The following is a 47,600-nucleotide window of genomic DNA, read 5'->3' on the forward strand; positions in this document are numbered from 1 at the left end:
TTAGCAACATAAAAAGGTGCTTATCAAGACCTACTAGAAAATGAAGCAATTCAAAAAGAAAACGGATAGTATTCTCCTTTACACCTATTTACTATAATTAGCTTGTCACAATCACTTAAAAATTAGTAGATTGGACCTATGATATAAAAAAATCCTATCACTTCGATAGGATTTCTATATTTTACAAATGGTATAAATAGCGTTATACTAGAAATATCTTATACAAAGAGGTATTCTTATGTCTATTTATAACAACATTACTGAACTAATCGGACAAACACCGATTGTTAAACTCAACAACATTGTGCCAGAAGGTGCTGCGGACGTCTATGTCAAGCTTGAAGCATTTAACCCTGGTTCATCGGTAAAAGACCGTATTGCCCTTAGCATGATTGAAAAAGCTGAACAAGATGGTATTCTGAAACCTGGTTCTACTATTGTTGAAGCAACGAGTGGAAACACTGGTATTGGACTTTCATGGGTAGGTGCTGCTAAAGGGTATAAAGTTGTCATCGTTATGCCTGAAACTATGAGTGTAGAACGCCGTAAGATTATCCAAGCCTATGGCGCTGAACTCGTCCTTACGCCTGGTAGCGAAGGAATGAAGGGTGCTATTGCCAAGGCTCAAGAAATCGCTGCTGAACGTGATGGTTTCCTTCCTCTTCAATTCGACAATCCAGCAAATCCAGAAGTACACGAAAGAACAACAGGAGCTGAGATACTAGCTGCTTTCGATAAAGATGGATTAGATGCCTTTGTTGCTGGAGTTGGTACCGGTGGAACGATTTCTGGTGTTTCTCATGCACTCAAATCAGCAAATCCAGGTATTCAAGTTTATGCAGTAGAAGCAGATGAATCTGCTATTCTATCTGGTGAAAAACCTGGTCCTCACAAAATTCAAGGTATCTCAGCTGGATTTATTCCTGATACACTTGATACAAATGCCTATGATGGTATCGTTCGTGTAACGTCAGACAATGCTCTGGCACTTGGCCGTGAGATTGGCGGAAAAGAAGGATTCCTTGTTGGTATTTCTTCAGCTGCAGCTATCTACGGAGCAATTGAAGTTGCTAAAAAATTAGGTACAGGTAAGAAGGTCCTTGCTCTAGCACCAGATAACGGTGAACGTTATCTCTCCACAGCACTCTATGAATTTGAAGTGTAGTCTCCTAAATACATTTAGCCCTTATTATAGGGCTTTTTATTTATACTCAATAAAAATCAAAGAGCAAACTAGGAAACCAGCCGCAGGCTGTACTTGAGTACGACAAGGCGACGTTGACGTGGTTTGAAGAGATTTTCGAAGAGTATTATACCTTGAAAATAGAAAACTCTCCCTATAAGAATCTACTGCATAATAAAAAGGAAGCAAATTTACTTCCTTTCTATAATTAGTTATTCAAGGCTGCTGCCATTGTAGCTGCAACTTCTGCTTCAAAGTCGTTTGCAGCTTTTTCGATACCTTCACCAACTTCAAAGCGAGCGAACTCAACTACTGAAGCGTTAACTGATTCAAGGTAAGCTTCAACTGTCTTGCTGTCATCCATGATGTAAACTTGTGCAAGAAGTGTGTAAGCTTGGTCAACTTTAGTGTTGTCAAGCATGAAGCGATCCATTTTACCTGGGATGATTTTATCCCAGATTTTTTCTGGTTTACCTTCTGCAGCCAATTCAGCTTTGATAGCTTCTTCAGCTTGAGCGATTACTTCATCAGTCAATTGAGCTTTAGATCCGTATGCCAAGTGTGGAAGAGCTGGTTTACCAACCATAGCACGGCTTTCATTATCTTGGTCGATAACGTGGTTCAATTGTGCCAACTCATCTTTAACAAATTGCTCATCCAATTCTTTGTATGAAAGAACTGTTGGTTTCATAGCAGCGATGTGCATTGAAATTTGTTTAGCAAGTGCTTCGTCTCCACCCTCGATTACAGAGATAACACCGATACGTCCACCGTTGTGTTGGTATGCTCCGAAGTGTTGTGCATCTGTTTTTTCAATCAAAGCAAAGCGACGGAATGAGATTTTTTCTCCGATAGTCGCTGTTGCAGACACATAAGCTGCTTCAAGAGTTTCACCTGAAGGCATTGTCAAAGCAAGAGCTTCTTCGTTGTTAGCTGGTTTTCCTTCAGCGATTACTTTAGCTGTAGCATTTACCAACTCAACAAATTGAGCGTTTTTCGCAACGAAGTCAGTTTCAGCATTTACTTCAACAACTGCTGCAACGTTACCGTCAACATAAACACCAGTCAAACCTTCTGCAGCAACACGGTCAGCTTTCTTAGCTGCTTTTGCCATACCTTTTTCGCGAAGCAATTCAATCGCTTTTTCGATATCGCCTTCCACTTCAACCAATGCTTTTTTAGCGTCCATAACACCAGCACCAGATTTTTCACGCAACTCTTTAACAAGTTTAGCTGTAATTTCTGCCATTTTGATTCTCCTATATTTTTTAAAAATAGGAGAGCCGGGCTAAGCCCCGCCCTCCTAGGTAATTACTATTTATTATGAATTAAGCGTTGTCGCCTTCTACAACTTCAACGATTTCTTCGATTGAGTCCGCTTGAGCTTCTGAAGATGCAAATTCTGCTTCAACTGCTGCAACAGCATCTTCACCTTGGCGACCTTCAATGATAGCGTCTGCCAATTTAGCTGTAATCAACTTAACTGCGCGGATAGCGTCATCGTTAGCTGGGATGATTACATCGATATCATCTGGATCAGTGTTTGTATCAACCATCGCTACAACTGGGATACCCAATTTTTTAGCTTCTTTAACAGCGATTTGCTCTTTATGTGGGTCAACTACGTACATTACATCTGGGATACGAGGCATATCTTCGATACCTCCCAAGAATTTTTCAAGACGTGCACGTTGTTTGTTAAGAAGTGCAACTTCTTTCTTAGGAAGAACTTCGAAAGTTCCATCTTCTTCCATACGTTTGATTTCTTTCAAACGAGCGATACGTTTTTGGATTGTTCCCCAGTTTGTAAGAGTTCCACCCAACCAACGGTGGTTGATGAAGTATTGACCTGAACGTACTGCTTCTTCAGCAACCGCATCAGCTGCTTGTTTCTTAGTACCAACGAACAATACAACTGCATCGTTAGCTGCTGCATCACGCATGAAGTCGTATGCTTGGTCAGCGTATTTTACAGTTTGTTGCAAGTCGATAACGTGGATTCCGTTACGCTCAGTAAAGATGTACTTAGCCATCTTAGGGTTCCAGCGACGAGTTTGGTGACCAAAGTGTACACCAGCCTCAAGAAGTTGTTTCATTGAAATTACTGCCATGAGTATTTCTCCTTTTTGTTTTTTTCCTCTTCTTGACTTCAACTCGCAAAACGACCCAAGGGCAACTGTTTCACAATTCATCAAGAATGAGTATTATCGTTCACACGACAATTTTCATTTTACCATACTTTTTCAATATTTTCAAGTTTTTTAAGAATTTTTTATAGAGACTATCGACACTAAAAAAGAGACTCTATTAAGTCTCCTTTTCTAATTAATCTGCATAAATATATGTTACAAAACCTGATGACGTAGTTGTCGGATTGAACCACCCACGATGATTTCCAAGCGTGCGATTACCAGCATAATTTGATTCTGACACTTGGATACGTGTTGTTGATTCTACAGCAGTGACTACCGCTACATGTCCATATCCACCATCATTCCAACATGCAATTGCACCAACTTGAGGTGTTGAACCTGTACGGAATCCTGCAGCAGCTGCACTTGTAGCCCACTGTGCTCCATTACCCCAATAGTCTCCAGCCCAAGGTGCTAATGTTTTAACTCCCCACGTACATTCTCCAATTGGATAAGTTGAAGCATTTGTACTGTATGTTGGGCGTTGTTTGACTGCCACAGGAGTATATGTTGTTGATTCCGAAGAAGCTACAGCTTGAACCTGTGCTGCAAAAGTCGTATTTCCAGAAGCAACAACTGTTTGTTGTTGACTTACTTGTTTTGCCTTATAAGCTGCTTCTGCCTCTGCTGCTGCTTTTGCTGCCGCTTCTGCTTCTGCTTTTTTCTCTAGCAAACTCGCTTTTTCATCTTCTGCTGTAGCTTTTTCAGCAGCAAGATTTAATTCTGCAGCCTTCAACTCAGCTTGTTTCGTTGTTAGAGCTTGTGCATCATCAGACAATTTCTGTTGATTTGCAATTACTGTATTAATTGCGTCATTGTTTGCCACTTGCTTCTCAGAAATTGATTTTTTATCTGCTTTTTGTTGTTCCAACATTTTGTTGTTAGCAGATACGATTTCATTCATTGCTGCTACACGTGAAATAGCTTCTGTAATTGATTTTGAGTTTACAATCGTATTGATGTAGCTAGTTGCAGCTCCATTTGTTTGAGCACTACGAGCTTGTTTTTCCAAAGAATCATTACGAGATACAATATTTTTAGAAAGTTCTGTAATCTCACTCTCAAGTTTTTTGGATTCTGCTTGTAATCTATCATTTTCAGCTTGCAAGTTAGATTGCTCAGCTTGAATAGCTGATACTTGCTCCTGAATTTGGTCAACTTGTTTTTGGGCTTCTTGTTGTTGTGCTGTTAAGGTACTAATTTTATTATCTTGAGCAGCAATTTTGTCATCAGTAGTTTCTGCATGCGCAGTTGTTAAAACAGCTACTTGAGAAACCATTACTGTACTTAATAAAAGTGACGCTAAGATTTTTTTCTTCATATTACGTAGATACTCCTTCTTTTAAAGACAATACTAGTATACCAAAAAAAGGCCTAATGAATATTACGCCTTTGTTACATTTTTGTTTCTTTCTCATAGATAATATTTTTCAAAAATAAACTGAAAAATAAGCATCCACACAAGATTTAAAATCATGGATGGTACTAGGCTATAAACGATAAAAATCGGCAGACTATCTACAGTTAAACCTACCACTAATGCAAAAAGATAAGCTCCCATATCAAATAGAAAACTCATAACAATCATAGCTAAGATTCTTGTCCAGCGATTCAACAAAATAACACTATTCAATTTATGAAGAAAGGCTCCTAATAAGATAAATAAGAGAGTTGCAATCCCTATTAGATGGAAAAAGTAAACATCGTAAACCAAGCCTATCACAAAACAATAAACTAGGTAGAAATACTCTGATACTTCTATCGTCTCAAATAAGAGAAATAGAAAAAGAAAATGACTAGCCAAATGTACATGGGGAAAAAATGAGCCCAGAAGCTGGCTAACATGGGCGTCAATTAGAACAAAGAAAGGAAGCAATACAAATACTCCAACCCGCTTCAACTGTCTCATTATGAATTCCCCACTAATTCTATCACATCCACATTATGAGTATCTGCACTCAATTTAACAGTTACTTCTCGTGTCAAATAGTCTGTACTATGCGTTGTGGTAACTACTTCACCAACAGGAATATCCGCAACATTAAAGTTTCCTAATCCACCCGTTGTCACTTTATCGCCTGTACTAATATCGCTATTACTATTTAATTGACTAATTTTAAGAACTTCATTTTCCTTGTCATAGCCAACAATAATTCCATAAATTGTGGTAGTGCCGTGTTGAATTTTAACAGAAATCTTATCAGCATTTTCCGTATTTGTCAGAAGGTTGACTCTAGTAGAGTTGTCCTCTACTTTTGAAACACTCCCAATCAAGCCACCATTTGCAATAGCTAACATGTTCTCAGAAGCACCTTTTGATTTACCTGCATCTAAGGTCAATTCCTGCTGCCAAGATACTGGAGATCGCATAATAACATCTGCTACCAAAGTCTTTGTAGCTTGCAACTTGGACTTCATATCAAGCAATTTGCGCAGTTGTTCATTTTCCGTCTTTAAACTTTCCGCCTCATTTGATTTAACTTCTAATTGGTAAATCTGTTTCTTCAAACTTTCATTTTCATTATATGTTCGTGTCAAATGAGACAAATCTGATTTAACAGAATCAAACCACCGAAAAGGTTTTTGCACAACCCTATCAACCAATGAGATTCCATCTCCTAATTTTGTCACAATTGTACTTGAATAAGTCGTCGCTAAGAGAGCTGACACAAGCAGAACAGTGACAAAAACAATAATGACATATTTTGATTTTTTAAAACGGTTCATATCCCTACCTTTATATCAAAAACTGTTACAGTAACTTTTAATCAATTCTTTAAATGCTACTAAGATTTTAAGAAAAATAAGCAACAACCAAGTACGAGAATAACAAGAATTGCTAGCGTATCCTTTCGGGTCCATTTCAATTGTCTGTATTGACTTCTGCCTTTTCCCCCCTGATAACCACGCGCTTCCATGGCGATAGCCAAGGAATCTGCACGTTTTAAACTTGTCGCAAAAAGAGGAATCAAAATAGGAATCATCGCCTTTACTTTTTGAACAATACTTCCTTCTCCAAAATCCACTCCACGCGCTTTCTGTGCATTCATAATACGCGTCGTATCATCCATCAATGTTGGCACAAAACGTAGACTCATGGACAGCATCAATCCAATTTCATGAACTGGAACTTTCACACGCTTTAAAGGCGCTAACAAAGCTTCAACAGCTGAGGCCAGACTTAAGGGCATTGTTGTTAAGGTTAACAAAGTTGAAAAGAAAATAATCAATACAAAGCGACAAAAAATAATTCCAGCTTGTTGCAAAGCATAATCCGTGATTCTCACAAACGAAAACTCAAATAAAACATTCCCATTAGAAATGAAAAATAGTTGAAAGATAGTTGTGAAGGCGATCAAGAAAAACATAGACTTCAAACCCTGAATAAAAAATGAGAGAGATACTCCTGACAAGGCAATAAAGACCCCTGTCGCTATAAAAAGAATCAGATTCGTTAAGGGATTATTAGCCCAAAACACAATCAAAATCAGTAGCATCATAGCAAGTAATTTGCTGCGTGGATCCAATCGGTGAACAATTGAATCCCCTGGGATATAACGTCCCAAAATCATACTATCCATTTAGCGACTCCTTGAATTCCTCTATCTTAATCGGTAATCGTTTAAATGACACACCTCTGTCCGCCAATCGTTTACAAAAGGCTGTAATTTTAGGTACTCCCAACTGCACTTCTTCCATAAAGACAACATCTTGAAAGACATCACTCGGTTTCCCACCCTTCACTAAACGTCCCTTTTCCATCACATAGACTTGATTCGCATATTCAGCAACATCATCCATCAAATGCGTCACCAAGACGATAGTCATCCCTGACTGGTGGAGTTTTTTGAATAAATTCATCAACTCTTTTCTCCCCAGAGGATCCAGGCCTGCTGTGGGTTCATCTAAGACTAATATAGCTGGCTCCATGGCAAGTATGCCTGCAATGGCCACACGTCTCATTTGCCCACCTGACAGCTCAAACGGGCTACGATTAAAAAGTGATTCATCAATTCCAACCAGAGCCAGTTTCTCACGCGCAATCTTCTTCGCATCTTCTTCAGAAACTCCAAAATTTTGCGGTCCAAAAGCAACGTCCTTCAAAACCGTTTCTTCAAAGATCTGATTTTCAGCAAACTGAAATACCAAACCAACCTGTTTTCTAATTTGACGAATGTCTTTATTTTTAGAAGTCGAGGTGATTAAAGTATCAAAAACCCGTACACTACCTTGACTTGGCACCAATAAACCATTTAAGAGTTGTAAAATAGTTGATTTACCGCTACCTGTGTGCCCAATTAAAGCTGTATAAGAACCATCTTCAATCGTCAAAGAAACATCCAACAAAGCTGCTGAAGCTAAGGGAGTCCCTTCTTGATATGTAAAACTCACATTTTCTAGAGCAATTCCCATAGCTTATCCTCTAGTTCACTTTCTGTCAAATAATTTTCAGGTAAATCATAGCCATTCTGGCTCAAAGAATGTTTTAATTGATTGGCAAAAGGATCGTCTAATCCAATTTGATCTAAATCATTTCGAGAGAAAAGTTCTCTTGGACTGCTGGTTGACTCAATTTCCCCTTTTTTCATGACCAATACACGATCACTCATGGCGACTTCTTCCAAATCATGGGTAATGGAAATGACCGTCATATCATAGTCTTTTCGAATTCCTTTTACTGTCTCAATCAGTTCTCTACGCCCCTCAGGATCCAACATACTCGTTGCTTCATCTAGGATTAAAATAGCTGGTCTAAGGGCTACAACGCCTGCAATAGCCACACGTTGCTTTTGACCACCTGACAGACGTGCTGGCTCTCTCTTTTTAAAGTCCAACATGCCAACCAAATCCAGAGCTTCTTCCACTCTCTTTTTCATTTCCTGACGAGAAAGTCCCTGATTTTCCAAACCAAAAGCAACATCATCTTCAACAGTCGCTCCAACAAATTGATTGTCTGGATTTTGAAAAACCATACCGATTTTACGACGTATATTCCAAACATTTTCCTCAGTCAAACGTTGGCCATCAATTACAATCTCTCCAGATTCTGCTTCCAATAAGCCATCAATTAATCGAACCGTCGTTGATTTACCACTACCATTATGCCCTACAATCGAAAGCCATTCCCCACGTTTCACGTGAAACGTAATATCCTTCACATCATAGTATTCTTGACTTTCCTTATAACGAAAAGAAAGATTTTTTACATCAATTATTGATTTCATTTCGAACCAAATGTCCCTTTAAATACATAGGCACTACCCTTGAAATAGTCATAGCCAGAGTAGATAGTGAAAAACAAGGCCACATAAAGTAGAACTTGGCCAATCAAAGTCCAATGTAATAGCAAGAAAATAATCGCAAACATCTGACTGAAAGTTTTAATTTTTCCAGGCATAGCTGCTGCTAAAACTGTTCCACCAGTTTCAACCAGTAACAGCCTTAAACCTGTAACAGCCAACTCACGACAGATAATCACTGTAATAATCCAAGCCGGAGCCATACCTAACTCAATCAACATAATAAAAGCCGACATAACTAGTAACTTATCCGCCATAGGATCTGCAAATTTACCAAAATTACTGACCACATTCCATTTACGAGCTAAATATCCATCTAAATAGTCTGTAATACTGGCAACAGCAAAGATAATAGCTGCCACTATATGACTCTCTATCGAATTTCCTATCGTTAAAATAAAGATAAAGATGGGAATAAAGAAAATTCGACCTATTGTTAAGAGATTTGGAATTTGTTCTTTTTTCATTTGTTTTTCCTTAATTCTTAGTAAAGGTTATCGTAATTGTCCCAGTATAAGCTGTTAATTTCGATAAATCAACAGTCTGATTATCTACTGTCAAAGCAACACCTTTTACAACACCTAAAGTAATGGTTACAGAATTTTTAGTTGAAACGGTTGTTTCCACACTTTTATTATCCGATGATAAGGTCACTCCACCCTCAAGTTCACTTTCGGAAATACTGACCCAACTTCTAGCATCTGAAACCGATAATTGTAATTTTGCAGTTTCCTTACTTGTTTTATAAGCTATTTCTACATGATTTCCTTCACCTGATACACTTATAGCTGATTCTACACTAGAAGAACTGCTAGATGAACTACTACTTGAAGATTGGGGAACAGAGCTAGTTGAACTTGTTGATTGAACCACACTGTAATTAGAAAGAGAAGGCCCCTCTGGTTGAGTTTGAATATAGTTCCAAACATAATAGGTCACAAAAATTAAAATCGATAAAGCAAAAAGGATAAAATAAAATAAAGGTAAAAATGATGTTTTTTTCTTATTTTTCTTACTTGAACGTCTGCGCCCTGTCAACTCATCTTCATCAACATCTACTTCCTCATAAGTAATCATACTCCCAGAATCATAAGCATCCAAAACAATTTGGTCATCTAACTCAACAGCCCATGCATATTTTTTCAAGAAAGAACGCGTGTAAAAAGGACTTGGAAGTTGATCGAAATCGTCTGCTTCCATTGCTTCCAACATATCTAACTGGATTTCTGTCTTTTTCTGCAATTCATCTAAACTCAATCCCTGATTGATTCTAGCTAATCGTAAAACCTCACCAATTGTTTTTTTCCTCATACTTGTCATCCCTTCTTTCTAGTGTCTATTATGATAGGTTACTACGATGGGAATATTGTAAAATCAACTATATCCCCTTCATCTATTAAATGATGCCCTGCTTCAAGGACATCCTCTAAAGTAATTTCCTGTAAAATCTTTGGTAAATCAAAAATTGTCTCACCATGTTCAAAAGCATCATATTGCGTTGCAATAAATTCAAGAGAATTCATGCTACTGAAAAATTCTCCAAACATCTCTCTTTTGATAATATCTAAATGATCCTCTGTAATATCTAAATCCTTTGTAAAATTACGAATAGCCTTCCTAAACTGATGAGATAAAGCAACTGGCTCTTTTGTATCCATTGTCAACATAACAAAATGAAAACGACTTGTTACTTCAATTTCAAGAGATAAGGAAGCATCTATTTTACCTGATTCATATAACTTTTGAAAACGATCCGAAGTCCAACCAAACATCATTGCAAACAATAATTTTAATAAAATATGATGTCGATAGCAATCCGCTTCAGCAACTTTTCGCTTACCTCTAATCCCAATCGCTAGTTTGGGAGAAGATACTTCCATTCTCATACTGTCTGTTTGCTTTACAGCCTGTAAAACAAATTTTTCTCTTACTACTTCCTGAACATCTAAATCTTTCAATTCTTTTCTTTCAAAATAGTCCTGTACTTGCTCCACATCAAAATTACCAACTAAAAACAGAGACATGTTTACAGGTTTGTAAAACTTTGTAAAATTTTCTTGCAATTTAGTTAGATTGATTTGGGAAATAGACTCCTCGCTTCCAACTATATCTGTTGATAAAGGTGTACCAGGATACAAATTCGCTAAGGTTGAAAAGAATAAACACGAATCTGGATCATCTTGATACATTTCTCGTTCTTGCTGAATAATATCCTGCTCTCTTAAAATGGAATCTTCAGTAAAATGTGCTGATGTTACCAATTCATCAAGTAACTCTAAATTTTCTAAAAAATGATCCGTTGCTGAAAAAAGATAACTTGTTTTTGTAAAGCTTGTAAAGGCATTACTATCTGCACCTAGACTCGTAAAAGCAGACATCAAATCACTAGAATCTTCTCTCTCAAATAATTTATGTTCAAGAAAATGAGCAATTCCTGCAGGATATTGTTTTACATCTCCGTCAACTTCTGTGACAAGCATATCTACCGATCCAAACTGTACAGTTACACTCCCGTAAACCTCTTTAAATTCCTTTTTAGGTAAAAGAGCAACTGTCAATCCATTTGCCAAACGAGTTCGATAAACCATTTCTTTTACAGCTGGATAGTATTTTTCTTCAAAAACAACCTTTGTCATTCTATTCCTTCCATAAAGTAAATCGCCTGTAGTTTCACATTATTAGCTGCTCTACAAATAGCATCTTTGTCAACTTGCTCGAGATTTGCAATCCAACTTTTAAAATCTGCTGAAGATTTTCCAAGTAAGGCATTTTGATAAGCACGTTCAATCAATGAACCTTGATTATCTTGAAAAAGTAACAAAGACCGACGAATCATTTCCTTGGTCTGCTCTAACTCAAGCTCTGTAAAATAACCTTTTTTTAAATCAAGAAGTTGATTATTCATCATTTTTCGAGCCTGGTTCCGATTTTCTCGATCGATACCAGCATACATCCTCAAGAATCCACTAAATAAATCAAGCTGACTTGAAATAGTATAAGCCAATCCAGCATTTTCACGGACATTTGTAAATAGTTTAGAGTGAGCAAATCCACCCAGTAAACCATTCATTACAATCATGGGTAAATGTTGCTCATCACCATATTCAGAAGGGCAATGATAACCTAATTCCACAATGGATTGTCCCACATTTTTTCGAACCATACCTTCCTGAAGAATATTGGAATAAGGTTGACAATACTGAACCGTCACATATCCTTCTCGACCTTTAAAGCCAAATGATTTTAATACATTTTGAATTTCGACCTCATTAAAATCACCTAGGAAAAAAAAATCTATTCGATCATTGGCCAAAAATTCTTGGAAACAAGAATAAGAATTTTGTGGAGTTTCAGCTAAAATACGATTTCGTAAATCACTATATTCCAGTCTGAGACGTTCATCATGAAAAAATAATTTGTCTAATTCTTTATGTGCGAAATAAAAAGAATCATCCATGTCAGCTGCTAAACTTGCTAGCAATTGTTTTTTCTCAATTTCAAATAAGGCCGAATCAAACCCATTATCAACTACTACGGGTGAAAAAAGAGTTTCTTTTACAAGTTCCAAAACCTGAGAAGTTAGCACATTTTTCCTACTTAAAAACTCATCACGAACATAGGTAAATGTCAATTCTACAATGTGACTTTGCCCTCTTCTGAAACAATTGGTTGACATATCTGTACCATATAGACTGGCCAAGTGTCTTCTCAAATCTTGAGAAGTGGGATACATCTGATTAGCAATCTCTAGCATACTCGCACTCAACATGCGACCTGCAATCGTATCGAGGGATAATGGAGCGGTAAAACGCACGGTGATTTTGTTCGTTTTAAACTTCTTTGATTGGATAAAATGTGTTGAAATTCCATGCACTAACTCCATGATTTACCTCCTTATATACAGACTTCTATTATATCACGAAAACCTGAAATTTTCTTGTTCTCTGTAACACTTTTGAAATAAAAATCGCTTACATTTCTCCCTGTTTCTCTAACTATTTTTAGGAAAATATGGTATAATACCAAAGATTGAGGTGAATTATGGAATACAAATTATTTGAAGAATTTATTACCCTCCAAGCACTACTCAAAGAACTTGGAATTACACATAGCGGAGGAGCTATTAAATCCTTTCTCTCTGAACATCCTGTTTATTTTAATGGGGAATTAGAGAGTCGTCGTGGTAAAAAACTTCGTATTGGCGATAAGGTTGACATCCCTGACATGAACATTGACATCTTGTTGACACAACCTACTTCTGAAGAACAGAATGAATACCAAGCTGATAAAGTTGAAAAAGAACGAATCGCTAAACTTGTCAAGGAGATGAATAAAGGAGTAAAAAAAAACAACTCTAAACCTACTTCATTCTCCAAAAGCAAACAAGCTCCGCGATTCCCTGGTAGATAATCATGTGGTTACAACACCTATCTCTCAAAACTTTTCGTAACTATAAAGAGACGAAAATAGACTTTAATCCTAAATTAAATGTCTTTTTAGGACGCAATGCACAAGGAAAAACAAATATGTTAGAGGCTATCTATTTTTTAGCCTTAACACGTAGCCATCGAACTCGAACAGATAAAAATCTCATTCATTTTGATGAGGAACAACTTCATCTTTCAGGTCTCGTTCAGAAAAAAACGGGATCCATTCCTCTCGAAATCGAACTCACACAAAAAGGACGTGTGACAAAAGTTAACCATTTAAAACAGGCACGACTTTCAGATTATGTAGGACACATGAATGTTGTCTTATTTGCTCCTGAAGATTTACAACTAATTAAAGGAGCACCTTCGGTTCGACGAAAATTCATTGATATGGAACTTGGACAAATCAAGCCAATCTATTTATCAGATTTAACCAATTATAATCACATCCTAAAACAAAGAAACACTTATCTAAAATCAGCTCAAAAAATAGATGAAACCTTCCTCTCAGTGTTGGATGATCAGCTAGTTGATTATGGATGTCGTGTAATGAATCACCGCTTAGATTTCATAAAAAAACTAGAATCATTTGGGCGTAAGAAACATTTTGAACTCTCTAATCAGATTGAAGAGTTGTCAATATCCTATCAATCTTCTGTCAATATAATTGACAAACAAAACTTATCCGAATCTTTCAAAATTGCTTTAGAAAAAAGTAGATCCAGAGATTTATTTAAAAAGAATACTGGTGTTGGGCCTCATCGAGATGACATTTCTTTCTATATAAATGGAATGGATGCTAGTTTCGGAAGCCAAGGTCAACATCGTAGTCTCGTCCTATCGATAAAATTAGCAGAAATCGAATTAATGGAAAGTATTACTACAGAATCTCCAATATTACTGCTTGACGATGTTATGAGCGAACTTGACAACACTAGACAACTAAAATTGTTGGAAACGATTTCACATTCAATCCAAACCTTTATTACAACAACAAGCTTAGATCATCTTCAAAATCTACCAGAAAATATAAGTATTTTCGCTATTCAAAATGGTCAAGTTGTTGTAAACGAAAATTGACAATATTGTAAAAGAACTCCTATTGCCACAGGAGTTCTTTTCATTTCTTTTACATCGAATAATTTGGTGCCTCATTAGTAATTTGTACATCATGAGGATGGCTTTCTTTCAAACCAGCACCAGACATTTCAATAAATTGAGCATTATCGTGTAGTTCTTGAAGGTTAGCTGCACCACAGTAACCCATACCAGAGCGAATACCACCAATCATTTGGAAGACAATATCAGCTGCTGCTCCTTTATAAGCAACACGACCTTCAATTCCTTCTGGAACGAGTTTGTTTGCTTCATTGACAGAACCTTGGAAGTAACGATCACTTGAACCTTTTTTCATAGCAGCGATTGATCCCATACCACGGTAAGTCTTGAACTTACGTCCTTGGAAGATTTCAGTTTCACCTGGAGCTTCATCAGTTCCAGCAAACATTGATCCAAGCATAACAGCATTTCCACCAGCCGCAAGTGCTTTTACAATATCTCCAGAATACTTGATTCCACCGTCAGCAATGATAGTTTTACCATATTCACGCGCAACAGCTGCAGCATCGTAGATAGCTGTTACTTGCGGAACACCAACACCAGCAATCACACGAGTAGTACAAATAGAACCTGGTCCAATACCAACCTTGACAACGTCTACACCTGCTTCGTAAAGGGCACGTGCACCTTCAGCAGTAGCAATATTTCCAGCAATCAAAGTACGATCTGGGAAGTGAGCACGAATCTCAGCAATTTTACGCAAGACACCTGCAGAATGACCATGTGCAGTATCAATAACAATCGCATCCGCTCCTGCCTCAAAAAGAGCCTCTGCACGTTCAAATGTATCTGAAGTAACACCTACTGCACCTGCAACTAGAAGACGACCAAACTCATCTTTCGCCGCATTTGGAAACTCAATAACTTTTTCAATATCTTTAATAGTAATCAAACCAGAAAGACGGCCTTCGTCATCTACCAACGGAAGTTTTTCAATACGGTGTTCTTGAAGAATACTCTCAGCTGTTGCAAGGTCTGTACCCACAGGAGCAGTAACAAGATTTTCACTAGTCATATGGTTTGATATTGGTTGGTTATAATCTGAAATAAAACGAAGATCTCGGTTTGTCAAAATACCAACCAATTTACGATTTTCAAGTGTTTCAACAACTGGAACACCACTGATGCGGTAACGACCCATAAGCTCATCTGCTTCAGCAATTGTATGTTCAGGCGTCAAGAAGAACGGATCAATAATAACTCCATTTTCAGAACGCTTTACCTTACGAACCTCGTCTGCTTGTTGAGCAATTGACATGTTTTTATGGATAACTCCGAGACCACCTGCACGAGCAATAGCAATAGCCATTTGACTCTCTGTTACTGTGTCCATAGCAGCGGTAATAATTGGGATATTTAAAGTCAAATTATCTGCCAGTTTAGTTGTTAAATCTGCATCATTAGGCAACACATGACTTTCAGCTGGAATAAGCAATACATCATCAAAGGTAAAACCTTTTTTCAAAAATTTAGTGTCCCAATTAGACATTCGAAGTTTCCTCTTTTCTTTCTTTTTGAGCTTGACTCTTTTTATATTGTATCTATCATACCATTCTATAAAAATTTGTCAAATGTTACAGGGGTAAATAAAAAACTATCTTTTCTTCGAGATAGAAATGATAGTTTCTTGTAAAATAAACTTAGTTAAAGTAATGAAGTCCCATTGCTCCTTTAACCTCAGATAGGGTTTGACCTGCAACTTCACGCGCTCTTTCACTACCTTTTTGAAGCATATTATAAACTTCTCCCATATCCTTAGCAAATTCAATACGGCGCTCACGAATAGGACCAAGTTCACGTTCTAATATTTCAAGTAGATAACGCTTTGTCTTCACATCACCAAGACCACCTCGTTGATAATGTTCTTTCATTTCAGCAATTTCTTGAGCATCTTCTGGGCGACCAAAAACATCTAGATAATGGAAAACCATATTTCCCTCAATCTTACCTGGATCTTCCACTCGAATATGATCTGGATCTGTATACATACTCATTACTTTTTTACGCAAAGTATCCGCATCATCAGCTAAATAAATACCATTATTAAGGGATTTAGACATTTTAGCATTTCCATCTAAACCAGGCAAACGCCCTGCTCTCTCATTTTCTGGATAAATACCTTCCGGCTCTACCAAGACATCACAGTTATATGCATTATTAAAAGAACGAACAATCTCGCGAGTTTGCTCAATCATTGGTTTTTGGTCTGTCCCAACAGGAACATAGTTAGCCTTGAAAGCTGTAATGTCAGCTGCTTGAGCTATTGGATAGACTAAGAATCCTGTCGGAATGCTTTCTCCAAATCCTTTCTGAGCAATTTCTGTCTTGACAGTTGGATTACGCTCCAAACGTGCTAATGACACCAAATTCATATAATACATAGACAACTCAGCTAATTCTGGAATTTGGCTTTGAATAAAAATAGTTGATTTACTTGGATCCAATCCAACTGCAAGATAATCCAAAGCCACATTTCCGATAGACTCTACAATTGTTTGAGGGTCTTTAGCATGATCTGTCAAAGCTTGTTGGTCAGCCAAGAACACAAACATATCATACTTATCCTCTTCCTGTAATAAAACTCTATTTTTGAGACTTCCAACATAATGTCCAATATGCAATTTTCCTGTTGGACGGTCTCCTGTTAAAATAATGGGTTTAGTCATTTTATTCTCCTTCGATATGGTCCCTTCAATTATAGCATTTTTTTAATGAAATAACCGTAATTTATTAAAATAAATCAGTCTTGCTATTTACGGATTCGTGTAAAGCATTCTGTAAATATAGTTTACAAAAAATTGACAGATAAAAATTTGAATATTTCTATATTTTCTAGTAGAATAAATATATTACACATATAGGAGAAAAACATTGCTTACAGTATCTGATGTTTCACTACGTTTTAGTGATCGCAAACTTTTTGATGATGTCAATATCAAATTTACAGAAGGAAATACTTACGGATTAATCGGTGCTAATGGTGCCGGAAAATCAACCTTTTTAAAAATTTTAGCTGGAGATATCGAACCTACTACTGGTCACATCTCTCTTGGTCCAGATGAACGTCTCTCTGTTCTTCGTCAAAATCACTTTGACTATGAAGACGAACGTGCCATTGATGTCGTTATCATGGGAAATGAAAAACTTTATAGCATCATGAAGGAGAAAGATGCCATCTACATGAAGGAAAATTTCTCAGATGAGGATGGAGTGCGTGCTGCCGAACTCGAAGGAGAGTTTGCCGAGCTTGGAGGTTGGGAAGCAGAAAGTGAAGCCTCTCAACTACTTCAAAACCTAAACATTTCAGAAGAATTGCACTATCAAAACATGAGCGAATTGGCCAACGGTGAGAAAGTAAAGGTTCTCCTCGCCAAAGCACTTTTTGGTAAACCAGATGTTCTTCTTTTGGACGAGCCTACCAACGGTTTGGACATCCAATCGATTACTTGGTTAGAAGACTTCTTGATTGATTTTGATAACACAGTTATCGTAGTATCCCACGACCGTCACTTCTTGAACAAAGTATGTACTCACATGGCCGACCTTGACTTTGGAAAAATCAAACTCTATGTCGGAAACTATGACTTCTGGAAGGAATCTTCTGAACTCGCTGCTAAATTGCTAGCAGACCGTAATGCCAAAGCAGAAGAAAAAATTAAACAATTGCAAGAATTCGTTGCTCGTTTCTCTGCCAATGCTTCTAAATCAAGACAAGCAACATCACGTAAGAAAATGCTTGATAAAATTGAACTTGAAGAAATTGTGCCATCTAGTCGTAAATATCCATTTATCAACTTTAAAGCGGAACGTGAGATTGGTAATGATCTCTTGACAGTAGAAAATCTAACTGTAAAGATTGATGGTGAAACTATCTTAGATAATATTAGTTTCATCTTACGTCCAGGTGATAAGACAGCGCTTATTGGACAGAATGACATCCAAACGACTGCATTAATTCGTGCAATCATGGGGGACATTGACTATGAAGGAACTGTCAAGTGGGGAGTAACTACTAGCCGTTCTTACTTGCCAAAAGATAACTCGGCAGATTTTGCAGGAGGAGAGTCAATCCTTGACTGGTTGCGTCAATTCGCAAGTAAAGAAGAAGATGACAATACTTTCCTACGTGGCTTCCTCGGCCGTATGCTCTTCTCTGGAGATGAAGTTAACAAATCTGTAAACGTCTTGTCAGGGGGAGAAAAAGTGCGTGTCATGCTTTCAAAACTCATGCTCTTGAAATCAAATGTCCTTGTACTTGATGATCCAACCAATCACTTGGACTTGGAATCTATCTCAAGCTTGAATGATGGATTGAAAAACTTTAAAGAATCAATCATCTTTGCCAGCCATGACCACGAGTTTATTCAAACTCTAGCTAACCATATCATTGTCTTGTCTAAAAATGGCGTCATTGACCGTATCGATGAAACCTATGATGAATTCCTAGAAAATGCAGAAGTACAAGCAAAAGTTAAAGAACTTTGGAAAGACTAAAATTTTCAAAACTCAGTTGGGTTAACCAGCTGAGTTTTCTAACATTTTATGAGGTAACATGAAATTATTTTTTAAAACATATTGGACCTATTTTGTTTCTTTCATCATTCCCGTAATCATTATGACAGGAGTATATCTATCTCAAGGTATCTACTGGAACAGCGATACATCTCCACTATTGGGAGATGGGTTTCATCAATACGTTATTTTTGATGTAACTTTACGAAATATCCTACATGGAAATGGTAGTCTGTTTTACACCTTTACAAGTGGCCTCGGATTAAATTTCTATGCCCTATCTAGTTATTACTTGGGAAGCTTCCTTTCACCTCTAGTTTACTTTTTTAATCTGTCGAATATGCCAGATGCTGTCTATCTGACAACTCTCTTAAAATTTGGATTGATTGGACTATCAACTTATTTTAGTTTAAATAAATTATTTCAATCGATTCCCAAGCCTTTAAAACTAGCTTTATCTACTTCCTATGCTCTGATGAGTTTCACTGTCAGTCAATTAGAGATAAAAACCTGGCTAGATGTTTTTATCTTGATTCCTTTAATTATAACTGGTTTACATCTACTGATAACTGAAAAGAAATTCCTATTGTACTTTACAAGTCTGTCAATCTTATTTATCCAAAACTATTATTTTGGCTATATGACAGCATTGTTTCTTATTTTCTGGTATTTCTGTCAAATTTCGTGGGACTTTAAAACCCGAAAATCATCTGTTCTTGATTTTGTCGTGACCTCCTTTTTAGCTGGTATGGCTAGTTTGATTCTGACTCTTCCTACTCTGTTTGATTTACAGACACATGGAGAAAAATTAACTGAAGTTACAAAGTTTCAAACTGAAAGTAGCTGGTACCTTGATCTCTTTGCTAAGCAATTCATTGGTTCCTTTGATACAACAAAGTATGGGGCTATCCCAATGATTTTTGTCGGACTACTTCCCTTTATTTTGACCATTTTGTTTTTTACGATGAAATCTATTAAGTTTCACGTGAAACTTATCTATGCAATCTTCTTTACATTTCTAATTGCAAGCTTTTATATTGAAGCTCTTGATTTATTTTGGCAAGGCATGCATACTCCAAACATGTTTTTACATCGCTATGCTTGGATTTTCTCTACCTTGTTAATTTACACAGCAGCAGAAGTCTTAAATCGTCTGAGAGAAATTAAAATCTGGAATTTTTTAGTTTCGCTTTTTCTTATAGTAACAGGATTTTTAGCTACCATCTATCTAAAATCACATTATTCTTTTTTAACAGATTTGAATATTCTGCTTACTCTTGAATTTTTGGTTGTCTATTCGCTTTTACTCCTTGCAGTTATCAAAAAGTTTATCTCTGTAAATCTATTTGCCATTCTAATCTCTTTATTTATAATGGTTGAAATGAGTTTAAATGCTTCATCTCAAATAGACGGAATTGCTAAGGAATGGGGATTTGCTTCTCGAATTGCTTATAATCGAGATATCCCAGCTATGGAATCTTTCTCAACATATATTAGAAATCAATTTACTCGTACTGAAAAACTAGAAACTCAGACAGGAAATGACAGTATGAAATTCAACTACAATGGAATCTCTCAATTTTCATCTGTTCGAAATCGTTCAGCAAGCTCTACTTTGGATAAACTTGGGTTTAAATCCTCTGGGACCAATCTCAATCTCCGTTATGCCAATAATAGTATTTTGGCTGATAGTTTATTTGGTATCCAGTACAATATCTCAGACAGTCCTATTGATAAGTATGGTTTTAAAGATATCTATCAAAAAGATAATCTTACCCTATATGAAAATCAATACTCTCTTCCGATTGCATTTGCTAGTCAATCTGTTTACAATGATGTCAATTTCAATGAACATACCTTGGATAATCAGACCTCGTTTTTAAATCAACTTGCTAACGTCAAGTTTGATTATTTTTCTCCGATCCCTTATGACAAAACAGAAAATACTGATGATTTGATTAGTGTTACAAGTTCTTCAAATGAGGATGCAGCAATCCAGTATCAAATTGAAGTTCCAGAAAACAGCCAAGTTTATCTTTCTTTCACAAACCTTCACTTTGCTAATGATAAACAAAAGAAGGTTGACATTCTTGTCAACGAGGAGAAGAAGACTTTTACAACTGATAATGTTTTCTCCTTCTTTAATCTAGGCTATACAAAAGAGAAAAAAACTTTCAATATTCATGTTAGTTTCCCTGGAAATTCACAAGTATCATTTGAATCTCCTACCTTCTATCGTTTAGATACCCAAACTTTGACTGAGGCTATTCAAAAAATCAAAGAGCAACCTGTAACAGTATCAACTTCTAAAAACAAGGTTTTTGCTACATATGATGTCCAACAAGATACATCTATTTTTTTCACTATTCCTTATGACAAAGGTTGGTCTGCCTACCAAGATGGTAAGAAAATAGAAATGAAACAAACTCAAACTGGATTTATGAAAGTTGATGTTCCCAAGGGGAAAGGAACTATTACACTTTCCTTCATTCCCAATGGGTTTATTACTGGAGCAATCTGTTCCTTTACTTCTCTCTTACTATTTGGAATCTATAATCACAGACGAAAGTCAGCTAAGGCATAAAAAAATCGACCAGTTAATCGGTCGATTTTTTTAATCTCCTTCCATTTTCTTAGGTTGATAGGCTAGCATACCTAAACCAATAAATAGTACTAGTATCACAGCAAGGAAAATAACTTGGTGATGAATATTTCCTGTCATAGAGATTGTTTGTCGTAATCCTAAAACTGAATAACTCATTGGTAACCAAGGATTAATAGCTCTAAAGAAATCATTTGTCAAAGCAAGTGGATAAGTACCAGCACTTGATGCCAACTGTAATAAAAGCAAGATAAGAGAGAAGAAAGCTCCTATACGGCTATTCCACGTTGTTAAAGCAGTCACCATAGACATGAATACTAAACTTGTTAAGATGATGAGAATAAATGTTCTCATTTCATGATTAGCAGTTAGACCAATAAGATGGACTCCTCCATATACCAAAATCCCTGCTAAAATAGCTATAATACCATTTATTTCAGCTCGAGACTTCAACCAAGCCCAACGGCTCTCTGGATGACGTCCTGAAGGCAACTTCGCAAAGATCATATTCGTTGATATTGCTGCAACAAATAGAGCAACTGATATCATATAAGGAGCCATTGCAATTCCATTTACAAGAACTTGGTCATTGTCTGTTTTGGAAAGATTAAGTGGATTTGACAAAACCTCTGCATTTTTAGATTCCGTTGATACTGATTTAAGTTGATCACTAGCATTACTTAATCCTTGTCCCAAAGAAGCAACTCCTGTCTGTAAACCTTCCAATCCAGAAGTTAACTTTGTTCCACCTTCTGCAAGTTTCCCAGATCCATCTGCCAATTTATTAACTCCATTCTCTAATTGAGAAGCACCTGAAAGTAACTGACTGGATTTGTCTGCTAATTGACCAGATCCTGATTGTAATTTATCAACTCCTGCCAGTAATTCTTGACTCTTTTGATTCAATTCATTAGAGCCATTTGATAATTTTTCAATACCAGACACTAATTCTGGAGTTTTTTCAACTAATTGACCAACTCCTCCTGTCAAGCTAGAAGATTTTTGTGTTAAGGTAGTTGAGCCTGAAACTAATTGATTTAAACTACCTGTCAAGGTGGCATTTTTTTCACTTAGTTGACTTGCGCCTTGAGAAACTTTATCAACACCTGCAGTATATGCGTTTACACCTGATACAATCGACTGACTGGCAGGAACTAATTTACTAGTAACAGCTCCTTGTATCTCTGTTAATCCACTTGACAATCCTGTCAAAGAAGTAGAAGCAAGCGGTAATACTTGATTAGCTTGATTTTTTAATGTCGAAAGACTTGAAGATTGATTTTGTAAGTTTTCCAAACTTCCCTGTAAACCTTGTACTAAAGCTACAATTGACTTAGCCGATTGAATACTATCAGTCGAATTTTGAGATACAGAAGCGCTTATCTCAGCTTGTTGCTCACTTGTCAATGATTGATAAGCTGCTGTCGATTGAATATTAGCTAATGTAGTTGCTTTTTCAGACTGAGCACTTGCTAACATTTGATTAGAAAGAGATACTATACTTGATAAAACAGAGTCTAATTGTTTTGTATCTCTAACATCAATATTTTGAATAGCTTGATTTAACTGATTCAGACCAGAAGATAATTGAGCAATTTGATCTTTTTGCTCAGACGAAGTAGCTAACTTACTAGAAAGTTGTTGAATCCCTTCACTTAATTTCTCCATACCCATTCGAAGTGTAGCTGATTGATTGGATAACTGATTAGCACCTATTGCAAGATTTCCCACTCCGTTTGTATAGGCACTAACACCAGATGAAAATTGATTAAGACCAGCATTGAGCTGAGAAACACCGCCAGTATAAGATCCTACACCAGTATATAATTGATTAATTCCCCTCACTAATTCAGGACTTTTAGAAGATAATTGACCTAACCCGCTATCTAATTGACTCACTGCACCAGTATATATAACTAAACCACTATTAAAATTCCCTAAGCCAAGATGAAGTTGTTCAACACCAGAGACATAAGAGGATAATCCTTTAGTAAACTGCTCCGTTCCATTTGAAAATGTTAAACTTGAATCTGCTAAAGAGTGTAGGTTAGTAGTTAATGTTTGACTTCCTGCCACTAACTGATTCGCTCCATCAGTTAGTTTTTCACTACCAGACGCTGCTTGACTCATTCCATCCTTTAAATCGACCATTTTGTTAAATAAAGCTTTGGTATAGGTCTCGGTTACATTGATAGAAACACTCTGCTTTAATTGTGTCATTGCAGAATCACTCATCTTGCTGGCAATAAAACTATGACCACTTGAAGTCTGATAATCGATTTGCATTTGCTCTGGGTGATCCGTTAAAATAGAAGCTGCTTTTTCAGATAGATCACTTGGTAAAGTCACTACCATATAGTAATCGCCATTTTCTAATCCCTTCTTACCTTCTTCTTCATCTACAAAATGAAAATCCAAGGTTTTATTTTCTTTTAAATTGGACACCATGTCTTTTCCTATAGACATGCTATTACCATTATAGGAAGCCTCTTTATCATGATTGACAACTGCCACAGGTAAGTCAGACAATTGACCATATGGATCCCACATTGATGACAAAAATATGATATTGTACAGAGCAGGAATAAGAGAAATCCCTATCATGACAATAATAAAGGTTGGTTTTTTAAAAATTGCTTTCCATTCTTTAAACATAGTTTCTCCTTTTTTAAACATATTGTCTAAAATTTTGATATAATAGATTATACATTAAAAAATCTAAATTACAAGATAAAAAATCCATTTTTAGACATATAGTCTAATTTGTTTACAAGGAGGAAATATGCAAGAAAGTAACAAACGCTTAAAAACAAAGCGAATTATTGAAAATGCTATGGTACAATTACTAATGGAACAACCATTTGATCAAATTTCTACTGTCAAGTTAGCAGAAAAAGCCGGAATTAGTCGTTCCAGCTTCTATACTCACTATAAGGATAAGTATGATATGATTGAGCACTATCAAAGCAAACTATTTCATACATTTGAATATATTTTTCAAAAACATGCTCATCACAAAAGAGATGCTATTCTAGAAGTATTTGAATATCTAGAGTCAGAACCACTTCTAGCTGCCCTTCTTTCTGAAAATGGGACTAAAGAAATCCAAAATTTCTTACGAAATAAACTTCATATCATGCTAAGTACAGATTTACAAAAGCGATTTATGCAACTGAATCTCAATACCACTGAATTAGAATATAGTAGCATCTATCTAACTCATGCACTTTTTGGTGTCTGCCAAACTTGGATTGCACATGGAAAAAAAGAAAGTCCTCAAGAAATAACAGACTTCCTTATGAAGATGCTTGGTGATACAAATTGATACAAAAAGGGAACACAGTTGTGTTCCCTTTTATCTATACTCCGCCAGTAGGACTCGAACCTACGACATCATGATTAACAGTCATGCGCTACTACCAACTGAGCTATGGCGGATAAAATAGTCCGTACGGGATTCGAACCCGTGTTACCGCCGTGAAAAGGCGGTGTCTTAACCCCTTGACCAACGGACCTTCTATCTGTAGCAGATATAACCATTATATCAATTTCTTGCTAATTGTCAATCACTTTTGAGATTTTTTCTCTAGAATATCTTTTAATTTTCTAATTTTTAACCTTGAAATAGGACAGCGATGATCTTCATAGAAAACAACTTCTAGATTCTTTCGATCAATTTCTCTGATATTGCCTATATTTACCAAAAATGACTTATGAGGAGAATAAAATCGCTGAGTATGTTTGTCCTTTTCCTGAATATCTGTCATGGTACCATAAAACTCTTTTGCAAAATTCTTACCAATAATGCGCAATTTATGAGAGACACCTGTTGTTTCAATATACAAAATGTCATGGTAAGGAATTTTTAAATCATTTCCCTTGTAATTGTAGTCAAAATAATCTACAACATCTTCATTTTCAAGTAACATACTTTTAGTATAGAAGATATTTTGCTCAATTCTCTTCTTAAACATCTCATCGTTGATATCCTTATCAACAAAATCTAGGGCTGATACCTGGTATTTATAGGTTAGAGTCGCAAACTCTGATCGACTGGTGATAAAGACGATAATAGCGTAAGGATTGTAATGACGAATGAGTTGAGCCACTTCAAATCCCTTTTTCTCAATCCCATGAATATCAATATCTAGGAAATAAAGCTGATTTACTTCGTCGTTTTCAATGTATTCTTCAAATTCACGGACTTTTCCTGTTGTTTTGTATGATATTGGAATATTCGATTCTTTCGAAATTTCATCCAATATTCTCTCTAGTCTCACTTGATGTTCAATAACATCTTCTAAAATTAAAACTTTCATTCAAATTCCCTCTTAAATCTAATAATTTGTCTAAATGTACTGCCTTCCATCTCTGTTTCTAAAATAATATTGTTGTACTTATCTAGTAGTTCTTTCACATTATTTAATCCTACCCCGCGATTTCTTCCCTTAGTGGAGAATCCTAAAGCAAATAGATCTCCTGAAGGAGTCATCGTCATTTTACATGAATTCTGAATCACAATAACTGTTTCAGTTTCCATCTTAATAACTGCTACTTCCATCTGCTTTTTATAACTATCAGCCGATCCTTCGACAGCATTGTTCAATAAGACGCTCATGATACGAACTAAATCCAATAGTTCAATTTGGAGCGTGGTAATCGTATCTTTTACTTCCAGTGTAAACTCTACACCATTATTTCGAGCATAGACAATTGACTGAGCAACCAAACTTCGTAAAGCTGAATCTTCTATGTTGTTCAAATCAAAGTAAGTGTACTTATCTGAACGCAGTTTATGATTTGCTTTGACCAAAACTTCATTGTAAACTCTGTCAATTTCCTGTAAATCACCACTGTCAATTGCCATCTGCATGCTGACAAGCATCCCAGCATAGTCATGTCGAAAACCACGGATTTCATTATACAGTCCAACAATTTCATCTGTGTAATTCTGTAAATGTTTTTGTTCAAATTTCTTCTGCTTCAAAGCAATCTCTTTCTCCATTTGAACTTTATGAGAATTCATTGCAAAGAAGGTCAAAAGTAACGAGATAAAAACAATAGATGATAAAATACTTCCAAAACTATTCAAATGTTTAATCGTACTTACCATATTTGAAACGAAAGATACAATATGGAGCAGTAGTAAGGCAAAAAATACTTTTTTCAAGAAAGGATAAAGGTAGTCCTTGTCAAAATAGGCTAGTTCCAAATGGAAATAATGAATGATTTTTAAAACAACAAAATAGGTCAACACCGTTACAACGAAAAAGAATAGGCCATAATATTGTAAAACAAAATTGTCTCCTGTTATAGAGGAGAACGTTACGGACAGAAAGTTATGAGTGCTCTCATATAAAAGAGATAGTAGTAAACTTAGGAATAGTCCTCTATCCCTCTCATACTGTTTAATCCATCGAAAATAGGAATATAAGCCCAAAGGAAATAAAAATCTTGCAATTCCTAACCCATCTAAATATAGGAGATAAAAGGGAAGTTCGAGTACTGCTTCTACTAGTAATGTATAGATACCAAAAACGTATAGTTCCTTTGCTTTTATTTGACCTTTACAAATTAAATGGTAACTGTGACTAATAATTAAAAAATGAACAAGAACTATCCCAAATCCAAATAAATCCATTACTCTTTCTCCTTATTTCATTACTTTTTTCGTCGGAAAAGAAAATCAAGGAGGATGTCTGAAACCCTACTTTCCCCACCTTTAATCTTTTGCAAGTCTTTTTCCTTCAAGGCTACAAACTGTTCCAATTTAACTGTGTTTTTCATAATAAAATCTCCTAAAATGTTTTTTTCTTGTAAGCTAACTTACAAAAACCATTATACAAAATGGAATTTCATTTTAGATAAAATTCTCTCAACTGTCATTTTTTTCTCCCCAAGTGTACTTTTTTAAGAAAAAAGCCGGGAAAATTCCCAGCTTTGCTACTATATTGATCCCAGCAGGATTCGAACCTGCGACCGTTCGCTTAGAAGGCGAATGCTCTATCCAGCTGAGCTATGAGACCTAATACAATCATTCTACCAAAAATTCAATTAAAAGTCAATTTTCTATTTATGATAGGGCGAACCTTGCTGAATCGTAAAAGCGCGATAGATTTGTTCAGCAAGGACTAGTCTCATTAACTGATGGGGCAAGGTTAAGCGGCCAAAACTAACAGAAAGGTTGGCTCTCTTTTTTACAGCTGATGACAATCCTAAACTCCCTCCAATAATAAAGGTAAGAGTAGAAAATCCTTTTATAGAAGCTTCTTCTAACTGCTTACTAAATTCTTCCGAGGATAAAGTTTTCCCTTCAATAGCTAACGCAATAACAAAATCACGGTCACCAACTTTTGATAAAATTCTCTGACCTTCTATTTCTAAAATCTTTTGATTTTCTGATTCACTGGCCCTGTCTGGTGTTTTTTCATCTGCTAGTTCAATCATTTCAAGCTTAGCAAATCGAGAAATTCGTTTTGAATACTCTGCGATACCATCTTTTAAATACTTTTCTTTCAGTTTCCCAACTGTTACAACTTTAATTTTCATGACTCTATTCTAACATATTCTCTATTTTTTCACATCTTATTCACAAAATAAAAAATAGATTTCAATTGAGAAAATCACAATTTTCAAAGAGTTATCCACAGTTTGTGTAAAACTTTTGTGTTTAAGTTATAATTAAGCTAGTCAGTTTATACTTTCAGTAATTTAAAAATATGGAGGCAAATATGAAACATTTAAAAACATTTTACAAAAAATGGTTTCAATTATTAATCGTTATCGTCATTAGCTTTTTTAGTGGAGCCTTGGGTAGTTTTTCAATAGCTCAACTAACTCAAAAAAGTAGTGTAAGTAACTCTAACAACAATAGTACTATTACACAAACTGCCTATAAGAACGAAAATTCAACAACACAGGCTGTTAATAAAGTAAAAGATGCCGTTGTTTCTGTTATTACTTATTCAGCAAATAGACAAAATAGCGTATTTGGCAATGATGAGACTGATACATATTCTCAGCAAATCTCTAGCGAAGGATCTGGGGTTATTTATAAAAAGAATGATAAAGAAGCTTACATCGTCACCAACAATCACGTTATAAATGGTGCCAGCAAAGTCGATATTCGATTGTCAGATGGAACTAAAGTACCCGGAGAAATTGTCGGAGCTGATACTTTCTCTGATATTGCTGTCGTCAAAATCTCTTCAGAAAAAGTGACAACAGTAGCTGAGTTTGGTGATTCTAGTCAGTTAACCGTAGGAGAAACTGCCATTGCCATCGGTAGCCCATTAGGTTCTGAATATGCAAATACTGTCACTCAAGGTATCGTATCTAGTCTTAATCGAAATGTATCTTTAAAATCTGAAGATGGACAAGCCATTTCTACAAAAGCCATCCAAACTGATACTGCTATTAACCCAGGTAACTCTGGTGGCCCACTGATCAATATTCAAGGACAGGTTATCGGAATTACTTCAAGTAAAATTGCAACAAATGGAGGAACATCTGTAGAAGGCCTTGGTTTTGCAATTCCTGCAAATGATGCTATCAATATTATTGAACAGTTAGAAAAGAACGGAAAAGTGACGCGTCCAGCTTTGGGCATCCAAATGGTCAATCTCTCAAATATTAATACAAGTGATATTAGAAGATTGAATATTCCAAGCAATGTAACATCTGGTGTAGTCGTTCGTTCTGTGCAAAGTAATATGCCTGCCAATGGTCACCTTGAAAAATACGATGTTATTACAAAAGTAGATGACAAGGAGATTGCTTCATCAACAGACTTACAAAGTGCTCTTTACAATCATTCTATCGGAGACACCATTAAGATCACTTACTATCGCAACGGTAAAGAAGAAACTACATCTATTAAACTTGACAAGAGTTCAGGTGATTTAGAATCTTAATTGACATCTATGTAAAGAAAGCTTTACATAAGAGAAAAGATGTGTTAGTGTAGAATCATGGAAAAATTTGAAATGATTTCTATCACGGATATACAAAAAAATCCCTATCAACCTAGAAAAGAATTTGATGGAGAAAAACTAGATGAACTAGCACAGTCCATCAAAGAAAATGGTATCATTCAACCTATTATTGTTCGTCAATCTCCTGTAATTGGTTATGAAATCCTTGCAGGAGAGAGACGCTATCGGGCTTCACTTTTAGCTGGTCTAACGTCTATCCCAGCTGTTGTTAAGCAACTCTCAGACCAAGAGATGATGATACAGTCTATCATTGAAAATTTACAGAGAGAAAATTTAAATCCAATAGAAGAAGCACGAGCCTATGAATCTCTTGTAGATAAAGGATTTACCCATGCTGAAATTGCAGATAAAATGGGCAAGTCTCGTCCTTATATCAGCAACTCCATTCGTTTGCTTTCCTTGCCAGAACAAATCCTCTCAGAAGTAGAAAATGGCAAACTATCACAAGCACATGCACGTTCGCTAGTTGGGTTGAATAAGGAACAACAAGACTATTTCTTTCAACGAATCATCGAGGAAGATATTTCTGTAAGGAAGTTAGAAGCTCTTCTGACAGAGAAAAAACAAAAGAAACAGCAAAAAAATGATTATTTCATACAAAATGAAGAGGAACAGTTAAAAAAACTAATCGGATTAGATATTGAAATCAAACTGTCTAAAAAAGATAGTGGAAAAATCATTATTTCTTTTTCAAATCAAGAAGAATACAGTAGAATTATCAACAGCCTGAAATAAGGCTGTTCTTTTATTTTTTTATCTCACAAGGTTATCCACTATTTTTTTAAGTAAAAATCTTAATAAATCAAAAGTTTTTAGCTTTATCCCCAACCTGTGGATAAAGCTTGATAACATTGTGGATTATTTTTCACAGCTTGTGGAAAATTCTTTCTATCTATGGTAAAATAAGTCTAGCATTAAACTTTTAAACAAATAGTAAAGGAGGAGAACGGATTGAAAGAAAAACAATTTTGGAATCGTATATTAGAATTTGCACAAGAAAGACTCACTCGATCCATGTATGATTTCTATGCTATCCAAGCTGAACTCGTCAAGGTAGAAGAAAATATTGCCACTATATTTCTACCTCGCTCTGAAATGGAAATGGTCTGGGAAAAACAACTAAAAGATATTATTGTAGTAGCTGGTTTTGAAGTTTATGACGCTGAAATAACTCCCCACTATATTTTCACCAAACCTCAAGATACGACTATCTCACAAGTTAAAGAAGATATAAATTCAACTCTTTATGACTATAGTCCAAAGTTAGCATCTATTCCTTATTCGGATACGGGATTAAAAGAAAGGTACACCTTTGATAACTTTATTCAAGGGAATGGAAATGTTTGGGCAGTATCAGCCGCCTTGGCTGTCTCTGAAGATTTGGCTCTGACCTATAATCCTCTTTTTATCTATGGAGGACCTGGGCTTGGAAAGACTCACTTATTAAACGCTATTGGAAATGAAATTCTAAAAAACATTCCTGATGCGCGTGTTAAATATATCCCTGCTGAAAGCTTTATTAATGACTTTCTTGATCACCTAAGACTTGGGGAGATGGAAAAGTTTAAAAAGACCTATCGTAGCCTTGATCTTTTATTGATTGATGATATACAATCTCTAAGTGGTAAAAAAGTTGCAACACAAGAAGAATTTTTCAATACCTTTAATGCACTGCACGACAAGCAAAAACAGATTGTCCTAACGAGTGATCGAAGTCCAAAACATCTAGAAGGGCTCGAGGAGAGGCTTGTCACGCGCTTTAGTTGGGGATTAACACAAACTATCACACCCCCTGACTTTGAAACACGTATTGCCATTTTACAAAGTAAAACGGAACATTTAGGCTACAATTTCCAAAGTGATACTCTAGAATACCTAGCTGGACAATTTGATTCAAATGTTCGAGATCTTGAGGGAGCCATCAACGACATCACTTTAATTGCCAAAGTAAAAAAAATCAAGGATATCACTATTGATATTGCTGCAGAAGCTATTAGAGCTCGCAAACAGGATGTTAGCCAAATGCTCGTCATCCCAATTGACAAAATCCAAAATGAAGTTGGTAACTTCTATGGAGTTAGTGTCAAAGAAATGAAGGGAAGCAGACGCCTTCAACATATTGTTTTAGCCCGTCAAGTAGCCATGTATTTATCTAGAGAACTAACAGATAATAGTCTTCCAAAAATTGGGAAGGAATTTGGTGGAAAAGATCATACAACAGTCATTCACGCCCATGCAAAAATTAAATCTTTGATTGATGAAGACGATAATTTACGTTTAGAAATTGAATCAATCAAAAAGAAAATAAAATAACTTGTGGATAACTTTCGCTTTTTTATCTTTTTTATCCACATTTTTTAAACAAGGCAAAAAACTTGGTATGCCTTACTTTTAGTCTGTTTTCCACAGATTTCACAGACTCTATTATTACTATTATCCTTCTAATACTAAAATAAATAAAGGAGAATCCATGATTCATTTTTCAATTAATAAAAATTTATTTCTACAAGCATTAAATACTACTAAGAGAGCTATTAGTTCTAAAAATGCCATTCCTATTTTATCAACCGTAAAAATTGACGTGACCAATGAAGGTGTTACTTTAATTGGTTCAAATGGTCAAATTTCAATTGAAAATTTTATTTCTCAAAAAAATGAAGATGCTGGTTTGTTAATTACTTCTTTAGGTTCTATCCTTCTTGAAGCTTCTTTCTTCATCAATGTGGTATCTAGTCTACCTGATGTGACTCTTGATTTTAAAGAAATTGAACAAAATCAAATTGTTTTAACCAGTGGAAAATCAGAAATTACCCTAAAAGGAAAAGATAGCGAACAGTACCCACGAATCCAAGAAATTTCAGCAAGCACTCCTTTGGTTCTTGAAACAAAATTACTCAAGAAAATTATCAATGAAACAGCCTTTGCTGCAAGTACACAAGAGAGTCGTCCAATTTTGACAGGTGTTCATTTTGTATTGAGTCAACACAAAGAGTTAAAAACAGTTGCAACAGACTCTCATCGTCTAAGTCAGAAAAAATTAACGCTTGAGAAAAATAGTGATGATTTTGATGTTGTCATTCCTAGCCGTTCTCTACGCGAATTTTCAGCGGTATTTACAGATGATATCGAAACTGTAGAGATTTTCTTTGCCAATAATCAAATTCTCTTTAGAAGCGAAAATATTAGCTTCTATACTCGTCTCCTAGAAGGAAACTATCCTGATACAGATCGCTTGATTCCAACAGACTTTAACACTACTATTACTTTTGATGTTGTAAACTTACGCCAGTCAATGGAACGTGCTCGTCTTTTATCAAGTGCGACTCAAAATGGTACTGTGAAACTTGAAATAAAAGATGGGGTTGTTAGCGCCCATGTTCACTCTCCAGAAGTTGGTAAAGTAAACGAAGAAATCGATACTGATCAGGTGACTGGTGAAGATTTGACCATTAGTTTCAATCCAACTTACTTGATTGATTCTCTTAAAGCTTTAAATAGCGAAAAGGTGACCATTAGCTTTATCTCAGCTGTTCGTCCATTTACTCTTGTGCCAGCAGACACTGATGAGGACTTCATGCAGCTTATTACACCAGTTCGTACAAATTAAGTGAAAGAGGTTGAGCCTAGCTCGCCTCTTTTATGATATAATCAAAAAAGAAAAAGGAGAGTAGTATGTATCAAGTTGGAAATTTTGTTGAAATGAAAAAACCACATGCTTGCACAATCAAGTCAACAGGAAAAAAAGCTAATCGTTGGGAAATTACACGTGTAGGGGCAGATATCAAAATCAAATGTAGTAATTGTGACCATGTTGTCATGATGGGACGCTATGATTTTGATCGAAAAATGAATAAAATTATTGACTGAGAACCCTTAGTTAGAGAGTTAGCAAGTTTTCCCTTTTTGTGTTATAATATTAGGGATTGAAATGAAAACGGAGAATGAGAAAATATGGCTTTAACAGCAGGTATCGTTGGTTTGCCAAACGTTGGTAAATCAACACTATTTAATGCAATTACAAAAGCAAGAGCAGAGGCTGCAAACTATCCATTTGCGACGATTGATCCAAACGTTGGAATGGTTGAGGTTCCAGATGAACGCCTACAAAAACTAACGGAAATGATCACTCCTAAAAAGACAGTTCCAACAACATTTGAATTTACAGATATCGCAGGAATTGTAAAAGGAGCTTCAAAAGGAGAAGGGCTAGGGAATAAATTCTTGGCTAATATCCGTGAAGTAGACGCGATTGTTCACGTAGTTCGTGCTTTTGATGATGAAAATGTTATGCGCGAGCAAGGACGTGAAGATGCCTTTGTGGATCCACTTGCAGATATTGACACCATTAACCTGGAATTGATTCTTGCTGACTTAGAATCAGTCAATAAACGTTATGCGCGTGTAGAAAAGATGGCACGCACGCAAAAAGATAAAGAATCTGTGGAAGAATTTAATGTTCTTCAAAAGATTAAACCAGTCCTAGAAGATGGAAAATCAGCTCGCACCATCGAATTTACAGATGAAGAACAAAAAGTTGTCAAAGGTCTCTTCCTGTTGACAACTAAACCAGTTCTTTATGTTGCTAATGTCGATGAGGATGTAGTTTCAGATCCAGATTCTATCGACTATGTCAAACAAATTCGTGAATTCGCAGCGACAGAAAATGCAGAGGTAGTAGTCATTTCAGCGCGTGCTGAAGAAGAAATTTCTGAATTGGACGATGAAGATAAAAAAGAGTTTCTTGAAGCCATTGGTTTGACAGAATCAGGCGTTGACAAGTTGACTCGTGCAGCTTACCACTTGCTTGGATTGGGAACTTATTTTACAGCTGGTGAAAAAGAAGTTCGTGCTTGGACTTTCAAACGTGGTATGAAGGCTCCTCAAGCAGCTGGTATTATCCATTCAGACTTTGAAAAAGGATTTATTCGTGCGGTAACCATGTCATATGAGGATCTAGTGAAATACGGATCTGAAAAGGCCGTAAAAGAAGCTGGACGTTTGCGTGAAGAAGGTAAAGAATATATCGTCCAAGACGGCGATATCATGGAATTCCGCTTTAACGTTTAATCAGTATTTAAAATAATGTCAATTAGGTTGGAAAAAAATTCCAACCCTTTTGACTTTTGAAAGGAAATATAAATGACAAAATTACTTGTAGGATTGGGAAATCCAGGAGATAAATATTTTGAAACTAAACATAATGTTGGCTTTATGCTGATTGACCAACTAGCAAAAAAACAGAATGTTAGCTTTACACATGATAAGATATTTCAAGCTGAACTAGCATCCTTTTTCCTAAATGGAGAAAAAATTTATCTGGTTAAACCAATGACCTTTATGAATGAAAGTGGAAAAGCGGTTCATGCTTTATTGACTTACTATGGTTTGGATATTGAAGATTTACTCGTCATTTACGACGACCTTGATATGGAAGTTGGGAAAATTCGTTTAAGAGCAAAAGGATCAGCAGGTGGTCATAATGGTATCAAGTCTATTATTCAACATATAGGGACTCAGGCCTTTAATCGTGTTAAGGTTGGAATTGGAAGACCCAAAAACGGCATGTCAGTTGTTAATCATGTTTTAAGTAAGTTTGACAAGGATGATTATATCGGTATTTTACAGTCTATTGACAAAGTTGACGATGCTGTAAATTATTATTTACAAGAGAAAAACTTTGAAAAAATGATGCAGAGGTATAACGGATAAATGGTGACCTTATTAGAGTTGTTCTCAGAAAATGATCAGATCAAAAAATGGCATCAAAATCTGATAGAGAAAAAAAGACAATTAATGTTAGGTTTGTCAACTTCTACAAAAGCTTTAGCCATCGCTAGTAGTTTGAAGAAAGAAGATAAGATTGTTTTATTGACATCAACTTATGGAGAAGCAGAAGGGATTATTAGTGATCTTATTTCTATCTTAGGTGAGGAATTTGTCTATCCATTTTTGGTAGATGATTCACCTATGGTCGAGTTTTTAATGTCTTCACAAGAAAAAATTATCTCACGGGTTGAAGCTTTGCGTTTTTTGAGTGATCCGTCTAAGAAAGGGATCTTAGTTTGTAATATTGCAGCAAGTCGACTGATTTTACCCTCTTCAACTGTATTTAAAGAAAGTATTATAAAAATTGTAGTTGGTGAAGAATATGACCAACATGCGCTTATCCATCAGTTAAAGGAAATTGGTTATCGAAAGGTTACACAAGTACAAACTCAAGGAGAATTTAGTCTTCGAGGAGATATTTTAGATATTTTTGAAATATCTCAGTTAGAACCTTGCCGAATTGAGTTTTTTGGTGATGAGGTAGATGGAATTCGTACTTTTGAAGTCGAAACACAATTATCGAAAGAAAATCAGTCAGAACTCATCATCTTTCCAGCTAGTGATATTCTCATAAGAGAAGAAGATTATCAACGAGGTCAGTTGACTTTAGAAAAACAAATTTTGAAGACTCTATCGCCGATTCTGAAATCTTATCTAGAAGAAATTCTTTCAAGTTTTCATCAAAAACAAAGTCATGCAGATTCTAGGAAATTTTTATCTTTGTGTTATGAGAAATCATGTACTGTATTTGATTATATTGAAAAAGACATACCAATATTCTTTGATGATTATCAGAAATTGATGAATCAGTATGAAGTCTTTGAAAGAGAATTAGCACAATACTTTACAGAAGAATTACAGAGCAGTAAAGCATTTTCTGAGATGCAGTATTTTGCAGATACAGAGCAACTCTATAAAAAACAGAGTCCGGTTACCTTTTTCTCTAATATACAAAAGGGGTTAGGAAATCTCAAGTTTGACCAAATTTATCAATTTAATCAATATCCCATGCAGGAGTTTTTCAATCAATTTTCTTTTCTAAAAGAAGAAGTTGAACGATACAAAAAAATGGATTATACTATTATCCTACAGTCTAGCAATTCAATGGGAAGTAAAACATTGGAGGATGTTTTAGAGGAATACCAGATTAAATTAGATTCCAGAGATAAGTCAAGTATTTGTAAAGAATCTGTAAACTTAATCGAGGGAAATCTCAGACATGGTTTTCATTTTGTAGATGAAAAGATTTTATTTATTACTGAACATGAGATTTTTCAAAAGAAATTGAAACGTCGTTTTCGAAGACAACATGTTTCAAACGCAGAGAGATTAAAAGATTACAATGAACTTGAAAGAGGGGACTACGTTGTTCACCATATTCATGGGATTGGCCAATATCTAGGAATTGAAACCATTGAAATCAAAGGGATTCATCGTGATTATGTTAGTGTTCAATACCAAAACGGGGATCAAATCTCTATCCCAGTGGAACAGATTCATCTACTTTCCAAATACGTTTCAAGTGACGGTAAAGCACCTAAACTCAATAAATTAAATGATGGTCATTTCAAAAAAGCAAAGCAAAAAGTTAAGAACCAGGTAGAGGATATAGCTGACGATTTAATTAAACTTTATTCTGAACGCAGACAGTTGAAGGGGTTTGCTTTCTCAGCTGATGATGAGGATCAACATGCTTTTGATGATGCCTTCCCTTATGTTGAAACGGATGATCAACTTCGTAGTGTTGAGGAAATCAAGAGAGATATGCAGGCTTCTCAACCAATGGATAGACTTTTAGTTGGGGATGTTGGTTTTGGAAAGACTGAAGTTGCTATGCGTGCAGCCTTTAAGGCAGTCAATGATCACAAACAAGTTGTCGTTCTAGTTCCGACGACGGTTTTAGCGCAACAGCACTATACCAATTTTAAGGAAAGATTCCAAAATTTTGCAGTTAATATTGATGTGTTGAGTCGCTTTAGAAGTAAAAAAGAGCAGACTGAAACACTTGAAAAATTGAAAAACGGTCAAGTTGATATTTTGATTGGAACCCATCGTGTTTTGTCAAAAGATGTTGTATTTGCTGATTTAGGATTGATGATTATTGATGAGGAACAGCGATTTGGTGTCAAGCATAAGGAAACTTTGAAAGAATTGAAGAAACAAGTGGATGTCCTAACTTTGACCGCTACTCCAATCCCTCGTACCCTCCATATGTCTATGTTGGGAATCAGAGATTTGTCTGTTATTGAAACTCCGCCGACTAATCGTTATCCAGTGCAAACCTATGTTTTGGAAAAGAATGATAGTGTCATTCGTGATGCTGTTTTGCGTGAAATGGAGCGTGGAGGTCAAGTTTACTATCTTTACAATAAAGTTGACACAATTGATCAGAAGGTTTCAGAATTACAGGAGTTGATTCCAGAAGCTTCGATTGGGTATGTTCACGGACAAATGAGTGAAATCCAGTTGGAAAATACTCTATTAGACTTTATTGAGGGACAATATGATATCTTGGTGACGACTACCATTATCGAGACAGGGGTGGACATTCCAAATGCTAATACCTTGTTTATCGAAAATGCAGACCATATGGGCTTGTCAACCTTGTATCAGTTAAGAGGAAGAGTTGGTCGTAGCAACCGCATTGCTTATGCTTATCTCATGTATCGTCCAGAAAAATCAATCAGTGAAGTTTCTGAAAAGAGATTAGAAGCTATCAAAGGATTTACAGAATTGGGCTCGGGATTTAAGATTGCTATGCGAGATCTTTCGATTCGTGGAGCAGGAAATCTTTTAGGAAAATCCCAGTCTGGTTTCATTGATTCTGTTGGTTTTGAATTGTATTCGCAGTTACTAGAGGAAGCTATTGCTAGAAGAAACGGTAATGCTAACACTAACACAAGAACCAAAGGAAATGCTGAATTGATTTTACAAATTGATTCCTATATTCCTGATACTTATATTTCTGACCAAAGACATAAAATCGAAATTTACAAGAAAATTCGTCAAATTGACAACCGTGTCAATTATGAAGAGTTACAAGAGGAGTTGATAGACCGTTTTGGAGAATATCCAGACGTGGTAGCCTATCTTTTAGAGATTGGTTTGGTCAAGTCTTATTTTGACAAGGTTTTTGTTCAACGTGTGGAAAGAAAAGAGAATAAGATTACAGTTCAATTTGAAAAAGTCACTCAACGACTGTTTTTAGCTCAAGATTATTTTAAAGCTTTATCTGCAACAAACATAAAAGCAGCAATAGCTGAGAATAAGGGATTAATGGAAGTCGTATTTGATGTCCGAAACAAGAAGGACTATGAAATTTTAGAAGGTCTGCTCATTTTTGGAGAAAGTTTATTAGAGATAAAAGAGTCGAAGGAAGAAAATGTCATTTGATATTTTTTTTCTATAAAGTAGATAAAAATGGTACAATAATAAATTGAGGTAATAAAAATGAGATTAGACAAATATTTAAAAGTATCAAGAATTATCAAGCGTCGTACAGTCGCAAAAGAAGTAGCAGATAAAGGCAGAATCAAGGTGAATGGAATCTTGGCCAAAAGTTCAACGGATTTGAAAGTTAATGACCAAGTTGAAATTCGTTTTGGAAATAAGTTGCTACTTGTCAAAGTACTAGAGATGAAAGATAGTACAAAAAAAGAAGATGCAGCAGGCATGTATGAAATTATCAGTGAAACAAGGGTAGAAGAAAATGTCTAAGAATATTGTACAATTAAACAATTCTTTTATCCAAAATGAATACCAACGTCGTCGCTACCTGATGAAAGAACGACAAAAACGGAATCGTTTTATGGGGTGGGTATTGATTTTGATTATGCTGTTATTTATTTTGCCAACTTTTAATTTAGCGCAGAGCTATCAGCAATTACTCCAAAGACGTCAGCAATTAGCAGACTTGCAAACTCAGTATCAAACTTTGAGTGATGAAAAGGATAAGGAGACAGCATTTGCTACCAAGTTGAAAGACGAGGATTATGCTGCCAAATATACACGAGCGAAGTACTATTATTCTAAGAATCGGGAATCTGTTTATACGATTCCTGACTTGCTTCAAAGGTGATAAAATGGAAAATTTATTAGACGTAATTGAGCAATTTTTGAGTTTATCAGATGAAAAGCTTGAAGAGTTGGCTGATAAAAATCAATTATTGCGTTTACAAGAAGAAAAGGAAAGGAAGAATGCGTAAATTCTTAATTATTTTGTTGCTACCGAGTTTTTTGACAGTTTCAAAAGTAGTTAGCACAGAAAAAGAAGTTGTCTATACTTCGAAAGAAATTTATTACCTTTCACAATCTGACTTTGGTATTTATTTTAGAGAAAAGCTAACTTCTCCTATGGTTTATGGAGAAGTTCCTGTTTATGCGAATGAAGATTTAGTTGTTGAATCTGGAAAATTAAGTCCAAAAATAAGTTTCCAAATAACCGAGTGGCGTTTAAATAAACAAGGAATTCCAGTATTTAAGTTATCCAATCATCAATTTATTGCTGCAGACAAACGATTTTTATATGATCAGTCAGAGGTAACTCCTACAATAAAAAAAGTATGGTTAGAATCTGATTTTAAACTGTACAATAGTCCTTATGATTTAAAAGAAGTGAAATCATCCTTATCAGCTTATTCTCAGGTATCAATCGATAAGACCATGTTTGTAGAAGGAAGAGAATTTCTACATATTGATCAGACTGGATGGGTAGCTAAAGAATCAACTTCTGAAGAAGATAATCGGATGAGTAAAGTTCAAGAAATGTTATCTGAAAAATATCAGAAGGATTCATTCTCTATTTATGTTAAGCAACTGACTACTGGAAAAGAAGCTGGTATCAATCAAGATGAAAAGATGTATGCAGCTAGTGTTTTAAAACTCCCTTATCTTTATTATACGCAAGAAAAAATAAATGAGGGTCTTTATCAGTTAGACACGACTGTAAAATACGTATCTGCGGTCAATGATTTTCCAGGTTCTTATAAACCAGAGGGAAGTGGTAGCCTCCCTAAAAAAGAGGATAATAAAGAGTATTCTCTCAAGGACTTAATAACGAAAGTATCTAAAGAATCGGACAATGTAGCTCATAACATATTGGGATATTACATTTCAAACCAATCTGATGCCACATTCAAATCCAAGATGTCTGCTATTATGGGAGATGATTGGGATTCAAAAGAAAAATTGATTTCTTCCAAGATGGCCGGGAAGGTCATGGAAGCTATTTATAATCAAAATGGATTTGTGCTAGAGTCTTTGACTAAAACAGATTTTGATAATCAGCGAATTGCCAAAGGTGTTTCTGTGAAGGTAGCTCATAAAATTGGGGATGCGGACGAATTTAAGCATGATACGGGTGTTGTCTACGCAGATTCTCCATTTATTCTTTCTATTTTCACTAAGAATTCTGATTATGATACAATTTCTCAGATATCCAAGGATGTTTATGAGGTTCTAAAATGAGGGAACAAGATTTTTTAAATCATTTTCTCAAGAAGGGATATTTCAAAAAGCATACTAAGGTGGTGCTAGCTCTTTCTGGTGGGTTAGATTCTATGTTTCTATTTAAGGTATTATCTACTTATCAAAAAGAGTTAGAAATCGAACTGATTTTAGCCCATGTTAATCATAAGCAGAGAGTAGAATCAGATTGGGAAGAACAGGAATTAAGGAAGTTGGCTGCTGAATCAGAGCTTCCTATTTATATCAGCAATTTTTCAGGAGAATTTTCAGAAGCGCGTGCTCGACATTTTCGTTATGATTTTTTTAAAGAGGTCATGAAAAAGACAGGTGCGACAGCTTTAGTCACTGCCCACCATGCTGATGACCAGGTGGAAACGATTTTGATGCGTTTGATTCGAGGTACTCGTTTGCGCTATCTATCAGGAATTAAGGAGAAGCAAGTAGTAGGAGAGATAGAAATCATTCGGCCCTTATTGCATTTTCAGAAAAAAGACTTTCCATCAATTTTTCACTTTGAAGATGCATCAAATAAGGAAAATCATTATTTTCGAAATCGTATTCGAAACTTTTATTTACCAGAATTAGAAAAAGAAAATCCTCGATTTAGAGATGCAATCTTAAGTATAGGAAATGAAATTTTAGATTATGACTTAGCCATAGCTGAATTATCTAGCAATATTGATGTGGAAGATTTACAGCAGTTATTTTCTTATTCTGAGCCAACACAAAAAGTTTTACTTCAAATTTATCTGAATCGTTTTCCAGATTTGAATCTTACAAAAGCTCAGTTTGAAGAAGTTCGGCAAATTTTAAAGACTAAAAGCCAGTATCGTCATCCACTTAAAAATGGTTATGAATTAGTAAAAGAGTATCAACAGTTTCGGATTTGTAAAATCAGTCCTCAGTCTGATGAAAAGGAAGATGAACTTGTGTTACACTATCAAAATCAGGTATTTTATCAAGGATGCATATTTTCCTTTGGAATTCCTTTAGAAGGTGAATCAATTCAACAAATACCTGTTTCACGGGAAACATCCATACACATTCGTCATCGAAAAACAGGAGATTTTCTGATTCAAAATGGGCATAGAAAAAAACTCAGACGTCTATTTATCGATTTGAAAATCCCTATGGAAAAACGAAAATCTGCTCTAATTATTGAGCAATTTGGTGAAATTGTCTCAATTTTGGGAATTGCGACCAGTAATTTGAGTAAAAACACGAAAAATGATATAATGAACACTGTACTTTATATAGAAAAAATAGATAGGTAAAAAAATGTTAGAAAACGATATTAAAAAAATTCTCGTTTCACACGATGAAATTACAGAAGCTGCTAAAAAATTAGGTGCCCAACTAACTAAAGATTATGCAGGAAAAAATCCGATTTTAATTGGGATTTTAAAAGGATCTATCCCTTTTATGGCTGAATTGGTTAAACAGATTGATACACATATTGAAATGGACTTCATGATGGTTTCTAGCTACCATGGTGGAACAGCAAGTAGTGGTGTTATCAATATTAAACAAGATGTGACTCAGGATATCAAAGGAAGACATGTTCTGTTTGTAGAAGATATTATTGATACAGGTCAAACTTTGAAGAGTTTAAGAGATATGTTTAAAGCAAGAGAGGCTGCTTCTGTTAAAATTGCAACCTTGTTGGATAAACCAGAAGGACGTGTTGTAGAAATTGAGGCAGACTATACCTGCTTTACTATCCCAAATGAGTTTGTAGTAGGTTATGGTTTAGACTACAAAGAAAACTATCGTAACCTTCCTTATGTTGGAGTATTGAAAGAAGAAGTATATTCAAATTAGAAAGAACAATTTTTAATGAAAAAACAAAATAATGGTTTAATTAAAAATCCTTTTCTATGGTTATTACTTATTTTTTTCCTAGTTACAAGTTATCAGTATTTTAGTACAGGTAGTGTTGCAGGGAAAAATGAGCAAATTAATTATACAGAATTGGTAAAAGAAATTACCGATGACAATGTAAAAGAATTGACTTACCAACCAAATGGCAGTGTTATCGAAGTTTCAGGTGTTTATAAAAATCCTAAAACAAGTAAAGAAGCAACAGGCATTCAGTTCTTTTCTCCTTCTGCTACAACAGTAGAGAAATTTTCAAGTATTATTCTTCCTTCAGACACTACAGTATCAGAATTGCAAAAACTTGCTTCTGACCATAAAGCGGAAGTAACTGTTAAACATGAAAGTTCAAGTGGTATGTGGATTAATATTCTTGTATCCATTGTGCCATTCGGTATTCTTTTCTTCTTCCTATTCTCTATGATGGGAAATATGGGAGGAAATAATAGTCGTAACCCAATGAGTTTTGGACGTAGTAAGGCTAAAGCTGCAAATAAAGAAGATATTAAAGTAAGATTTTCAGATGTTGCTGGAGCTGAGGAAGAAAAACAAGAACTAGTTGAAGTTGTTGAATTTTTAAAAGATCCAAAACGATTTACAAAACTTGGAGCCCGTATTCCAGCAGGTGTTCTTTTGGAGGGACCTCCGGGAACAGGTAAAACTTTGCTTGCTAAGGCAGTAGCCGGAGAAGCAGGTGTTCCATTCTTTAGTATCTCAGGTTCTGACTTTGTAGAAATGTTTGTCGGAGTTGGAGCTAGTCGTGTTCGTTCTCTTTTTGAAGATGCCAAAAAAGCAGCACCAGCTATCATCTTTATAGATGAAATTGATGCTGTTGGACGTCAACGTGGAGTTGGTCTTGGCGGAGGAAATGACGAACGTGAACAAACCTTGAACCAACTCTTGATTGAGATGGATGGTTTTGAGGGAAATGAAGGGATTATCGTCATCGCTGCTACAAACCGTTCAGATGTACTTGACCCTGCCCTTTTGCGTCCAGGACGTTTTGATAGAAAAGTATTGGTTGGCCGTCCTGATGTTAAAGGTCGTGAAGCAATCTTGAAAGTTCACGCTAAGAACAAGCCTTTATCAGAAGATGTTGATTTGAAATTAGTGGCTCAACAAACTCCAGGTTTTGTGGGTGCTGATTTAGAGAATGTATTGAATGAAGCGGCTTTAGTTGCTGCTCGTCGCAATAAATCGGTAATTGATGCCTCAGATATTGATGAAGCAGAAGATAGAGTGATTGCTGGTCCTTCTAAGAAAGATAAGACTGTTTCACAAAAAGAACGTGAATTGGTTGCCTACCATGAGGCAGGTCATACCATTGTTGGTTTAGTTTTGTCAAATGCCCGTGTTGTTCATAAAGTTACTATCGTACCACGCGGCCGTGCAGGCGGTTATATGATTGCACTTCCTAAGGAAGACCAAATGCTTCTATCTAAAGAAGATATGAAAGAGCAATTGGCTGGCTTAATGGGTGGACGTGTAGCTGAAGAAATTATCTTTAATGTCCAAACTACAGGAGCTTCAAACGACTTTGAACAAGCGACACAAATGGCGCGTGCAATGGTTACAGAGTACGGTATGAGTGAAAAACTTGGCCCAGTTCAATATGAAGGAAATCATGCCATGTTTGGTGCACAAAGCCCTCAAAAATCAATTTCAGAACAAACAGCTTATGAAATTGACGAAGAGGTTAGATCATTATTGAATGAAGCACGAAATAAAGCTGCTGAAATTATTCAGTCAAATCGTGAAACTCACAAGTTGATTGCAGAAGCATTATTGAAATACGAAACATTGGATAGTACACAAATTAAATCTCTTTACGAAACAGGAAAGATGCCTGAAACAGTAGAAGAGGAATCTCATGCACTATCTTATGATGAAGTAAAATCAAAAATGAATGACGAAAAATAACACTTATAGAGGCACTAATGTCATTAAGTTAAGAAATTCAAATACAATTCTGTATTTGGGTTTCTTTTTTATGTGATAAACTTATAGTTAAGGAGGTATTTCTCATGATAAAACAGATAAAAGCCCACTTGAATAAGAGTATTCAGAGTATCCTTGGTCAAAAAGTTGAGTTCGTCAAACAAGATGAACAGGTCTTTACTCGTAAAAGAAGTTTATCACTAGAAACTATGATTCGTACAATTCTGGGAATGGGCGGGAAATCACTGTCAAAAGAATTACTAGATGCCAAACTGACAGTTTCAAATTCAGCCTTTGTTCAAAGACGCTATCAAATAAAACCTGAAGCTTTCTATGCCCTATTTAAAGAATTTACAGCACCTATTCCACTCAACACTGATTTCCTAATATTCGCTGCTGATGGGAGTGATATCTGTATTCCTAGAAATCCTATAGATACAGAAACCTCTATCTAAACAAAAAAGGATGTTAAATCCTATGATCTCATGCACATAAATACCCTATACGACTTGACGACTGGAGGATAAAGAGATGTTTCTATTCAAGACAAACATAGGCAACATGATCGATTAGCTATGATTCAGATGATGGAGACTTCTCCCTTTCGAGAAAGCTCTGGTTATCATGGATAGAGGATATGAAAGTTACAATCTCATGGCTCATTTTCAAGAAAAAGGTTGGCTTTACCTTATCTGCATTCGAGATGGGAAACAATCTATGTGTTCTTCCTTCAACTTGCCAAATACAGAGTGTTTTGATCAAACATTTTCTCTAACATTATCACGAAAGCAAACCAAGCAGTTTAAAAAACGTTATCGTGATTTTCCCAATGACTATCATTTTATTCCACACAATTCTACTTTTGATTTTCTTCCAGAAACAAGTCGAAAACATGACCCTGTTGAACTATACCAACTTCCTTTTCGTATGGTACGTTTAGAAGTGGAAAAAGGAAAATACGAAACTTTAGTGACAAATACGGGATATTCAGTCCAAGAATTAAAAAATCTCTACGCCAGTAGATGGGGCATAGAGACTAGTTTTCGTGACCTGAAATACAGTATTGGCTTGGTCAATTTTCACGCCAAAAAGAAGGCAGGGATTCTCAAAGAAATCTTTGCTCGCTTTACAAATTTTAACTTTTGTCGTTGGGTAAACTCGCAAGTTGCCATCGACAGTAGTCACAAAAAACAAAGATATAAAGTGTGTTTCTCAGATGCGACTTATGCCTGCCGTTTGTTTTTTAACGGTTCCCTTTTTTCTCCAGTTGAAAACTACCTCAAGAAACAGTTATCTATTATTCGACCGAATCGAAAATATCCAAGAAAGATAAAAGATCAATCGGTAGTTGATTTCATCTATAGAGTAACATAAATCTCAAAAAACATCTTATAGATAGTAGTTATGAAACTTACAAACGAAGAAAGACAAAAAATTGAAGAACTCCTAAGAGATTCATCGTACGCCAAATATCACAAACGTCTACAGATTATTTATTTTTGCTCAAAGGAAAAGAGTTATAAGGAAATCATGGATCTGCTAGATTGCAATAAAACAACTGTTCGGAGGAATTTGAAAAAATACAAGGAGTTTGGTTTAGAAGCTCTTCTTCAAGAGACTCGTGGTGGACGTCATCGAGAATATATGACTTACGAAGAAGAACAAACATTTCTAAAACGTCATATAGAAGCTACTCAGGCTGGGTAATTTGTAACTGTCAATCAGTTATTTGAAGCCTATCAAAGAGAGATTGGTCGCACTTCCACACGTGATGGATTCTATTATCTCCTGAAACGCCATTGTTGGCGAACGGTCACTCCTCGACCCAAACATACCAAGAAGGCAGACGCTCAAACAATTGAGACATCTAAAAATAAAATCTACATTCGAGATCTTAAGCAAGCGCTTTAAGAGGAGAAATCCTATAACAAAGTACGCTTGATGTACCAAGATGAAGCTGGTTTTGGAAGAATCAGTATGATGAGTTCTTGTTGGGCTCCTCAAGGAATCCGATCTAGCATTCCTAGTCATTATATGCTAGAATATCGCTATTGTTATGGGGCAGTAGATGCTCAGACAGTAGATTCCTTCTTCCTCATTGTTGGAGGATGCAATACTGAGTGGACGAATGAATTTCTACGGCAAGTCTCACAAGCTTATCCAGACGACTATATGTTACTTGTCATGGATAATGCTATATGGCATAAATCAAGTACCTTATACACCAGAAATGAACCCTATCGAAAAAGTCTGGAAAGAAATTCGAAAACGATGTTGTAAAAATAAGGCTTTCCAAACATTGGAATCCGTCATTGATAAGCTTCAAGAAGTTATTCAAGGACTGGAAAAAAGCGTTTTGAAAATCATTGAGTATTAATGACATTGAGAGAGGAACGACCTCTCTTTTTTTGTGCAGTTGAGACGGTGTAGAAAGCAGAATAGGGGAATGAACCTAAATAGCTCTATGATTTGTTAAACTGTATCTAGAAAGGAGAACATTATGATTAAAGAATTGTATCAAGAAGTTCAAGGAATTGTGTACAAGTGTAGAAATGAATATTACTTGCATTTATGGGAGCTATCGGATTGGGATCAAGAGGGAATGATTTGCTTACATGAGTTGATTAGTAAAGAAGAAGGAATAGTAGAAGATATTCCACGCTTACGTAAATATTTCAAAACTAAATTCCGAAATCGGATTCTAGACTATATCCGTAAACAAGAAAGTCAAAAAAGAAGATATGATAAAGAACCATATGAAGAAGTAGGTGAGATAAGTCATCGTATAAGCGAGGGAGGTCTGTGGCTAGATGACTACTATCTCTTTCATGAAACAATACGGAGGTATAGAAAGGAACAAAGTAAAGAAAAACAAGAAGAGTTAGAACGTGTTTTAAGAAATGAACGTTTTCGAGGACGTCAAAGAGTATTGAGGGATTTACGTATTGTGTTTAAAGAGTTTGCTATTGGGCTAAAATAGTCAAATTTAAAAAAGTCGAAAAAAGTTTAAAAAAGTAGTTGACAAAAAACAAAAAGGCTGTATAATAGTAAGAGTTGAAAATAACAACTCTGGTCCGTTGGTCAAGGGGTTAAGACACCGCCTTTTCACGGCGGTAACACGGGTTCGAATCCCGTACGGACTATGGTATGTTGCAGATAAAAT

At 35.7% G+C, this 47,600-nt stretch carries 41 protein-coding genes, 4 tRNA genes and 2 pseudogenes; 25 read left to right on the forward strand and 22 right to left on the reverse strand.

The genetic code is table 11. The features are described from left to right. Positions 1-238: 238 nt before the first annotated feature. Positions 239-1,165, forward strand: a complete 927-nt coding sequence (gene cysK, locus FJR77_RS01395) for a cysteine synthase A (RefSeq protein ID WP_140833945.1) — start codon at positions 239-241, stop codon at positions 1,163-1,165. 226 nt (positions 1,166-1,391) lie between these two features. Here the strand turns inward: cysK and tsf are convergent, their stop codons facing one another. The 12 genes from tsf to yfmF all read right to left on the reverse strand — a co-directional run bounded on the left by tsf (position 1,392) and on the right by yfmF (position 12,558). Continuing rightward, complete coding sequence (gene tsf / locus FJR77_RS01405; RefSeq protein WP_060954961.1) at positions 1,392-2,432, reverse strand: translation elongation factor Ts; 1,041 nt, start codon at positions 2,430-2,432, stop codon at positions 1,392-1,394. Positions 2,433-2,511: 79 nt separating this feature from the next. Next, positions 2,512-3,294, reverse strand: a complete 783-nt coding sequence (gene rpsB / locus FJR77_RS01410; protein WP_000268463.1) for a 30S ribosomal protein S2 — start codon at positions 3,292-3,294, stop codon at positions 2,512-2,514. 214 nt (positions 3,295-3,508) lie between these two features. Then, positions 3,509-4,696 carry a peptidoglycan hydrolase PcsB gene (gene pcsB, locus FJR77_RS01415; protein ID WP_000727025.1) on the reverse strand — a complete coding sequence of 396 codons (1,188 nt, stop codon included), beginning with the start codon at positions 4,694-4,696 and terminating at the stop codon, positions 3,509-3,511. Positions 4,697-4,789: 93 nt separating this feature from the next. Continuing rightward, positions 4,790-5,284 (reverse strand): rod shape-determining protein MreD, encoded by a 495-nt coding sequence (gene mreD, locus FJR77_RS01420; RefSeq protein WP_049535498.1) that lies wholly within the window; start codon positions 5,282-5,284, stop codon positions 4,790-4,792. Then, positions 5,284-6,102: a rod shape-determining protein MreC gene (mreC, locus tag FJR77_RS01425; protein ID WP_140833943.1), complete on the reverse strand. Its 819-nt coding sequence runs from the start codon at positions 6,100-6,102 to the stop codon at positions 5,284-5,286. The genes mreD and mreC overlap by 1 nt, the downstream gene beginning before the upstream one ends. Before the next feature lie 59 nt (positions 6,103-6,161). Continuing rightward, positions 6,162-6,956 carry an energy-coupling factor transporter transmembrane component T family protein gene (locus FJR77_RS01430; protein WP_140833941.1) on the reverse strand — a complete coding sequence of 265 codons (795 nt, stop codon included), beginning with the start codon at positions 6,954-6,956 and terminating at the stop codon, positions 6,162-6,164. Further along, positions 6,949-7,788 carry an energy-coupling factor transporter ATPase gene (locus FJR77_RS01435; RefSeq protein WP_049535501.1) on the reverse strand — a complete coding sequence of 280 codons (840 nt, stop codon included), beginning with the start codon at positions 7,786-7,788 and terminating at the stop codon, positions 6,949-6,951. Before FJR77_RS01435 ends, FJR77_RS01430 begins: the two co-directional genes overlap by 8 nt. Continuing rightward, a complete protein-coding gene (locus FJR77_RS01440; protein WP_140833939.1) occupies positions 7,773-8,600 on the reverse strand; it encodes an energy-coupling factor ABC transporter ATP-binding protein in 828 nt (275 codons plus the stop codon). The genes FJR77_RS01435 and FJR77_RS01440 overlap by 16 nt, the downstream gene beginning before the upstream one ends. Beyond that, entirely contained in the window at positions 8,597-9,142 is a 546-nt protein-coding gene (pgsA, locus tag FJR77_RS01445; RefSeq protein WP_140833937.1) for a CDP-diacylglycerol--glycerol-3-phosphate 3-phosphatidyltransferase, read from the reverse strand. The genes FJR77_RS01440 and pgsA overlap by 4 nt, the downstream gene beginning before the upstream one ends. 10 nt (positions 9,143-9,152) lie before the next feature. Next, on the reverse strand, positions 9,153-9,986 hold the full coding sequence (gene rodZ, locus FJR77_RS01450) for a cytoskeleton protein RodZ (protein ID WP_181146613.1): 834 nt from the start codon (positions 9,984-9,986) through the stop codon (positions 9,153-9,155). Between the two features lie 41 nt (positions 9,987-10,027). After that, complete coding sequence (gene yfmH, locus FJR77_RS01455) at positions 10,028-11,311, reverse strand: EF-P 5-aminopentanol modification-associated protein YfmH (RefSeq protein ID WP_140833933.1); 1,284 nt, start codon at positions 11,309-11,311, stop codon at positions 10,028-10,030. Next, positions 11,308-12,558 carry an EF-P 5-aminopentanol modification-associated protein YfmF gene (yfmF, locus tag FJR77_RS01460; protein ID WP_140833931.1) on the reverse strand — a complete coding sequence of 417 codons (1,251 nt, stop codon included), beginning with the start codon at positions 12,556-12,558 and terminating at the stop codon, positions 11,308-11,310. The genes yfmH and yfmF overlap by 4 nt, the downstream gene beginning before the upstream one ends. A gap of 158 nt (positions 12,559-12,716) precedes the next feature. Between yfmF and yaaA the strand changes: the two genes are divergently transcribed. Both yaaA and recF read left to right on the forward strand, forming a co-directional pair. Continuing rightward, positions 12,717-13,085, forward strand: a complete 369-nt coding sequence (yaaA, locus tag FJR77_RS01465; protein WP_140833929.1) for a S4 domain-containing protein YaaA — start codon at positions 12,717-12,719, stop codon at positions 13,083-13,085. Positions 13,086-13,087: 2 nt separating this feature from the next. Further along, on the forward strand, positions 13,088-14,185 hold the full coding sequence (recF, locus tag FJR77_RS01470) for a DNA replication/repair protein RecF (protein WP_140833927.1): 1,098 nt from the start codon (positions 13,088-13,090) through the stop codon (positions 14,183-14,185). Between the two features lie 49 nt (positions 14,186-14,234). Here recF and guaB read toward each other — a convergent pair whose 3' ends face one another. Continuing rightward, complete coding sequence (guaB, locus tag FJR77_RS01475) at positions 14,235-15,713, reverse strand: IMP dehydrogenase (RefSeq protein ID WP_140833925.1); 1,479 nt, start codon at positions 15,711-15,713, stop codon at positions 14,235-14,237. Between the two features lie 151 nt (positions 15,714-15,864). Further along, positions 15,865-16,890, reverse strand: coding sequence for a tryptophan--tRNA ligase (gene trpS / locus FJR77_RS01480; protein ID WP_000165458.1), 1,026 nt, complete (start codon positions 16,888-16,890; stop codon positions 15,865-15,867). A 205-nt stretch (positions 16,891-17,095) separates the two neighbouring features. Here trpS and FJR77_RS01485 point away from each other — a divergent pair, with 205 nt between their 5' ends. Together FJR77_RS01485 and FJR77_RS01490 are read left to right on the forward strand one after the other, a co-directional pair. Beyond that, entirely contained in the window at positions 17,096-18,718 is a 1,623-nt protein-coding gene (locus FJR77_RS01485; RefSeq protein WP_140833923.1) for an ATP-binding cassette domain-containing protein, read from the forward strand. Between the two features lie 58 nt (positions 18,719-18,776). Further along, positions 18,777-21,320, forward strand: coding sequence for a YfhO family protein (locus FJR77_RS01490; RefSeq protein WP_140833922.1), 2,544 nt, complete (start codon positions 18,777-18,779; stop codon positions 21,318-21,320). Positions 21,321-21,350: 30 nt separating this feature from the next. Here FJR77_RS01490 and FJR77_RS01495 read toward each other — a convergent pair whose 3' ends face one another. Next, the gene (locus FJR77_RS01495; RefSeq protein ID WP_140833920.1) at positions 21,351-23,993 is read right to left on the reverse strand and encodes a YhgE/Pip domain-containing protein; all 2,643 of its coding nucleotides are present in this window, start codon (positions 23,991-23,993) and stop codon (positions 21,351-21,353) included. Between the two features lie 127 nt (positions 23,994-24,120). On the opposite strand from FJR77_RS01495, the gene FJR77_RS01500 reads away from it, so the two are divergent. Continuing rightward, positions 24,121-24,663: a TetR/AcrR family transcriptional regulator gene (locus FJR77_RS01500; RefSeq protein WP_140833918.1), complete on the forward strand. Its 543-nt coding sequence runs from the start codon at positions 24,121-24,123 to the stop codon at positions 24,661-24,663. 39 nt (positions 24,664-24,702) lie between these two features. Here the strand turns inward: FJR77_RS01500 and FJR77_RS01505 are convergent. From FJR77_RS01505 to rlmH, 7 genes are all read right to left on the reverse strand, one after another. Further along, positions 24,703-24,776: transfer RNA gene (locus tag FJR77_RS01505), tRNA-Asn, on the reverse strand. Between the two features lie 5 nt (positions 24,777-24,781). Continuing rightward, a tRNA-Glu gene (locus FJR77_RS01510) sits at positions 24,782-24,853 on the reverse strand. Between the two features lie 51 nt (positions 24,854-24,904). After that, entirely contained in the window at positions 24,905-25,657 is a 753-nt protein-coding gene (gene comE / locus FJR77_RS01515) for a competence system response regulator transcription factor ComE (RefSeq protein WP_000866069.1), read from the reverse strand. Next, on the reverse strand, positions 25,654-26,979 hold the full coding sequence (gene comD, locus FJR77_RS01520) for a competence system sensor histidine kinase ComD (RefSeq protein WP_140833916.1): 1,326 nt from the start codon (positions 26,977-26,979) through the stop codon (positions 25,654-25,656). Before comD ends, comE begins: the two co-directional genes overlap by 4 nt. A gap of 20 nt (positions 26,980-26,999) precedes the next feature. Beyond that, the gene (comC, locus tag FJR77_RS01525) at positions 27,000-27,125 is read right to left on the reverse strand and encodes a competence-stimulating peptide ComC (RefSeq protein ID WP_049535516.1); all 126 of its coding nucleotides are present in this window, start codon (positions 27,123-27,125) and stop codon (positions 27,000-27,002) included. 165 nt (positions 27,126-27,290) lie between these two features. Then, a tRNA-Arg gene (locus tag FJR77_RS01530) sits at positions 27,291-27,364 on the reverse strand. Between the two features lie 43 nt (positions 27,365-27,407). Further along, a complete protein-coding gene (rlmH, locus tag FJR77_RS01535) occupies positions 27,408-27,887 on the reverse strand; it encodes a 23S rRNA (pseudouridine(1915)-N(3))-methyltransferase RlmH (protein WP_140833914.1) in 480 nt (159 codons plus the stop codon). A 182-nt stretch (positions 27,888-28,069) separates the two neighbouring features. On the opposite strand from rlmH, the gene FJR77_RS01540 reads away from it, so the two are divergent. The 19 genes and pseudogenes from FJR77_RS01540 to FJR77_RS01625 all read left to right on the forward strand — a co-directional run bounded on the left by FJR77_RS01540 (position 28,070) and on the right by FJR77_RS01625 (position 47,580). Next, positions 28,070-29,251, forward strand: a complete 1,182-nt coding sequence (locus FJR77_RS01540) for a S1C family serine protease (RefSeq protein WP_140860023.1) — start codon at positions 28,070-28,072, stop codon at positions 29,249-29,251. Between the two features lie 57 nt (positions 29,252-29,308). Then, the gene (locus tag FJR77_RS01545) at positions 29,309-30,067 is read left to right on the forward strand and encodes a ParB/RepB/Spo0J family partition protein (protein ID WP_140833910.1); all 759 of its coding nucleotides are present in this window, start codon (positions 29,309-29,311) and stop codon (positions 30,065-30,067) included. Between the two features lie 216 nt (positions 30,068-30,283). Beyond that, the gene (gene dnaA, locus FJR77_RS01550) at positions 30,284-31,645 is read left to right on the forward strand and encodes a chromosomal replication initiator protein DnaA (protein ID WP_140833908.1); all 1,362 of its coding nucleotides are present in this window, start codon (positions 30,284-30,286) and stop codon (positions 31,643-31,645) included. A gap of 157 nt (positions 31,646-31,802) precedes the next feature. Next, positions 31,803-32,939, forward strand: coding sequence for a DNA polymerase III subunit beta (gene dnaN / locus FJR77_RS01555; RefSeq protein ID WP_000581173.1), 1,137 nt, complete (start codon positions 31,803-31,805; stop codon positions 32,937-32,939). Between the two features lie 65 nt (positions 32,940-33,004). Next, the gene (locus tag FJR77_RS01560; protein ID WP_000285186.1) at positions 33,005-33,199 is read left to right on the forward strand and encodes a DUF951 domain-containing protein; all 195 of its coding nucleotides are present in this window, start codon (positions 33,005-33,007) and stop codon (positions 33,197-33,199) included. Positions 33,200-33,283: 84 nt separating this feature from the next. Continuing rightward, positions 33,284-34,399, forward strand: coding sequence for a redox-regulated ATPase YchF (gene ychF / locus FJR77_RS01565; RefSeq protein ID WP_140833906.1), 1,116 nt, complete (start codon positions 33,284-33,286; stop codon positions 34,397-34,399). A gap of 72 nt (positions 34,400-34,471) precedes the next feature. Beyond that, positions 34,472-35,041 (forward strand): aminoacyl-tRNA hydrolase, encoded by a 570-nt coding sequence (pth, locus tag FJR77_RS01570; protein ID WP_140833904.1) that lies wholly within the window; start codon positions 34,472-34,474, stop codon positions 35,039-35,041. Continuing rightward, positions 35,042-38,551 (forward strand): transcription-repair coupling factor, encoded by a 3,510-nt coding sequence (gene mfd, locus FJR77_RS01575; protein ID WP_140833902.1) that lies wholly within the window; start codon positions 35,042-35,044, stop codon positions 38,549-38,551. A gap of 57 nt (positions 38,552-38,608) precedes the next feature. After that, on the forward strand, positions 38,609-38,875 hold the full coding sequence (locus FJR77_RS01580; RefSeq protein WP_001234978.1) for an RNA-binding S4 domain-containing protein: 267 nt from the start codon (positions 38,609-38,611) through the stop codon (positions 38,873-38,875). Further along, positions 38,868-39,236, forward strand: a complete 369-nt coding sequence (locus tag FJR77_RS01585; protein ID WP_140833900.1) for a septum formation initiator family protein — start codon at positions 38,868-38,870, stop codon at positions 39,234-39,236. Before FJR77_RS01580 ends, FJR77_RS01585 begins: the two co-directional genes overlap by 8 nt. A 4-nt stretch (positions 39,237-39,240) precedes the next feature. Then, entirely contained in the window at positions 39,241-39,363 is a 123-nt protein-coding gene (locus FJR77_RS10400; protein WP_000429334.1) for an SP_0009 family protein, read from the forward strand. Further along, positions 39,356-40,624: a serine hydrolase gene (locus FJR77_RS01590; protein ID WP_140833898.1), complete on the forward strand. Its 1,269-nt coding sequence runs from the start codon at positions 39,356-39,358 to the stop codon at positions 40,622-40,624. Before FJR77_RS10400 ends, FJR77_RS01590 begins: the two co-directional genes overlap by 8 nt. After that, positions 40,621-41,898, forward strand: coding sequence for a tRNA lysidine(34) synthetase TilS (tilS, locus tag FJR77_RS01595; protein ID WP_140833896.1), 1,278 nt, complete (start codon positions 40,621-40,623; stop codon positions 41,896-41,898). The genes FJR77_RS01590 and tilS overlap by 4 nt, the downstream gene beginning before the upstream one ends. A gap of 4 nt (positions 41,899-41,902) precedes the next feature. Beyond that, a complete protein-coding gene (gene hpt / locus FJR77_RS01600) occupies positions 41,903-42,445 on the forward strand; it encodes a hypoxanthine phosphoribosyltransferase (protein ID WP_140833894.1) in 543 nt (180 codons plus the stop codon). Between the two features lie 15 nt (positions 42,446-42,460). Then, a complete protein-coding gene (ftsH, locus tag FJR77_RS01605) occupies positions 42,461-44,419 on the forward strand; it encodes an ATP-dependent zinc metalloprotease FtsH (RefSeq protein ID WP_140833892.1) in 1,959 nt (652 codons plus the stop codon). A gap of 104 nt (positions 44,420-44,523) precedes the next feature. Beyond that, positions 44,524-45,811 (forward strand): annotated as a pseudogene (locus FJR77_RS01610) (IS4 family transposase). 30 nt (positions 45,812-45,841) lie between these two features. Further along, positions 45,842-46,814 (forward strand): annotated as a pseudogene (locus FJR77_RS01615) (IS630 family transposase). A 123-nt stretch (positions 46,815-46,937) separates the two neighbouring features. Next, on the forward strand, positions 46,938-47,417 hold the full coding sequence (locus FJR77_RS01620; protein WP_125451777.1) for a sigma-70 RNA polymerase sigma factor region 4 domain-containing protein: 480 nt from the start codon (positions 46,938-46,940) through the stop codon (positions 47,415-47,417). A 91-nt stretch (positions 47,418-47,508) separates the two neighbouring features. Next, positions 47,509-47,580 (forward strand) — tRNA-Glu (locus tag FJR77_RS01625). The last annotated feature ends 20 nt before the right edge of the window (positions 47,581-47,600 follow it).

The sequence above is a fragment of the Streptococcus shenyangsis genome, assembly GCF_006385785.1.
Classification (GTDB): Bacteria; Bacillota; Bacilli; order Lactobacillales; family Streptococcaceae; genus Streptococcus; species Streptococcus shenyangsis.

Excerpts from the sequence above, each read along its gene's own strand:
- tilS (WP_140833896.1), top strand. The coding sequence starts at position 40,621 with ATGAGGGAACAAGATTTTTTAAATCATTTTCTCAAGAAGGGATATTTC.
- yfmH (WP_140833933.1), bottom strand. The coding sequence starts at position 11,311 with ATGACAAAGGTTGTTTTTGAAGAAAAATACTATCCAGCTGTAAAAGAA.
- mreC (WP_140833943.1), bottom strand. The coding sequence starts at position 6,102 with ATGAACCGTTTTAAAAAATCAAAATATGTCATTATTGTTTTTGTCACT.
- comE (WP_000866069.1), bottom strand. The coding sequence starts at position 25,657 with ATGAAAGTTTTAATTTTAGAAGATGTTATTGAACATCAAGTGAGACTA.
- FJR77_RS01540 (WP_140860023.1), top strand. The coding sequence starts at position 28,070 with ATGAAACATTTAAAAACATTTTACAAAAAATGGTTTCAATTATTAATC.
- FJR77_RS01490 (WP_140833922.1), top strand. The coding sequence starts at position 18,777 with ATGAAATTATTTTTTAAAACATATTGGACCTATTTTGTTTCTTTCATC.
- mfd (WP_140833902.1), top strand. The coding sequence starts at position 35,042 with ATGGTGACCTTATTAGAGTTGTTCTCAGAAAATGATCAGATCAAAAAA.
- FJR77_RS10400 (WP_000429334.1), top strand. The coding sequence starts at position 39,241 with ATGGAAAATTTATTAGACGTAATTGAGCAATTTTTGAGTTTATCAGAT.
- hpt (WP_140833894.1), top strand. The coding sequence starts at position 41,903 with ATGTTAGAAAACGATATTAAAAAAATTCTCGTTTCACACGATGAAATT.
- guaB (WP_140833925.1), bottom strand. The coding sequence starts at position 15,713 with ATGTCTAATTGGGACACTAAATTTTTGAAAAAAGGTTTTACCTTTGAT.
- rpsB (WP_000268463.1), bottom strand. The coding sequence starts at position 3,294 with ATGGCAGTAATTTCAATGAAACAACTTCTTGAGGCTGGTGTACACTTT.
- comD (WP_140833916.1), bottom strand. The coding sequence starts at position 26,979 with ATGGATTTATTTGGATTTGGGATAGTTCTTGTTCATTTTTTAATTATT.
- FJR77_RS01500 (WP_140833918.1), top strand. The coding sequence starts at position 24,121 with ATGCAAGAAAGTAACAAACGCTTAAAAACAAAGCGAATTATTGAAAAT.
- FJR77_RS01545 (WP_140833910.1), top strand. The coding sequence starts at position 29,309 with ATGGAAAAATTTGAAATGATTTCTATCACGGATATACAAAAAAATCCC.
- rlmH (WP_140833914.1), bottom strand. The coding sequence starts at position 27,887 with ATGAAAATTAAAGTTGTAACAGTTGGGAAACTGAAAGAAAAGTATTTA.
- pgsA (WP_140833937.1), bottom strand. The coding sequence starts at position 9,142 with ATGAAAAAAGAACAAATTCCAAATCTCTTAACAATAGGTCGAATTTTC.
- cysK (WP_140833945.1), top strand. The coding sequence starts at position 239 with ATGTCTATTTATAACAACATTACTGAACTAATCGGACAAACACCGATT.
- rodZ (WP_181146613.1), bottom strand. The coding sequence starts at position 9,986 with ATGAGGAAAAAAACAATTGGTGAGGTTTTACGATTAGCTAGAATCAAT.
- FJR77_RS01580 (WP_001234978.1), top strand. The coding sequence starts at position 38,609 with ATGAGATTAGACAAATATTTAAAAGTATCAAGAATTATCAAGCGTCGT.
- FJR77_RS01620 (WP_125451777.1), top strand. The coding sequence starts at position 46,938 with ATGATTAAAGAATTGTATCAAGAAGTTCAAGGAATTGTGTACAAGTGT.
- FJR77_RS01495 (WP_140833920.1), bottom strand. The coding sequence starts at position 23,993 with ATGTTTAAAGAATGGAAAGCAATTTTTAAAAAACCAACCTTTATTATT.
- pcsB (WP_000727025.1), bottom strand. The coding sequence starts at position 4,696 with ATGAAGAAAAAAATCTTAGCGTCACTTTTATTAAGTACAGTAATGGTT.
- FJR77_RS01430 (WP_140833941.1), bottom strand. The coding sequence starts at position 6,956 with ATGGATAGTATGATTTTGGGACGTTATATCCCAGGGGATTCAATTGTT.
- trpS (WP_000165458.1), bottom strand. The coding sequence starts at position 16,890 with ATGACTAAACCCATTATTTTAACAGGAGACCGTCCAACAGGAAAATTG.
- recF (WP_140833927.1), top strand. The coding sequence starts at position 13,088 with ATGTGGTTACAACACCTATCTCTCAAAACTTTTCGTAACTATAAAGAG.
- yfmF (WP_140833931.1), bottom strand. The coding sequence starts at position 12,558 with ATGGAGTTAGTGCATGGAATTTCAACACATTTTATCCAATCAAAGAAG.
- yaaA (WP_140833929.1), top strand. The coding sequence starts at position 12,717 with ATGGAATACAAATTATTTGAAGAATTTATTACCCTCCAAGCACTACTC.
- ychF (WP_140833906.1), top strand. The coding sequence starts at position 33,284 with ATGGCTTTAACAGCAGGTATCGTTGGTTTGCCAAACGTTGGTAAATCA.
- pth (WP_140833904.1), top strand. The coding sequence starts at position 34,472 with ATGACAAAATTACTTGTAGGATTGGGAAATCCAGGAGATAAATATTTT.
- FJR77_RS01560 (WP_000285186.1), top strand. The coding sequence starts at position 33,005 with ATGTATCAAGTTGGAAATTTTGTTGAAATGAAAAAACCACATGCTTGC.
- FJR77_RS01440 (WP_140833939.1), bottom strand. The coding sequence starts at position 8,600 with ATGAAATCAATAATTGATGTAAAAAATCTTTCTTTTCGTTATAAGGAA.
- mreD (WP_049535498.1), bottom strand. The coding sequence starts at position 5,284 with ATGAGACAGTTGAAGCGGGTTGGAGTATTTGTATTGCTTCCTTTCTTT.
- tsf (WP_060954961.1), bottom strand. The coding sequence starts at position 2,432 with ATGGCAGAAATTACAGCTAAACTTGTTAAAGAGTTGCGTGAAAAATCT.
- comC (WP_049535516.1), bottom strand. The coding sequence starts at position 27,125 with ATGAAAAACACAGTTAAATTGGAACAGTTTGTAGCCTTGAAGGAAAAA.
- FJR77_RS01435 (WP_049535501.1), bottom strand. The coding sequence starts at position 7,788 with ATGGGAATTGCTCTAGAAAATGTGAGTTTTACATATCAAGAAGGGACT.
- ftsH (WP_140833892.1), top strand. The coding sequence starts at position 42,461 with ATGAAAAAACAAAATAATGGTTTAATTAAAAATCCTTTTCTATGGTTA.
- FJR77_RS01585 (WP_140833900.1), top strand. The coding sequence starts at position 38,868 with ATGTCTAAGAATATTGTACAATTAAACAATTCTTTTATCCAAAATGAA.
- dnaN (WP_000581173.1), top strand. The coding sequence starts at position 31,803 with ATGATTCATTTTTCAATTAATAAAAATTTATTTCTACAAGCATTAAAT.
- FJR77_RS01590 (WP_140833898.1), top strand. The coding sequence starts at position 39,356 with ATGCGTAAATTCTTAATTATTTTGTTGCTACCGAGTTTTTTGACAGTT.